This window comes from Mesorhizobium sp. AD1-1 (assembly GCF_020164655.1).
Classification (GTDB): Bacteria; Pseudomonadota; Alphaproteobacteria; order Rhizobiales; family Rhizobiaceae; genus Mesorhizobium; species Mesorhizobium ciceri.
On sequence record NZ_JAIUGP010000004.1, the window covers coordinates 55543 to 113213 of the forward strand.

At 63.3% G+C, this 57671-nt stretch carries 52 protein-coding genes and 1 pseudogene (1 of these 53 running past the window's edge); 38 read left to right on the top strand and 15 right to left on the bottom strand.

The window, feature by feature from the left end; all coding sequences use genetic code 11:
• Nucleotides 1-121: 121 nt before the first annotated feature.
• The 6 genes from LB519_RS09985 to LB519_RS10010 form a co-directional block, all read right to left on the bottom strand.
• Nucleotides 122-1207: an ABC transporter ATP-binding protein gene (locus LB519_RS09985; protein WP_027164193.1), complete on the bottom strand. Its 1086-nt coding sequence runs from the start codon at nt 1205-1207 to the stop codon at nt 122-124.
• Nucleotides 1197-1805, bottom strand: a complete 609-nt coding sequence (locus tag LB519_RS09990; protein WP_224619728.1) for a cupin domain-containing protein — start codon at nt 1803-1805, stop codon at nt 1197-1199. Before LB519_RS09990 ends, LB519_RS09985 begins: the two co-directional genes overlap by 11 nt.
• A 173-nt stretch (nt 1806-1978) precedes the next feature.
• Complete coding sequence (locus LB519_RS09995) at nt 1979-3049, bottom strand: ABC transporter substrate-binding protein (protein WP_024502621.1); 1071 nt, start codon at nt 3047-3049, stop codon at nt 1979-1981.
• The gene (locus LB519_RS10000) at nt 3034-3903 is read right to left on the bottom strand and encodes an ABC transporter permease (protein ID WP_224619729.1); all 870 of its coding nucleotides are present in this window, start codon (nt 3901-3903) and stop codon (nt 3034-3036) included. Before LB519_RS10000 ends, LB519_RS09995 begins: the two co-directional genes overlap by 16 nt.
• Nucleotides 3900-4784, bottom strand: coding sequence for an ABC transporter permease (locus tag LB519_RS10005; RefSeq protein ID WP_013532864.1), 885 nt, complete (start codon nt 4782-4784; stop codon nt 3900-3902). Before LB519_RS10005 ends, LB519_RS10000 begins: the two co-directional genes overlap by 4 nt.
• 103 nt (nt 4785-4887) lie before the next feature.
• The gene (locus tag LB519_RS10010; protein WP_224619730.1) at nt 4888-6168 is read right to left on the bottom strand and encodes an NAD(P)/FAD-dependent oxidoreductase; all 1281 of its coding nucleotides are present in this window, start codon (nt 6166-6168) and stop codon (nt 4888-4890) included.
• Between the two features lie 237 nt (nt 6169-6405).
• Here LB519_RS10010 and LB519_RS10015 point away from each other — a divergent pair, with 237 nt between their 5' ends.
• The 5 genes from LB519_RS10015 (at nt 6406) to LB519_RS10035 (ending at nt 11895) form a co-directional block, all read left to right on the top strand.
• Nucleotides 6406-7563, top strand: coding sequence for a fumarylacetoacetate hydrolase family protein (locus LB519_RS10015; protein WP_224619731.1), 1158 nt, complete (start codon nt 6406-6408; stop codon nt 7561-7563).
• A gap of 341 nt (nt 7564-7904) precedes the next feature.
• The gene (locus LB519_RS10020; RefSeq protein ID WP_013532868.1) at nt 7905-8840 is read left to right on the top strand and encodes a substrate-binding domain-containing protein; all 936 of its coding nucleotides are present in this window, start codon (nt 7905-7907) and stop codon (nt 8838-8840) included.
• Between the two features lie 114 nt (nt 8841-8954).
• A complete protein-coding gene (locus LB519_RS10025) occupies nt 8955-9941 on the top strand; it encodes an ABC transporter permease (RefSeq protein WP_013532869.1) in 987 nt (328 codons plus the stop codon).
• A 3-nt stretch (nt 9942-9944) separates the two neighbouring features.
• Entirely contained in the window at nt 9945-10736 is a 792-nt protein-coding gene (locus LB519_RS10030) for an ATP-binding cassette domain-containing protein (protein WP_013532870.1), read from the top strand.
• A 136-nt stretch (nt 10737-10872) separates the two neighbouring features.
• Complete coding sequence (locus tag LB519_RS10035; protein ID WP_224619733.1) at nt 10873-11895, top strand: LacI family DNA-binding transcriptional regulator; 1023 nt, start codon at nt 10873-10875, stop codon at nt 11893-11895.
• Between the two features lie 330 nt (nt 11896-12225).
• On the opposite strand, the gene LB519_RS10040 is transcribed toward LB519_RS10035, so the two are convergent.
• Nucleotides 12226-12816: a TetR/AcrR family transcriptional regulator gene (locus tag LB519_RS10040; RefSeq protein WP_013532873.1), complete on the bottom strand. Its 591-nt coding sequence runs from the start codon at nt 12814-12816 to the stop codon at nt 12226-12228.
• Nucleotides 12817-13057: 241 nt separating this feature from the next.
• On the opposite strand from LB519_RS10040, the gene LB519_RS10045 reads away from it, so the two are divergent.
• Genes LB519_RS10045 through LB519_RS10055 form a run of 3 tightly spaced genes read left to right on the top strand, consistent with a single transcriptional unit; the run spans nt 13058 to nt 17649 of the window.
• Entirely contained in the window at nt 13058-13312 is a 255-nt protein-coding gene (locus tag LB519_RS10045) for a hypothetical protein (RefSeq protein ID WP_224619734.1), read from the top strand.
• Nucleotides 13306-16482 carry an efflux RND transporter permease subunit gene (locus LB519_RS10050; protein ID WP_224619736.1) on the top strand — a complete coding sequence of 1059 codons (3177 nt, stop codon included), beginning with the start codon at nt 13306-13308 and terminating at the stop codon, nt 16480-16482. The genes LB519_RS10045 and LB519_RS10050 overlap by 7 nt, the downstream gene beginning before the upstream one ends.
• 15 nt (nt 16483-16497) lie before the next feature.
• A complete protein-coding gene (locus LB519_RS10055) occupies nt 16498-17649 on the top strand; it encodes an efflux RND transporter periplasmic adaptor subunit (RefSeq protein ID WP_013532876.1) in 1152 nt (383 codons plus the stop codon).
• Nucleotides 17650-17671: 22 nt separating this feature from the next.
• On the opposite strand, the gene LB519_RS10060 is transcribed toward LB519_RS10055, so the two are convergent.
• Together LB519_RS10060 and LB519_RS10065 are read right to left on the bottom strand one after the other, a co-directional pair.
• Entirely contained in the window at nt 17672-17857 is a 186-nt protein-coding gene (locus tag LB519_RS10060; RefSeq protein WP_224620052.1) for a hypothetical protein, read from the bottom strand.
• 109 nt (nt 17858-17966) lie between these two features.
• A pseudogene (locus LB519_RS10065) lies at nt 17967-18098 on the bottom strand (LysR family transcriptional regulator); the annotation flags it as partial.
• A gap of 131 nt (nt 18099-18229) precedes the next feature.
• Between LB519_RS10065 and LB519_RS10070 the strand changes: the two are divergent.
• From LB519_RS10070 to LB519_RS10100, 7 genes are all read left to right on the top strand, one after another.
• Nucleotides 18230-18922: a GntR family transcriptional regulator gene (locus LB519_RS10070; protein ID WP_023808713.1), complete on the top strand. Its 693-nt coding sequence runs from the start codon at nt 18230-18232 to the stop codon at nt 18920-18922.
• A 35-nt stretch (nt 18923-18957) separates the two neighbouring features.
• On the top strand, nt 18958-20064 hold the full coding sequence (locus tag LB519_RS10075; protein WP_224619738.1) for a mandelate racemase/muconate lactonizing enzyme family protein: 1107 nt from the start codon (nt 18958-18960) through the stop codon (nt 20062-20064).
• A 1-nt stretch (nt 20065) separates the two neighbouring features.
• Nucleotides 20066-21250: a mandelate racemase/muconate lactonizing enzyme family protein gene (locus tag LB519_RS10080; protein WP_013532879.1), complete on the top strand. Its 1185-nt coding sequence runs from the start codon at nt 20066-20068 to the stop codon at nt 21248-21250.
• Between the two features lie 246 nt (nt 21251-21496).
• Nucleotides 21497-23161, top strand: a complete 1665-nt coding sequence (locus LB519_RS10085; protein ID WP_224619740.1) for an ABC transporter substrate-binding protein — start codon at nt 21497-21499, stop codon at nt 23159-23161.
• A gap of 100 nt (nt 23162-23261) precedes the next feature.
• Complete coding sequence (locus LB519_RS10090) at nt 23262-24245, top strand: ABC transporter permease (protein ID WP_224619742.1); 984 nt, start codon at nt 23262-23264, stop codon at nt 24243-24245.
• Nucleotides 24242-25120 (top strand): ABC transporter permease, encoded by an 879-nt coding sequence (locus tag LB519_RS10095; RefSeq protein ID WP_027163828.1) that lies wholly within the window; start codon nt 24242-24244, stop codon nt 25118-25120. The genes LB519_RS10090 and LB519_RS10095 overlap by 4 nt, the downstream gene beginning before the upstream one ends.
• Nucleotides 25113-27143 (top strand): ABC transporter ATP-binding protein, encoded by a 2031-nt coding sequence (locus LB519_RS10100; protein WP_224619743.1) that lies wholly within the window; start codon nt 25113-25115, stop codon nt 27141-27143. Before LB519_RS10095 ends, LB519_RS10100 begins: the two co-directional genes overlap by 8 nt.
• 33 nt (nt 27144-27176) lie before the next feature.
• Here the strand turns inward: LB519_RS10100 and LB519_RS10105 are convergent, their stop codons facing one another.
• On the bottom strand, nt 27177-28079 hold the full coding sequence (locus LB519_RS10105; protein WP_224619745.1) for a LysR family transcriptional regulator: 903 nt from the start codon (nt 28077-28079) through the stop codon (nt 27177-27179).
• Nucleotides 28080-28191: 112 nt separating this feature from the next.
• On the opposite strand from LB519_RS10105, the gene LB519_RS10110 reads away from it, so the two are divergent.
• The 7 genes from LB519_RS10110 (at nt 28192) to LB519_RS10140 (ending at nt 36522) form a co-directional block, all read left to right on the top strand.
• Nucleotides 28192-29847, top strand: a complete 1656-nt coding sequence (locus tag LB519_RS10110; protein ID WP_027163831.1) for an ABC transporter substrate-binding protein — start codon at nt 28192-28194, stop codon at nt 29845-29847.
• Nucleotides 29848-29864: 17 nt separating this feature from the next.
• Nucleotides 29865-30734, top strand: coding sequence for a DUF427 domain-containing protein (locus LB519_RS10115; RefSeq protein ID WP_032898906.1), 870 nt, complete (start codon nt 29865-29867; stop codon nt 30732-30734).
• An 80-nt stretch (nt 30735-30814) separates the two neighbouring features.
• Complete coding sequence (locus LB519_RS10120; RefSeq protein ID WP_013532887.1) at nt 30815-31579, top strand: SDR family oxidoreductase; 765 nt, start codon at nt 30815-30817, stop codon at nt 31577-31579.
• A 419-nt stretch (nt 31580-31998) separates the two neighbouring features.
• Nucleotides 31999-32973: an ABC transporter substrate-binding protein gene (locus LB519_RS10125; RefSeq protein WP_024502602.1), complete on the top strand. Its 975-nt coding sequence runs from the start codon at nt 31999-32001 to the stop codon at nt 32971-32973.
• 77 nt (nt 32974-33050) lie between these two features.
• The gene (locus LB519_RS10130) at nt 33051-34136 is read left to right on the top strand and encodes a glycine betaine/L-proline ABC transporter ATP-binding protein (protein WP_224619747.1); all 1086 of its coding nucleotides are present in this window, start codon (nt 33051-33053) and stop codon (nt 34134-34136) included.
• Entirely contained in the window at nt 34133-36115 is a 1983-nt protein-coding gene (locus tag LB519_RS10135) for an ABC transporter permease (RefSeq protein ID WP_224619749.1), read from the top strand. Before LB519_RS10130 ends, LB519_RS10135 begins: the two co-directional genes overlap by 4 nt.
• Nucleotides 36116-36144: 29 nt before the next feature.
• Entirely contained in the window at nt 36145-36522 is a 378-nt protein-coding gene (locus tag LB519_RS10140) for a GFA family protein (protein ID WP_013532891.1), read from the top strand.
• A 15-nt stretch (nt 36523-36537) separates the two neighbouring features.
• Here the strand turns inward: LB519_RS10140 and LB519_RS10145 are convergent, their stop codons facing one another.
• Complete coding sequence (locus LB519_RS10145) at nt 36538-37896, bottom strand: NAD(P)-binding domain-containing protein (RefSeq protein WP_013532892.1); 1359 nt, start codon at nt 37894-37896, stop codon at nt 36538-36540.
• Nucleotides 37897-38213: 317 nt separating this feature from the next.
• Between LB519_RS10145 and LB519_RS10150 the strand changes: the two genes are divergently transcribed.
• Nucleotides 38214-38930 carry a helix-turn-helix domain-containing protein gene (locus LB519_RS10150; RefSeq protein ID WP_013532893.1) on the top strand — a complete coding sequence of 239 codons (717 nt, stop codon included), beginning with the start codon at nt 38214-38216 and terminating at the stop codon, nt 38928-38930.
• A gap of 52 nt (nt 38931-38982) precedes the next feature.
• Here the strand turns inward: LB519_RS10150 and LB519_RS10155 are convergent, their stop codons facing one another.
• The 4 genes from LB519_RS10155 to LB519_RS10170 form a co-directional block, all read right to left on the bottom strand.
• Nucleotides 38983-40023, bottom strand: a complete 1041-nt coding sequence (locus LB519_RS10155; protein ID WP_224619751.1) for a heme-dependent oxidative N-demethylase family protein — start codon at nt 40021-40023, stop codon at nt 38983-38985.
• 9 nt (nt 40024-40032) lie between these two features.
• Complete coding sequence (locus tag LB519_RS10160) at nt 40033-40998, bottom strand: PDR/VanB family oxidoreductase (RefSeq protein ID WP_063167620.1); 966 nt, start codon at nt 40996-40998, stop codon at nt 40033-40035.
• A complete protein-coding gene (locus LB519_RS10165; RefSeq protein ID WP_024502596.1) occupies nt 40995-41591 on the bottom strand; it encodes a dimethylamine monooxygenase subunit DmmA family protein in 597 nt (198 codons plus the stop codon). The genes LB519_RS10160 and LB519_RS10165 overlap by 4 nt, the downstream gene beginning before the upstream one ends.
• 142 nt (nt 41592-41733) lie before the next feature.
• Nucleotides 41734-42867 (bottom strand): aminomethyltransferase family protein, encoded by a 1134-nt coding sequence (locus LB519_RS10170; protein WP_224619753.1) that lies wholly within the window; start codon nt 42865-42867, stop codon nt 41734-41736.
• Between the two features lie 285 nt (nt 42868-43152).
• On the opposite strand from LB519_RS10170, the gene LB519_RS10175 reads away from it, so the two are divergent.
• The 15 genes from LB519_RS10175 to LB519_RS10245 form a co-directional block, all read left to right on the top strand.
• Nucleotides 43153-43440, top strand: a complete 288-nt coding sequence (locus LB519_RS10175; protein WP_013532898.1) for a hypothetical protein — start codon at nt 43153-43155, stop codon at nt 43438-43440.
• 12 nt (nt 43441-43452) lie between these two features.
• Nucleotides 43453-43830 (top strand): hypothetical protein, encoded by a 378-nt coding sequence (locus LB519_RS10180; RefSeq protein ID WP_013532899.1) that lies wholly within the window; start codon nt 43453-43455, stop codon nt 43828-43830.
• 35 nt (nt 43831-43865) lie between these two features.
• Nucleotides 43866-44027, top strand: a complete 162-nt coding sequence (locus tag LB519_RS10185) for a hypothetical protein (RefSeq protein WP_013532900.1) — start codon at nt 43866-43868, stop codon at nt 44025-44027.
• A gap of 14 nt (nt 44028-44041) precedes the next feature.
• Nucleotides 44042-45445, top strand: a complete 1404-nt coding sequence (locus LB519_RS10190; RefSeq protein ID WP_224619755.1) for an APC family permease — start codon at nt 44042-44044, stop codon at nt 45443-45445.
• Between the two features lie 45 nt (nt 45446-45490).
• Nucleotides 45491-46180, top strand: a complete 690-nt coding sequence (locus LB519_RS10195; RefSeq protein ID WP_224619757.1) for a hypothetical protein — start codon at nt 45491-45493, stop codon at nt 46178-46180.
• On the top strand, nt 46177-46500 hold the full coding sequence (locus LB519_RS10200; protein ID WP_013532903.1) for a hypothetical protein: 324 nt from the start codon (nt 46177-46179) through the stop codon (nt 46498-46500). Before LB519_RS10195 ends, LB519_RS10200 begins: the two co-directional genes overlap by 4 nt.
• Nucleotides 46501-46604: 104 nt before the next feature.
• Entirely contained in the window at nt 46605-47501 is an 897-nt protein-coding gene (locus tag LB519_RS10205) for a class II glutamine amidotransferase (protein ID WP_063171619.1), read from the top strand.
• A 4-nt stretch (nt 47502-47505) separates the two neighbouring features.
• Nucleotides 47506-48231: a GXGXG domain-containing protein gene (locus LB519_RS10210; protein WP_064995087.1), complete on the top strand. Its 726-nt coding sequence runs from the start codon at nt 47506-47508 to the stop codon at nt 48229-48231.
• A 6-nt stretch (nt 48232-48237) separates the two neighbouring features.
• Complete coding sequence (locus LB519_RS10215; protein ID WP_010914750.1) at nt 48238-49566, top strand: FMN-binding glutamate synthase family protein; 1329 nt, start codon at nt 48238-48240, stop codon at nt 49564-49566.
• 60 nt (nt 49567-49626) lie between these two features.
• Complete coding sequence (gene glnT, locus LB519_RS10220) at nt 49627-50934, top strand: type III glutamate--ammonia ligase (RefSeq protein WP_224619759.1); 1308 nt, start codon at nt 49627-49629, stop codon at nt 50932-50934.
• A 36-nt stretch (nt 50935-50970) separates the two neighbouring features.
• Nucleotides 50971-52224 (top strand): sarcosine oxidase subunit beta family protein, encoded by a 1254-nt coding sequence (locus LB519_RS10225; protein WP_013532907.1) that lies wholly within the window; start codon nt 50971-50973, stop codon nt 52222-52224.
• 16 nt (nt 52225-52240) lie between these two features.
• Nucleotides 52241-52516, top strand: a complete 276-nt coding sequence (locus tag LB519_RS10230) for a sarcosine oxidase subunit delta (RefSeq protein WP_024502588.1) — start codon at nt 52241-52243, stop codon at nt 52514-52516.
• Nucleotides 52516-55497: a sarcosine oxidase subunit alpha gene (locus tag LB519_RS10235; protein ID WP_224619761.1), complete on the top strand. Its 2982-nt coding sequence runs from the start codon at nt 52516-52518 to the stop codon at nt 55495-55497. Before LB519_RS10230 ends, LB519_RS10235 begins: the two co-directional genes overlap by 1 nt.
• A complete protein-coding gene (locus LB519_RS10240) occupies nt 55490-56113 on the top strand; it encodes a sarcosine oxidase subunit gamma (RefSeq protein ID WP_224619762.1) in 624 nt (207 codons plus the stop codon). Before LB519_RS10235 ends, LB519_RS10240 begins: the two co-directional genes overlap by 8 nt.
• A 148-nt stretch (nt 56114-56261) precedes the next feature.
• Nucleotides 56262-57671, top strand: partial view of a DUF1989 domain-containing protein gene (locus LB519_RS10245; protein ID WP_224619764.1) — the 5' portion only. It continues 960 nt past the right edge of the window; the window shows 1410 of its 2370 coding nt (coding positions 1-1410); the start codon lies at nt 56262-56264; its stop codon lies beyond the right edge, outside the window.

Here is a 57671-nt window from a genome sequence, read left to right on the forward strand (position 1 = left end):
AACACTCTCCTTGAGTCAAGCCTGGAATCTATTCGAGCTCACGCCCAGCAGCCGATGATACCCTCGACCTCGAGGAAATCGTGGATCGCCCAGTTGGCCCCGGTTTTTAGAGTTCGATGAACTAACCTGGCAGCACTGGGCAGTTGGCGCCACGGCGCAGGCTGATATGCGCCACGTCGCCGACCTGGAAGCGAAAACCCTCGGCCTGGCGCGGCGCGTCGATGACGACAGGCGCGCCCTGCCCGAGTTCGGCATGCAGGCGCAGCGTGCGGCCGTGAAAGACGACGCTGTTGACGCGCGCCGGTGCGGTGCCGGGCGCGGCCTCGGTCATCGCCAGCAAATCCTCCGGGCGCACGCCGATGGTGCGGGTAGCGCCCTCGGCAGGTGCCTCGCCGGTTTCGGAAATAGCCTCCAGCGGCAGGGTGCCGGCGGTGAAACGCAAGCGATCGCCATCGCGGCCGACAAACCGTGATTGCAGGAGATTCATGGTGCCGATGAAGCTCGCCACAAACTTCGTGGCAGGCCGGTCATAAAGTGTGGCCGGCGGTGCGATCTGCTCGATGCGGCCCTTGTTCATGACGACGATGCGGTCGGAAATCGACAGCGCTTCGGTCTGGTCGTGGGTGACCATGACGAAGGTGGTGCCAAGCCGCGACTGCAGCCGCTTCAGCTCAACCTGCATCTGTTCGCGCAGATGCGCATCGAGCGCCGACAACGGCTCGTCGAGCAGCAGCACGCGCGGCTCGCAGACGATGGCACGCGCGAGCGCGACGCGTTGGCGCTGGCCGCCAGACAGTTCGGAGACGCGGGCGCCAAGCTTGTCGGCGAGACCGACCATGTCGAGGGCCTCGCCGGTGCGCTTAGCCTGTTCGGCTCCAGACAGTTTGCGCAGCGACAGACCGAAGCCGACATTTTCTGCAACATTCATGTGCGGGAACAGTGCATAGTCCTGGAACACGGTGTTGACCGGCCGGTCGAACGGTCGAAGGGCCGTGATATCGCGACCATCGAGCAACACCTTGCCGCTCGACGGGCTTTCGAAACCGGCGATGACGCGCAGGCTGGTGGTCTTGCCGCAGCCCGACGGCCCGAGCAGCGTGATGAACTCGCCGCTGATAATGTCGAGATCGACAGCGTCGAGCCCAACGATGCCGCCGGGAAAAATCTTCGAGACCGCCTGAAGCCGGACGAGTGGATCAGGCGCCATCGCGAACCTCGGACGGCTTCGTGGTGTTGACCCAGAGGATCTGGCAACGCTCGGCGCCCGGATTGCGGAAGGCATGCAAAAGCGTGCTCTTGAAGGCAAAGCTGTCGCCCGCCTTCAGCCCGTATTTCGTCGAATCCACCACCAGTTCGACCTCACCGGCCAGCACGAAGCCGAATTCATGGCCGGCATGCGCATAGGCCTCGGCCGTGCCCCCTTTGGCTTCCACCGTCACCAGCATGCCGGTCAGCGTCGCGCCCGGGGGTGACAGCAGCGCCTTGGCAATGCCTTCCGATTTCACCGGGATTTGCCGCCGCTTGTCGGCACGCACGCAATAGAGGTCGTTCGCCGTGTCGCTGCCGTCGGCGATCAGCGCCGACGGCTCGATGTCGAGGGCGGCGGCGAGCGGCCAGATCACCTTGACGCGAAGCGAGGACATGCCGCGCTCGATCTGGCTCAATGCACCGATCGACACGCCGGCCTTTGCCGCAAGATCGGCCAGCGACAAATTGCGCTCCAGCCGCAGCGCCCGCACGCGCCGGCCGACGCGAACGTCGGCATCGTCCTTCGGCTTTTCAGCCGTTTCGTCCAGCATGTCCATGCGTTAGTCCTCGTTTGCTTTCCCTTCTCCCCTTGTGGGAGAAGGTGGATCGGCGCGCAGCGCCGAGACGGTTGAGGGGTGTTCCAGCGGAGTGAGACGCTGGTGTTCCCTGGAGCACCCCTCATCCGTCGCCTTCGGCGACACCTTCTCCCACAAGGGGAGAAGGGGGAGCTTTATCCCCCCGCCTTCACCTTCTCAAACATCTTGGCGAGGTCGTCATTCTGTTTCATCGGTCCGGTGAAGATGGTGGTCTTCAGCATCACCTCCGGGTCGGACGGCAGCTGCAATTTCTCCAGCTCCTCCTTCGGCACCGCGGCGAAGGCCGAACTGGTCGAGCTGCCATAGCCGTAGGCCTCGATCAGGTATTTGCCGGAATCCGTCTCCAGCCGGCTGTTGATGAAATCATAGGCGAGGTCGACATTCTTGGCGTCCTTGAGCATCACGAAGCCGCAGGCCCAGGTCAGCATGCCCTCCTTGGGCTTCATGAACTCGACCGGCACGCCCTGCTTCTTGAGCGAGGTGGCCGACGCGTTCCAGGTCATGGCGGCGACCAATTGGCCGCTGGCCAGCGCCTGTTCGACGGAGGTCATGTCGGTGGTGTAGTTGGAGAGCAGCGGGCGCTGCTCGCGCAGCTTCTCGGCCACCTTGTCCATTTGCTCCGGCGTCATGTCGAACGGATTGACGCCGGCGAGCAGCGCCGCCACGACAGGCGTGTCATGCACCGCGTCGATCGTCGCCATGCGACCGGCATACTGCTTGTCCCACAAAAGGTTCCAGCTCGCTTCCGGGTTCTTCACCAGATCGGTGCGGTAGAGGATCGAGGTGTTGCCCCAGTCCCACGGCACCATCCAGACCTTGCCGTCGCCAGCCTGCAGGTCTGGTAGGTTCTTGAACACCGGGAAGATCGAGTCCCAGTTCTTGATGCGCTTGGTGTCGATCGGCTGCAGCAGGCCTTCCTTGTTCCAGCGCGCCACCTTGTCATAGCAGGGATGCGCAATGTCGGGTCGGAAGCCGGCCTTGACCTTGGTGAAGGCGTCATCGTCGTCACCGAAGATCGAGGCCTCGACGCCATCGGGATGCGCGGCAAGGAAGCTCTTGTTGAAGTCGGGCAGTTCATAGCCCGACCAGGTGAAATATTGCAGCTTGTCGCCGGCGAAAGCGACGGTCGACGACAGCGCCAGCGCGAACGCCGTCAATCCAGCGCAAACAGTCTTTGCAGAGATCGATTTCAGGTCGAATGCCATTGCAGTTCTCCTCTCTTGGTTTGTTTTGGTTGTGATGGATCCGCAGGCCTTGGCGCCGTGGCGGACAAGCCGCGATGGCGCAGGATTTCAGCTGCTGCAGCGATGACGAAGGACACCGCCAGGATCGAAGTGCCGAGCGCCATCACCGTCGGCAGCGACCGGGGAAAACGCAGCTGGCTCCAGATGTAGAGCGGCAGCGTCGGCTCGGTGCCGGCCAGGAAGAACACGACGATGAATTCGTCGAAGGAGATCAGGAAGGCCAGCATGAATGCCGAGACGATGGCCGGCAGGCTGAGCGGCAGCATGACCCGCCGGAAGGTCGTCCAGTCGGAGGCGCCGAGATCGAGTGCCGCCTCGCGAATGGTTTTCGGGATGGCGGCGAAGCGGCTGCGCATGATCACCACGGTCGTCGGCAGCGCCACCAATATATGGCCGAGAACGATGGCGACGCGCGATGGCCCAAGACCAACGAGGTTGATGAGGATCAGCAGCGATATGCCGACGATGACGCCCGGGATCAGGATCGGCAGCCTTGCGATGGCGCTGATGGTGGCGGCCAGGGGCGAGCGGCCGTAGAGGTCCATGTAGGATACGGTGATGCCGCACAGCGTCGCACCCGTGGCGGCGATGGCGCCGATGGCGAGGCTGTTCAAGAGTGCACCGGTCAGCGCCGAATTGCCGAACAGCGTCGCGTACCATTGCAAGGTAAAACCTTGCAGCGGAAACGCTGCCTGGATCGAGTTGTTGAAGGAAAACAGCGGGATCAGCAGCACCGGCAGATAGAGAAAGACCAAATAGGCGGCGACATACATGCCGAGCCAGCGGCCACCTCCCTGCGTGCGTGCAGTGCTCATGTGCGGCTGCCAAATCTGCGGTCGGCGAAGCGGGCGACCAGCACCACGCACAGGATGACCAGCATGACGGCGACGGAGAGTGCTGCGCCGAACGGCCAGTCATTGGCCTTGCCGAATTGCGCCTGGATCAGCGTGCCGATCATGGTGCTGGCCGGGCCGCCGACGAGCGCCGGCGTGACATAGTCGCCGACCGTCGGCACGAAGACGACGAGGGCTGCCGCCAGCACGCCCGGCATCGAATTGGGCAGCACGATCCGGCGGAAAGAGGTGAATGGCCGCGCGCCGAGATCGGAAGCGGCCTCGATCAGCGATTTCGGGATGGTGTCCAGCGCCACGTAGATCGGCAGGATGGCGAAAGGCGCATAGGCGTGCGCCAGCGTGACGACGACGGCGGCCGGCGTGTTGAGAAAGGCCAATGTCGGCTCGGACCAGATGCCGCTTTCGATCAGCGCCGAGTTCAAAACGCCATTGTAGGCGAGCACGATCTTCCAGGCGAAGACGCGCAGGAGATAGCTGGTCCAGAACGGCAGCGTCACCAGGAACAGCAGCAGGCCGCGCCGCCGGCCGGCGTGGAAGGCAAGGTAGTAGGCGACGGGATAGGCAGTGACGACCGTCGCCAGCGTGACCAGAGCGGCAATGATCAGCGAGCGCAGCGTCACCGTCCAGTACAGCGGATCGGACACCACGGTGACGAAGTTCGCGACGGTGAAACCGGCGCCGAGCAGCGAACCGTCATTGCCGCGGAAGGCGAGGAAAAGCACGAGGCCAAGCGCAAACAGGATCAGCAGCAAGGTGACCAGCGCGCCCGGCAGCAGCATGGCGACCCGGAAGCCCTGGGAAGACCGGGCCTCTGGCGCTGATGTGGCAACTAGGGTCGACATCGACCTGCCTATTGGAAATTTGAAATTGGCTTAGAGTTTTTCATATTCATGAAACTGTCAAGCAGAATCCCCTAACGGAGCCCCAAGGGATGAAGCGCCCTGGTCAGCGCTCCAACGCATCGAGCAGGCGATACCAGGCGATGGTCGCGGCGACGCCGACCTGGCGGAAGGCGTGAAACGGGATCGGCCGGATCGGCGAGACCGGGAAAGGCAATTGCCTGGCGTCGCCACTTTGGAGGTAGCTGGCGATGCGCTCGCCAAGCGCAGTCATCAGGCCGACACCACGACCCTGGCAGCCGACCACGGCGAGCAGGCCTTTCTCCGGCTCGTGGATGTGCGGCAGGTGGTCCGGCGTCATCGCCACCCGGCCGAACCAGCGCTTCTCGATGGGAACGCCGGACAGCGAGGGATAGAGCCGTACCAGCGCACGCTCGAGATGCGCCCAGTCGCCTGCGCTCGTCGGCAGCGCCATGCGGCCCCGTCCGCCAAGCACCAGCCGGCCGTCGGCGCTCTTGCGGTAGTAGACGAGGATGCGCCTGGAGTCCGACACCGCCTGCCCTTCCGGCAGGATCGTGGCCGCCAGGTTGGACGGCAGCGGCGCTGTGGCGATCTGGAAAGAATGCAGCGGCACGATCGTCTGGGCGAGACCGGGGATCAGACCGTCCGTATAGGCGTTTGTCGCCAGCACGACCGCCTTTGCCTGCAATTCCAGGCCATTTTCGGTCGAAACACGCCAAACACCGGCGGCATTGGCGAGCCGCACGACCCTTTGGCGCTCTGCTATCCTCACGCCAGTCGCGGTCCCGACCCGGGCAAGTTCAGACGTGTAGGCGAGCGGATCGATCACACCGGCGCGGCGGTCGAGCCAGCCGCCGAGATAACCCTGTGCGCCGGTCCTGGCTGCGGTCTCCGCTGCGTTCAGCAACCGGACGTCGGCACCGCGCGCGTGCCATTGCCGGTCGCGGTTCGTCGCCGCCTTCAGCGCGGCCTCGGTGTGCGCCGCCTGGATCCAGCCATTTCGAACGAACGGCACCGCCAGATTCTCGTCGCGGATCAGCTCGAACACCGCGTCGGCGGTCGACGCCGCGAAATTGACAAGCGCCTCGCCGCGCTCCGGGCCAAAATGCTCCAGCAACCATTCCGGATCGTATTTCAGGCCGGGAATGACCTGGCCGCCATTCAAGCCTGATGCGCCCTGGCCGATCTCGCCGGCGTCCAGCACCTGCACCGACAGGCCAAGCCGGGCGGCATGCAAGGCAGTCGACAAGCCCATGATGCCACCGCCAACGATGGCGAGATCGACCCGTTCGCCATTGGAAAGCGATTGAAACGTGGAAGCTGCCTGCGGCCTGCGCCAGATGGGATCGGAGAATGCTGTCGCCAAGGGTCACCTGAATGCGCTGCGATTTGTGAAAATCCTATTCAGAATTTCACAATTTTGAAAGAGTACCCTGGCTTTCGCCTGTGGACTGCCGCCGAGACGACCGGAGACCCAGAGTTCCGATCGCCTGCGACGGGATAGACCTTTGACGGGAATCCGGTGAAAGTGCCACGCCGATCCGGCTAGCCCACATTGTCGATCACTTCACCACATTGTCGATCACTAAGAGGACAGAGCGCCATGACGAACCCGACCCACCTGCCCAGCGAGGGCCTTTTTGTCGGACGCGCCAGAAGCAGCGGTGCTGCATACCCGCTGGTCGTCACGGTTCGCGATGGCACGGTCTTCGACATCACCTCGCGTACGGCACCGACCATGCGCGACCTTTGCGAGATGGCCGACCCGGCTGGGCATGTCCGCTCGGCCGAAGGCAGACCGATCGGTTCGCTCGATGACATCGCCGCCAACAGTTTTGAAACCGCGCGCGATCCAGCAAAACCCTACCTGCTCTCCCCGGTCGACCTGCAGGCGGTCAAGGCATCGGGCGTCACCTTCGTCGTCAGCCTGCTGGAACGGGTGATCGAGGAACAGGCGCGTGGTTCGGCTGCAAAAGCCGATGCCATCCGCGCCGACATTGCCGGACTGATCGGCCACGACCTGTCGAAGCTGAAGCCCGGTTCGCCCGAGGCGATGGAGATCAAGGCCAAGCTGATTTCGCGCGGCGCCTGGTCGCAATATCTGGAAGTGGGCATCGGCCCCGATGCCGAGATCTTCACCAAGTGCCAGCCGATGGCCTCGGTGGGCTTCGGCGCCGATGTTGGGCTGCACCCGGTGTCGACCTGGAACAATCCGGAACCCGAGATCGCCATGATCGCCGCCTCCAGCGGCAGGATCGTCGGCGCCACTATCGGCAACGACGTCAATCTGCGCGACGTCGAAGGGCGTTCGGCGCTGCTGCTCGGCAAGGCCAAGGATAACAATGCCTCGGCCTCACTCGGCCCCTTCATCCGCCTGTTCGACGACAAATTCTCCATCGATGACGTCAAGCGCGCCGTCGTGCGCCTGAAAGTCGAGGGCGAGGACGGGTTCTCGCTGGAGGGCGCAAGCTCGATGGCCGAGATCAGCCGCTCGCCGGAGGAACTGGTCGCCGCGGCCATGGGGCCGCACCACCAGTATCCGGACGGGCTGGCGCTCTATCTCGGCACCATGTTCGTTCCATCCAAGGATCGCGGCGAGAAGGGCAAGGGATTTACCCACAAGGTCGGCGACATCGTCACCATCTCGTCGGAAAAATTCGGTGCGCTGGTCAACCGGGTGCGGCTGTCGCCCGACTGCCCGCACTGGACCTACGGCGCCAGCCACCTGATGCGGGAGCTGGCCAGAGCCGATCTGATCTAGCAACCGGTATCGTCGGCGCCCTGCCAGGGCGCTGCGGACCTGGTCCCGTGGGCCTGGGATGGTCGTCGGCGTGCCCTTGTCGGCGCAGGCCGCGTTCGCGCGACCGAAACATCACACCAATTATCCGACAGTCGGAAAATCACCTCAACTGATGCAATCTGATGGGACGGCTGATGACGCCCCGTCAGGCGCCCACTACACCTGCAAATGGAGGCCTGGCAGATGGAGGCTTGCCATCCGTCGAAAAAGGGGATGCTCTGACGCATTCAATCGGCACTGGCAAAAGACGCAGAACAAGGGACGGATTTTGAACTGACGATCTACAAACGGGAGGAAATCAAATGCTGACACGGCTAAGACTCGTTCTATACGGCCTGTTGGTGGCGCTGATGGTGGTACCAGCAGCGGCACAGGCCAAGACGTTCTACTGGATTTCGCATGGCGGTCCGGCCGATCCGGTCTGGACCTACTTCCTGGCCGGCGCCAAGCAGTGGGCCAAGGACACCGGCAACACGGTCAACACCTCGTTCCACAATGGCGATGTCGCCTCGCAGCAGGAAGCGGTTCGCGCCGCCCTCTCCGCCAAGGCCGATGGCATCGTCACCACGAGCCCCGATCCGGGCAGCCTGATCGAGATCGTCAAGGAAGCGCGTGCGGCGAAAGTGCCGATCATCAATTTCAACACGCCTGATCCGAAAGCCGATTTCAACGCCTATGTCGGCGGCGACAATGTCACCTTCGGCAAGCATTGGGCACAGTATCTGGTCGACAAAGGCCTGGTGAAGAAGGGCGACTTCGTCTGGATGCCGGTCGAAATCCCCGGCGCCACCTATGGCGTGCAGGAAGAGGAAGGCATCAAGAGCGTCTTCGAGCCGCTCGGCATCACCTATGAAATCACGGAAGCGACGCTTGATCAGGCTGAAGTGATCAACCGCATGGTCGACTACCTCACGGCGAACAAGGCCAAGGTCAAGGCGATCATCGGCCTAGGCGACCTCGTCACCGGCTCCATCAAGCGGGTGTTCGACCAGGTCGGCATCAAGCCGGGCGAAATCCCGGTCGTCGGCTGGGGCAATTCGCTCGACACCACCCAGGAAGTGCTGAACGGCTATGTCAATGCCGGCCAGTGGCAGGACCCGCAGGCGACCAGCTATGTCGCGCTTTCGCTGGCCAATATGGCCGCCGGCGGCATTCCTCCGGGCTTCAACGTCATCACCGGCGCGCTCTATGAAAAAGACACCGCGCAGATCTACGACGACATCCTGTCCGGCAAGTAACATCCAATCTCAACAGTCGCGGCCGCCCAACGGTCGCGACTGGCTCTCCATTTCGCCGAGCCCTTCGCACGCGATGTGCAACGCTCAGCCTTCCACTCATGTCGCGGATTGCCTGTGGAAAATCATTCGCTCGTCCCACGCCTGATCGCACGGCCGGAATTCGGCCCTTTCGTGCTGCTCGTCGTCGAGATCGCCGTTTTCTGGAGTTTCAACCACGACTTCCTGTCGCCGCAGAACATCTCCAACACGCTGGCTTTCACGGTCGAGCTCGGCCTGATCGCGCTGGCGATGACGCTGTTGATGACGTCCGGCGAGTTCGACCTCTCGGTCGGCTCCCTGTTCGGCTTCTCGCCGGTCTTGATGTGGACCCTGTTCAACAGCGGCCTGACCTCGCTCGAAGCCGGCTTTGTCGCCGCGCTGCTGGTCGCCGCCTTCATCGGGCTGGTCAATGGCTGGTTCGTGACGCAGCTCAAGATCCCATCCTTCCTGGTGACGCTCGGCATGCTGCTGGTGGTGCGCGGCACCGCCCTTTTCGTCACCGACGGTTTTCCCCAGCGCACCTGGAGTGCGGAGGGCAGCTGGCTGGCGGAAGCGCTGGTCGGCGACTTCTTCATCGGCCCGTTCCGCATCTACATGTCACTGTTCTGGTTCATCGCCGCGGCGATCGCGCTCGGCTATGTGCTGACGCAAAGCCGCACCGGCAACTGGATCCAGGCGGCCGGCGGCAACCCGAGCGCGGCGCGGGCGCGCGGCGTCAATGTCAGCGGGGTCAAGATCGGCCTGTTCGTGCTGTCGTCGGTCATGGCCTCGCTTGCCGGCGTCATCTCTTCGTTGCGCACGTCCGCCGCCAACCCCAACAGCGGTACCGGCTATGAGTTGGAAGTCATCGCCATGGTGGTGATCGGCGGTACCGCACTTACCGGCGGGCGCGGCACGATCATCGGCACCGTGCTCGGCATCCTGATCCTGCGCGTGATGCGCAACGGCATCGTGCTGATCGGCGTGCCTGGTCTTGCCTACAACATCTTCATCGGTGCCATCATCCTCGGCATGATGGCACTGCATTCATGGCTGGAACGCCGGCATCAGGCGGGGACTTGAACCATGGCCGAGCCACTGATCCGCATGACGAACATCCGCAAGTCCTACGGCCGCGTGCAGGCGCTGGAGGATGCCAATTTCCATGTCAATGAACGGGAGATCGTCGGCTTGCTCGGCGACAATGGCGCCGGCAAGTCGACGCTGATCAAGGTGCTTTCGGGTGCCGTTCCGCTGACCAGCGGCGATATCTTCATCCGTGGCAAGAAGGTGAGCCTGCGCAGCACCAGCGACGCCATCGCCCATGGCATCGAGACGATCTACCAGGACTCCGCACTGGTCACGCAACTGTCGATCGCCCGCAATCTGTTCCTCGGGCGCGAGCCGATCAAGCCGCCGCGCTTCCTCAACCGGATGGACCAGGAGGCGATGAACACGGTTGCCCGCGATTTGCTCAAGCAGGTCGGCATCTCGAAGAACATCCCGCCGACGACGCCGATCGGCTCGCTCTCCGGCGGCGAGCGTCAGGCGGTGGCGATCGCGCGCGCCATGCATTTCGACAGCGACCTGATCATCCTCGACGAGCCCACCAACAATCTGGGCGTCGCCGAAACACAGGGCGTGCTGAGTTTCGTGCGCAGCGCCCGCGATTCCGGTCACTCCTGCATTTTCATCGCCCACAACATCCACCATGTCTTCCAGGTGGTCGACCGCATCGTCGTCATGCGCCGGGGCAAGGTGGTCGCCGACGACATCGACCCGAAGACGACCAGCGTGGCGGAGGTAGAGCGGATCATCACCGGCATGTCGGACAAGGAAATCCGCGATGCCATCACCGATGGCAAGCCGTCGCACTGACTGTCGGGTGATGGCGGCAATCACCGCTGCCTCAGATCGCATCGCTTGTCTGGCGCGGCATCGCAGGGCGCATAGGTAGCGGCATGAAAGCCACCGTTTCGGATATCGTCCGCAATTGCGGGCTGTGGGTAGCGGCATGAAAGCCACCGTCTCGGATATCGCCCGCAATTGCGGGCTGTCGACCGCAACGGTCGACAGGGTGCTGAACAACCGGCCGGGTGCGAGTGCGGCCAACCGCCAGCGCGTCATGGAGGCGGCGAAGCAACTCGGCTACCTGCCGGTCGCCGATCAGGTGACGCTGCCCTCACGGCCCGCCCACCTCGAATTCCTGCTGCCGATCGGCAGCAATGCCTTCATGCGCGATCTCGCCGGGCATATCGAGGACTACGCCGCGCGTCTGCCGCTTGTCGCCTCGTGCCGGATCCACAATCTCGCCGGTATCTCGCCGAACGCGCTGCAGAGCGCTGTCGAAAACCTGTCGCTCAGGGCCAATGGCGTTGGCGTGATCGCTGTCGATCATCCGCGTACGCGCAACATCCTGCGCGACATCGTCGAAGCCGGCATGCGTCTGGTGACGCTGGTGTCCGATGTTCCGACGGCACCGCGCGCGGCCTATGTCGGCATCGACAACCGGGTGGCGGGACGAACGGCGGCGCTGCTGATGGGACGCTTCCTTGGCGGCCGCACCGGCCATCTGGCGATGGTCGTCGGCTCACGTTCCTATCGCGGCCACGAGGAACGCGAGATGGGTTTCCGCTCGGTGCTCAACGAGGAGTTTCCCAATCTGACCGTCAGCAGCGCCGTCGAGATCAACGACGAGCCCGATGCCGGCTACACCGAGACCATGAAGGCACTGCACGACGAGCCGGAGTTGCTCGGCATCTATTGCGTCGGAGCTGGACATTCGGGCGTTGCAAAGGCGATCCGCGAGGCCAGGCCGAACCGCAAGCCGGTGTTCATCTGCCACGACCTGACCAAGGACACGCGCGGTCATCTCGTCGACGATCTCGCCGATGTCGTCATCGACCAGAATGCGCGGCTGATCGCCGAGCAGTCGGTCATTCGCCTGCTCGGCTCGATTGCCTCCTCCGCACCCTATCTGACGCGCAAGTTCATCGAACCGCGCTTGATCTTCAGGGAAAACGTGCCGGTGCAGTGAAGCAGGCGGCCTGAAAAAATGCCTGTTGCCGGATTTGTATGATAATTGGCACGGCAAATCTGCACAGCAGCTATGCAAGTTTCTTTGTTGCCGAATCGTTGGGCAACTCGTAGGTTCTGGTTGTCGGCCATCTACTCCTCCCAGATGCGATGCCGACGCTGAATGGGGTGCACCTCCTCCCGCGCCACATTCGAAAATCGAGCCCGCTGCCACCTCCTCCCGGCAGCGGGCTTTTTTCGTTTGGCCGCCGGAGTTTCCATACCGCCTGGGTCAACGGCGTAGACGGCCCTCCGTCATAGAGCCGTAACCCGCCAACAATCGTGGCGGATCTCAACCGGCGGCAGCGCCCCGGAACGAAACGATCAGCCCTTCGGCCATGCGCACGAACTGGGTGCTCGGACCTTCGGTACCCACGGTCTGCACGCTGACACGCGCGCCCTCGAACAGCAGCGACAGCGTATCGGCGAGCAGTTCGGCCTGACCAATGCCGGCATCCCGACATAGCGTCACAAGGCGCGCGCGCTGGGCTTCCTTGAGCTCCTTGATCACCAGCCTGGCCGGATGGTCCGGCTCGGTCAGCTCAGCGGCGGCGTTGGCCATGTCGCAGCCGCGGCCGTCCGCATTGAGCATGGCAGCCGCCTTGCGAACCCAGGCATGCAGCTGGGCAAGCTTGTCACCAGGGAATTCGGCCTCGAATGCTTCCCACATAGCGCCGGCCTTGGCCGCATTGGCGCGCAGGCATTCGACGATCAGTTCGTCCTTGGATTCGAAGTGACGATAGAGCGTCATCTTGTTCGTGCCGGCAGCTTCGGTGATGGCGTCGACGCCGACGCCCTTGATGCCATGCTTGTGGAACATGTCGCGTGCCGTCTCCAGGATCCGATCCCGGGGACGAGAGCGCTCCACGATGCCGTCTGCCATCATGATCTCCTTTCGTTTCCAAAAAACCCTCGGCCACCTCTTGACTAGGGTGTTACCGGTCTGTAACTTCCAGAATGTTACTTACTGGTAACACCTATATCGTCCACCGTCAATAACAAGGCCGTGAACGGCCCTGCCAGACGAGAGGGGCGAGAAACTGCCAATCATGCGGCCTCGGCCGGTGAAGAGATGAAAACGGTTCGCGAGCACGGGCTGCGAATCGACAGACAAGGAGCCGGCCATGCCACAGCGCCGCGATCTTACCATAGATGAAGCCGTCCGGGATCCGATGATCCGGCTGGTCATGAAAGCCGATGGCGTCGACCCGCGCGCCTTCGAGACGATGTTGCGCTCGCTCGCCGATACGCAGCGTGGCGAGGTGCGGTTGCTGCGTTCGCGGGACGACCGCGGTGACAAGCGCGGCCAAAGGCTGTCCAGGGTTGCCAGCGCCTTCGGGCGGGCAACAGCAGCCGGAGAGGCGTGCGTGTCGTGGTAAACTTTTTCATTCACCGTCCGATCTTCGCCTCGGCGATCGCCATCATCATGGTGCTCGCCGGGTCGATTTGTTATTTCCTGCTGCCCGTCTCGCAGTTTCCCGACATCACGCCGCCGCAGGTCGTGGTCAGCGCCCATTATCCGGGCGCCAGCGCACAAGTGGTGGCCGACACGGTGACGACGCCGCTGGAGCAGCAGATCAACGGCGTGCAGGGCATGACCTACATGTCGTCGACGAGTTCCAATGACGGCTCCTCGACCATCACCATCACCTTCGATGTCGGCTATTCGCTGAGCACCGCCGCCGTCGACGTGCAGAACCGCGTCTCGCAGGCCGCCTCGTCGCTGCCGGCGATCGTCAACCAGGGCGGCGTGACGATCAAGAAGCAGAATCCGAATTTCGTCCTCATCGTCAACCTGACTTCGCCCGACAGTTCGGTCGATCCGGTGGCGCTGAGCAATCTTGCCTATCTGCAGGTGGTCGACCCGCTGAAGCGGCTGCCCGGCGTCGGCGATGTGCAGATCTTCGGCGAACGGCGCTATTCGATGCGCGTCTGGCTCGACCCCGACAAGCTCGCCAATCTCGGCATCACCGCCGTCGATGTGCAAAACGCCATCGCCGAACAGAACGTCCAGGTGGCGGCCGGCAAGATCGGCCAGTCGCCGGCCCCGGCCGGCACTGCCTTCGAAATGCAGGTCAACGCCGTCGGCCGCTTGAGCGATCCCAAGGAATTCGGCGACATCGTCGTGCGCGCCAACACCGATACCGGCTCGCTGGTCAGGCTGCGCGACGTCGCCCGCATCGAACTCGGCGCGCTGCAATATTCGTCGTCTGCCTTCTTCGGTAAAGACCCGACCGTGGTGCTTGCCGTTTACCAGATGCCCGGCTCCAACGCGCTCGATCTGCAGCAGCGCGTCAAGGACAAGATGCAGGAGCTGTCGGGCCGTTTCCCGAAGGGCGTGTCCTATGCGATGCACTACGACACCACCCGTTTCGTCTCGGCGTCGATGCATGACGTGCTGATCACGCTCGGCGAAGCGCTGGTGCTGGTCGTCGCCGTGGTGTTCCTCTTCCTGCAAAGCTGGCGCACGACGATCATCCCGACCATCGCCATTCCGGTGTCGCTGGTGGCGACGCTGGTCGTCATGGAGATGCTCGGCTTCTCGCTCAACATGCTGTCCCTGCTCGGCATGGTGCTGGCGATCGGCCTCGTCGTCGACGACGCCATCGTCGTGGTCGAGAATGTCGAACGACAGCTGGAGGCCGGGCTCAAACCGCTTGCGGCGACCAAGGCCGCAATGACCGAGGTCACCGGCCCGATCATCGCCACCACCGCGGTGCTGATGGCGGTGTTCGTGCCGGTCGCCTTCATTCCCGGCGTCTCCGGCAAGCTCTACAACCAGTTCGCACTGACGGTGGCGATCTCCGTCGGCATCTCCGCCTTCAACTCGCTGACGCTGAGCCCCGCGCTCAGTGCCGCCTTCCTGCGGCATCGCGGCGAAACGCAGTTCGCCCCGTTCCGCTGGTTCAACACCGGCTTCGACAGGCTGTCGCACGCCTATGCCAATGGTGTGCGCATCCTCATCCGCTTGCGCTGGATCATGCTCGGCCTGTTCGCGGCGGGGCTGGTCGCCACCTACTTCGTCTGGCAGCGGCTGCCCTCGACCTTCCTTCCGGTCGAGGACCAGGGCTATTTCTTCGTCGTCATCCAGTTGCCCGACGGCGCGTCGCTGGAACGCACCGACGCGGTGGCGCAGAAGGCGCGTGACATCCTGCAGGCGACGCCCGGCGTCGACATCGTCGGCTCGATCAGCGGCCTGAACTTCCTGACCAGTGCCGCGCAATCGAATTCGGCGGTCGAATTCGCCATCCTGAAGCCATGGGAGGAGCGGGGCCCCGACCAGAGCGCGTCGAAGCTCGTCGCCGATGTGCGCGGCAAGCTGATGCAGATCCCGGAGGCCTTTGCGCTGAGCTTCGATCCGCCGTCGATCCCCGGTATCGGCACGACGGGCGGCTTCGAGTTCGTCGTCGAGGATCTGACCGGCCGCGGCAGTTCAGCCCTCAACGATGCGACGCAAGCCGTGATCGCCGAGGCGCGCAAGCAGCCGGAAATCAACCCGCAGCAGCTGTTCTCGCCGTTCTCGACCTCGACGCCACAGTTCAACTACGACCTCGACCGCAGCAAGGCCAAACTGCTCGGCCTCAACCTGCCCGATGTCTTCAACACGCTGCAGATCTATCTCGGCTCGCTCTACGTCAACGACTTCAACCTGTTTGGCCGCACCTTCCGGGTGACCATCCAGGCCGACAAGGATGCACGTGCGGGTGCCGCCGACATTTCGCGGCTCTATGTGCGCAATGCCTCCGGCGGCATGGTGCCGCTCTCGACGCTGGGCAAACTCGTGCCCTTCGTCGGCCCGGAGACCGTGCCGCACTACAACAACAATGCCTCGGCCTCGATCAATGGCGGCGCCGCACCGGGCTTTTCCTCCGGCCAGGCGGTTGCCGCCATGGAACGGGCCGCTGCAACCGCGCTGCCAAGGGATTTCGGTTTCGAATGGACCGGCATCACCTTCCAGGAGCTCAAGGCAGGATCGATCGCGTCCGTCGTCTTCGGCCTCGCCATTGTCTTCGTCTTCCTGATCCTGGCGATGCAGTATGAGAGCTGGGCGATGCCGTTCATGGTGCTGTTGGCGGTGCCACTGGCCCTGTTCGGCGCCTTCGCAGCGTTGTTGCTGCGTGGCATGCAGATCGACGTCTACTCGCAGATCGGCTTCGTCATGCTGATCGGCCTGGCGGCCAAGAATGCGATCCTGATCGTCGAATTCGCAAGGCGACGGCGCGAGGAAGGCCTCAGCATCGTCGACGCGGCGATGGAGGCGGCACGGCTCAGGCTGCGGCCGATCCTGATGACGGCCTTCGCCTTCATCCTCGGCGTGCTGCCGCTGATGTTTGCGACCGGCGCCGGTGCGGCAAGCCGGCAGTCGATCGGCACCACCGTGTTCGGCGGCATGGTCGCGGCGACCATCCTGTCGCTGGTGTTCGTGCCGGTGTTCTACGCGGTCATCGAACAGCTGCGTGAACGCCGCAGCAAAGACGAGCCCACCTCTCAAGACAATGAACCAACTGCTGAGCACGCTTTACCGCCCCTGGCGGAAGCGGCCGAATAAGATTGGAGACTGATCATGCGTAAATGGAAAATCGCGTTGGGAACGGCTGTCGCGCTGGGTGCGATCTCGGTGGCCAGCGTCCACCTGCTCGATATGGGCAATCTCAGCCTCAATGCCGGCACGGCAGGTGCGGCGCCCGCCCCGGCGGCGTTCGTCATGCCGGTGCCGGTGGTCAGTGTCGTCAAGAAGACGATCCCGATCTACCTCGACTATGCCGCGCGGACAGAGCCGATCCGCAGCATCACCTTACAGGCGAGGATTCCCGGCTATCTGCAGGAGCAGACTGCAGCCGACGGCGTCGACGTCCGGCAAGGCGATCTCCTCTACAAGATCTCGCCTGACGACTTCCAGGCGGCGCTCGACCAGGCCAAGGCCCAAGTGCAGCGCGACACGGCGACGCTCGACTATGCCCGCTCGAATCTTGGTCGCGGCACCGAGCTCGCCAAGAGCGGCTACCTCGCCAAGGACGGCTTCGACCAGCGCACCAGCACCTTGCGCGAAGCGCAGGCATCGCTGGCGCTGAACCAGGCGGCGGTCCGCACGGCAGAGCTCAATCTGAGCTACGCTGAAATCCGGGCGCCGTTTGCCGGGCGCCTTGGCCGCAACCAGGCCTCGGTCGGAACGCTGGTGAGCGTCGCCGGCACCGTGCTCAACACGCTGGTGCAGCTCGACCCGATCTACGTCACCTTCAACCCGAGCGAGACGGATCTGACCGAGATCGAGCAAGCCCGTGCGAACGGCCCGATCGAAGTGGATGTCCTGCTCCCCGGCCAGACCGAGGCAAGCCAGAAGGGCGAGCTTACCTTCATCGACAATTCGGTCGACCGCTCGACCGGCACGATCACGGCGCGCGCGACGATCGGCAATGGCAAGTTTACGCTGCTGCCGGGCCAGTATGTCCGTGTCCGGCTGCATGTGAGAGAGCAGGCCGATGCGCTGATGGTGCCCCAGACGGCGCTGGGCTCAAGCCAGCTCGGCAAATATCTCTATGTCGTCGGCAAGGGCAACACGGTCGACCAGCGGCTGGTTTCGCTCGGACCGACGAGCGGCGATCAGGTCGCCATCCTCAGCGGCGTCGCCGAGGGCGACCAGGTGATTACGGGCAATCTGCAGAAGATCGGCCCCGGAGCGCCCGTATCGCCGATACCGGAAAAGCCGGCCACCTGAACACCCCCGTCGGGATCCGGCTTCAGCGCGGCGCCCCGGCCTTCCCACAGGTCGCGGGCGCCGCTCGACTGAGCAGTTCCACCAGACCGGCAACATCGGCCCGGTCGGCCTTGGCCGGCGGCATGAATGCACAATAGGGGTGCCCGAGGCGCACCGAGACGGAGGAGAGCGCAATCAGCCGACCGGCCTCCAGATCGGCGCGCGCCATGACCCGCTGGCCAAGCGCGATGCCCAGGCCGAGCCTTGCCGAGGCGATCGGCGTCGGTGAGCGCGATGCGGTTGCCGCTGCGCACGAACAGCTGCTTGCCGAACCAGGTTTCGAGATTGCGTATCTGCTGGCTGACCGCCGCCGACGAAACGCCGAGTTCAGAGGCGGCCAAAGTGAAGCTGCCGGCACGGGCGGCAACTTCAAAAGCCTTGATCGCATTCAGCGGCGGCAACCGTTCCACAGCGGCTCCATATGACTCGCCAGAGGGAATTCGAAACGGTCTCTGCAGCGTTGGCCAATCAATTGAGATAGCCTCTTGTTAGATTGTCGACAATCTGCTTGTCTTGCTTTCGGTTTCCTGGGAGTGGCCGAATGGCGAAAGCGGATTTCAGTCCGATCGCGGATACGACGCGACGCGCCGAGATCGTTGCGCTGTTGCGGCGCGCGATCCTGACCGGCCAGCTCGCGCCCGGCCAGAAGCTCAACGAGCTCCGTATCTCCGAACAGATGCGGGTCAGCCGCGCGCCGCTGCGCGAGGCGATGCGCGAGCTGGTCCAGGAAGGGATCCTGACCAGCATCCCCTATGCCGGCACCTTCGTCATCGAGGTCACAGCCAAGGACATCGACGATGCCTATTCGTTCAACAAGGTGATGGACGAGCTGGCCATCGAGCGGGCGTGGCCGCTGCGTGACCAGCGCTTCTTCGACGAACTCGACCGGCGCCACGAAGCCGTGAAGCAGGCGACCCGCGCATTGGACACGACACGCCAGATCGAAACCGCGCTGCAACTGCATGGCCTGATCTACGAATGGGCCGACAATTCGGTGCTGCTGGAAACCTGGCAGCGGCTGACCAGCCGGCTGCAGATGTATTTCGCGCTCCACCAGCATGCCCGCAACGAGCCGGTGCCGGCCGAAGACGTTCACGAAACCTATGTGCGGTTGCTGAAGGGCAAGGACATGCGTGCGGCCCAGCGCCATGCCAGGGAGCATATCGATCTCGACTTCGAGGAGTTGCTTGCCTACGCCCGCGGCCTCGAACAACGCCCGTCGAGGGGCGCCTGACCCGTTCCCAACACCACAGACAGCGGACAAGACACGTGCAGATCGAGACCATCAAGGCCTACCACGTCATGCAGCCCTTCGTGGACGGGCCATACCGCATGTCGAAGGGGCGCGAGGCCGACGCCTTCGACGCGGTGATCGTGTCCATGACATCAGACAGCGGCATCACCGGCTGGGGCGAGATGGCGCCGCTCGGCAATTTTTACTCAGCCGCCTTCCCCGCCGGCGTTCGCGCCGGCGTGGTCGAGATCGCGCCGCATCTGATCGGCCGCGATCCGCGCGGGCTGGCCAGCATCGGGCGGCTGATGGACACGGTGTTCAAGGGCCATCCCTACATCAAGTCGGCGCTCGACATGGCCTGCTGGGATCTGGCGGCGCGCGCAGCCGACGTGCCGCTGGTCACGCTGCTCGGCGGCAAGGAAAGCGACACCGCGGAACTCTACAAGGTCGTCACGCACGGGAGCGTCGACGCCATGGCCGCGCTGGCCAAGCGCATCGTCAAGGACGGCTTCCACCGGCTGCAGGTCAAGGTCGGCGGCAATGTCCGTGACGACATCGAACGCGTCATCGCGGTTGCCTCCTCGGTGCCGAAAGGCACGGTCATCTTCTGCGACGCCAATGCCGGCTGGACTCCCTACCAGGCGCGCCAATTCGCCGATGCCACGCGCGCCATCGACTACACGTTCGAGCAGCCCTGCACCACGATCGATGAAAACATGTCGGTGCGCCGCATGCTCGACAAGCCGATGGTGCTCGACGAATCCGTCACCTCGCTCGAGGCGATGCTGGAAATTCATCGCCTGGGCGCGGCCGACGGGCTGACGCTGAAGATCTCGCGCCTCGGCGGCGTGACGAAGACGCGCCAGATCCGCGACGTTGCCGTCGACCTCGGCTTCATGATCACGGTCGAGGACACGGGCGGCGCCGAGATCGACACCGCGGCGATGGCGCATCTGTCGCTGTCGACGCCGGAAGAGCGCCGGCTGCACGCCATCGCCTTCCATGAATGGGTGACGGTGCGCACGGCATCGAACATGCCACCAGTCACCGGCAGCCGCATGGGCATTCCAGACGGGCCGGGTCTCGGCATAGACGTCGTTCCCGATCTGCTCGGCGCGCCGTTCTTCGAGGTCGGGCGCTGAGATGAAAATCCGCAGCATCAAAGCCACGCCGATCAATCTGCGCCTCGAAGCGCCCTATGCCTGGGTGTTCGGCGAACTCGACGGATTTTCCCCGACCGTCGTCGAAGTCGAGACCGAGGATGGCCTGGTCGGCCTCGGCGAAGCGCCGACGCCAGCGGCGGCCGCGATCATCAACGATGTCCTGGCGCCGCGGCTGGTCGGGCGCGATGCCTTCGACATCGCCGGCGCCGAGCATGTCTGCCTGCCCTTTTGGACCGGCGTGCAGTCGATCAACGACCGCACACGCATCATGGCTTTCGGCGCCATCGAGATGGCTTTGTGGGACCTGCGCGGCAAGGCGTGGAACCAGCCGCTCTACCAGTTGCTCGGCGGCGCCGTACGCAAGGATATCCCGTTCACCGACTATTTTTCGCTGCGCGGTGATGGGCCAAAGGTGAAGGGCGAGACGGCGCCCGAGGAAGTCGCCGACTATTGCGTCGAATTGCACGAGACGCATGGAACGACTTTCTTCGAAGGCAAGTTCTCGACCGAAGATCCGAAAATCTCGCTCAGGATGGTCGAGCTGATCCGCAGAAAACTCGGCGACGATGCGATGATCCGTATCGATTCCAACCAGGCCTATTCGCTCAGCACCGCGCGGCGGCTGGCGCGCCCGCTGGAAGAGTTGGGCGTGCGCAACTGGGAGGATCCGGTGGCGACCATCGAGGAGATGCGCGAGTTGCGGCGCCATTGCTCGATCCCGTTCTCGACCCACAACATTGACATTGCGCGCGCCATGGAAACCAAAGTGCCGGACGCCTTCGTCGGCAACCCGACGACGCATGGCGGCATCGGCCGGCTGTTGCGCTTCGTCGGCGCCTGCGAGCATGCCGGGATCGATTTCTGGTGCTACAGCGGCGACAGCGGCATCGGCAGCGCCGCCTATCTGCATCTGTGCGCGGCACTCGGCTGGATCAGGGAGCCGAACCAGTCGCTGTTTCGCATGCTGCCGATGGATGTCACCGAGGAAGGACCGTTTTCGCCGAAGAACAATGTCGTGCGCGTTCCGGAAGGTCCCGGTCTCGGCGTCACCTTGTCGCGCGAAAACCTCGCTGCCTGTCACAGAGACTTTACCGAGAAAGGACCGTGCAACAAGTATCATGACCCGGCAAAGCCCGGAACCTATCGCCGTTTGCCGCTGAACTAGATGACGGCTAGCGGCCAAGACCGACGGCCAGACACGAGAAGCCAACCGCCGCGACTTCGGTCGGGAAGGTTGGACAAAGACGGTGGAAGCAGTGCAGCCAACAATCCGGAGCGTCCATGCCACGACTGGATGGACCGGACAAAACCGCATGCTAAAGTTCCGATAGACAGGCCTCCGGTGCCGGGAAAATGGAGCAATCCACGAAATTTCGTCAACCATAAGAAATAGGGGAAAGGGTAAAAACCCATGAGCAAGAACCACAGCATTCTCGATCTGATCCGGCGCAATCGCACGCCGCTTGAAAATCACCTGATCGATGGCCTCGTCGACGGCCGTGTCAGCCGCCGCGACTTCGTCCGTCACGGCAGCCTGCTCGGCCTGTCGCTGCCGCTGCTGGGCCGCATAGGCATGGCCGCCGGCCTTGGCGGCATGCCGTCGCTGGCGCGCGCCCAGGGCGCGCCGGGCGCCACCATCCGCGTCGCCAGCAGTGTGCCGGCGGCGACGATCGACCCGGTCAGCATTGCGGACGCCGGCGGCCTGCTGATCATGCAGCAGGTTGCCGAATTCCTTTGCGTCGACGGCCCCGATCTGGTGCTGCAGCCGGCCTTGGCCGAAAGCTGGAAGCCGAACGACAACGGCACGGTGTGGACCTTCAAGCTGCGCAAGGGCGTAAAATTCCACAGCGGCGGCGAGATGAAGGCCGACGACGTCGTGGCCAGCATCGACCGCCTTGCCGACCCGGCCAACTCGTCCAATGCGCTGTCGGTGTTCACCGGCATCCTGCAGAAAGGCGCTTCAAAGAAGGTCGACGACTACACGGTGGAATTCCACCTCAATGCGCCGAACGGCAACTTCCCCTACATGCTGTCGTCCGACAACTACAACGCCGTCATCATCCCGGCGAGCTACAAGGGCGACTACGAAAAGAGCTTCGACGGCACCGGGCCGTTCAGAATTGAGAAATACACGGCAAAGGTCGGCGCGTCCTTCGTCCGCAACGAGGACTATTGGGGGCCGAAGGCCTTGCCCGAGCGCACCGAATTCACCTTCTTCACCGACATGCAGCCGCAGATCCTGGCGCTGCAGGGCGGACAGGTCGACATCATCAACCAGATGCCGGTGCTGGCCGGCGTCGCTCTGCTCAACGATCCGAACATCGACATCATCAGCCTGAAGTCGTCGGCCCATCAGCAGCTGCACATGCGCTGCGACGAGGGTCCGTTGAAGGATGCGCGCGTGCGCCGAGCCATTGCGCTCTGCCTCGATCGCGACAAGCTGGCCGCCGGCCTGATGAAGGGACGTTCCGCCCTGGGCAATGACAGCCCGTTCGCCGCCGTCTATCCTTCGACCGATACGAGCGTGCCGCAACGCAAGCAGGATATCGCCCAGGCCAAGCAGCTCATGGAAGCAGCCGGCCTTGGCCAGGGCTTCAAGATAACCCTGACCACCGAACGCTACCTGGAAATCCCCGAATACGCCCAGCTCATCCAGAACTGGGTCAAGGAGATCGGCGTCGAGCTCGACCTCAACATCCTCGACCAGAGCGGCTATTACGGAGACGCGGTGTTCGGCAAGTCGAACTGGCTGGATTCGGTGATGGGCATCACCGACTACGGCCACCGCGGCGTGCCGAACGTCTATCTTGCGGCACCGCTGAAGAGCGAAGGCACCTGGAATGCGGCGCATTTCAAGAACAAGGACTATGACGCGCTGGCGACCAGCTACATCGCAGCACTCGACCTCGAGGCGCAGAAGGCCGACGCCGGCAAGATCCAGAAGCTGTTGCTCGAGGAAACGCCTGTTATTTTCGGCTATTTCTACGACTATCTGACGGCGACGGCGAAGGGCGTGGCCGGCGTACAGCCGACCGCCATGTCGCAGCTGTTCCTCGACAAGGCATCGAAAGCCTGAACTAACTCTTTGTTGGAGCATGACCTTTTCCGAAAACCGGTCCCCACTTTTCGGGATCATGCTCAAAGGGAAAGCCAATCCTCTAACAGCCAGCTCCCGCATGGGGCTGGCTCCACAAGGAGTCTTAGCCATTCTCTCCTTCCTTGCCCGGCGTGTCTCGCTGTCGCTGGTGACGCTGTTCCTGCTCAGCATCATGGTGTTCCTGGGCGGCCAGGTGCTGCCCGGCAATGTCGGGCGCGCCATATTGGGTCCGTTCGCCGACCAGCGCGCGGTCGACGCGCTCAATCACACGCTCGGTGTCGATCGCCCGCTGCTGGCACAGTACTGGGGCTGGATCTCCAATTTCGTCCAGGGCGACATGGGCACGTCCTACATCTTCCGCTCGCCGGTCGCGCCTTTCGTCATCGATGCGCTCGGCAATTCGATGAAGCTGGCGGCGGTCGCCTTCGTGCTGGTGGTACCGATCGGCATCCTCGGCGGCGTCGTCGCCGCGCTCAACCTCAACCGCCCGCTCGACCGCATCATCAGCCTCGGCGGTCTGTCGGTGACGGTGCTGCCGGAATTCGTCACCGGCATCATCCTGATCCTGATCTTTGGTGTCTGGCTGCGCTGGCTGCCGATATCGGCCGCATGGCCGCGCGACGCCGGCTTCTTCACGCAGCTCTACTACCTGATCCTGCCGTCGCTGCCGCTGTTCCTGGTGCTGTTCGGCTACATCGCCCGCATGGCGCGCTCCGGCATGATCGAAGCGCTCGATTCCGACTACACGCGAACGGCCGTGCTGAAGGGCCTGCCCTGGCGCACGGTGATCTGGCGCCATGTGCTGCGCAATGCGCTGCTGCCGACCATCACCGTTATCGCAACGCAGACCGGCTACCTCATCGGCGGCCTTGTCGTCATCGAAACGCTGTTTCGCTACCAGGGCATCGGCTCGCTGATCTTCACTGCCGCGCGCGGCAAGGATTTCCCGATGCTGGAATCGGGCATCCTCACCATCGGCATCGTCTATGCCGTGGCCACTCTTGTCGCCGACCTCCTCTATTCCGTGCTCAATCCGCGCATCCGGCTGGGGTCAGACCAATGAGCACCATCCAGACCACCTCCTCGACACCCGACGACACGCGCCCGCGCGGCCCGCTGGCCGAGGTCTTTTTCTCGCTGCTGCGCTCGCGAACATTCCTTGTCGGTTTCGCCATCGTGCTGTTCTGGGTTGCCTGCGCGCTGTTCGGCGAGCACTTCGCACCCTACGACCCGCTCGCCGACGACATCATCAACGCGCTGGCGCCGCCTTCTTCCGAACACTGGTTCGGCACCGACCAGATCGGCCGCGACGTCTTCTCGCGCGTCATCGTCGGCTCGCGCGACATCCTGACCGTCGCCCCGCTGGCGACCTTGCTGGCGACAGTGGCCGGCACGGCGCTCGGCCTCGTCACCGGCTATTTTCGCGGCCTCGTCGACGATGTCGTCAGCCGAATCCTGGAAGCCTTCATGGCGATCCCGGTGGTCATCGTTGCGTTGCTGGCGATCGTTGCGCTCGGCACCTCGAAGACGACGGTCATCGTTGTCATCGGCTTAAGCTTCGCGCCGATCATCGCGCGCACCGTGCGCTCGGCGGTGCTGGCCGAGCGTGAACTCGACTATGTCGCTGCCGCGCAGCTAAGGCATGAAAGTGCCCTGCATACGATGTTCGTCGAGATCCTGCCCAATGTCATTCCGCCGATCCTGGTCGAAACCACCGTGCGGCTCGGCTATGCCATCTTCGCCGTCGCCACGCTCTCGTTCATGGGTTTCGGCATCCAGCCGCCCTCGCCCGACTGGGGGCTGTCGATCTCCAACAATTACGGCATGATCGGCGGCGGCTTCTGGTGGACGGTGCTGTTCGATGCGCTCGCCATCGCCTCGCTGGTCATCGGCGTCAATCTGGCGGCCGACGGCGTTCACGGAGCGCTCAATGACTAACTCCGCCAAGGCCGAAAACGCACTCGAAGTCACCGATCTTTCGGTTGCCTACCGCGTCGCCGGCCGCAACCGCGCCGTGCTGCGTAACCTCAGCCTCACCATCGGCCAGGGTGAAGCCTATGGGCTGGTCGGCGAATCCGGCTGCGGCAAATCCACCGTGGCGCTTACGGTGGTGCGCTATCTGCCGAGAAACGGTTCTATCACCGGCGGCACGATCTCGCTCGGCGGCCAGAACGTGATGAAACTCGACGCCGAGGCGCTCAGGCGGGCGCGCGCGGAAAGCGTCTCCATGGTCTATCAGGACCCGGGCAAGGCGCTGAACCCGTCGATCCGCGTCGGCCGTCAGTTGACCGAGATTTTTGAACTCGGCGGTATTTCGGGACAAGCGGCCACCGACCGGGCGATTGCGATGCTCAATCGCGTGCGCATCTCCGACCCCGTCAGCGTCATGCAGCGCTACCCGCACCAGCTTTCCGGCGGCATGCAGCAACGCGTGGCGATTGCCATGGCGCTGGCCAACGATCCCTCGATGCTGATCCTCGACGAGCCGACCACCGGCCTCGATGCGACGGTAGAGGCCGAAGTGCTCGACCTGATCGCACAGCTGCGGCAAGAACTGTCGGCCTCGATCCTGTTTATCAGCCACAACCTCGCCGTCGTCTCCAACATGTGCGACCGCGTCGGCGTGCTCTATGCCGGCATGCTGGTCGAGGAAGGACCGACGGAGGTCGTCTTCAACGACCCGCGCCATCCCTACACCGTAGCCTTGCTGCGCTGCCTGCCGCGCGGGGGCCAGCGCAAGGACCAGGGCCGCCTCGACACCATTCCCGGCTTCCTGCCCGGCATCGGGGTAGACATCAAGGGCTGCGCCTTCGCCGATCGCTGCGCGCTCGCCGACGACCGCTGCCGCAGCGAATTGCCACCACTCTACGATCTGGGCGGCCGGCTGTCGCGCTGCTTTCATCACGACAAGGCGCAGGCGCTGCCGCGCGCGACGCCGAGCGATGTGGCGCCTGTACCAAGGGCGGCGGCAGCGCCGGTGCTGCGCGTCACCGGGCTGAACAAGACCTATGCCAGCCATGGCCATGCACTGCGCGCCGTGAAGGACGTGTCGCTCGACCTGCGGCCTGGCGAAACGCTCGGGCTGGTCGGCGAATCCGGCAGCGGCAAAACGACCTTCGCCAGGCTGCTGCTCGGCCTTGTGCCGCCGGACGCAGGCGGCACGATCGAGCTGGAAGGCAAGGCGCTGGCGCCCAGGCTGGAGAACCGCAGCGACGACCAGATCAAGGCGATGCAGATCGTCTTCCAGAACCCGGACTCCGCACTCAACCGATCGCATTCGATCCGGCATCTGATCGGACGCGCGCTGAAGCGGCTGGCGGGCCTCTCCGGCAAGGCGCTGGAGGCTCGTCTCAACGACCTCGTCCGCTCGGTGCGGCTCACCGACCGCCATCTTGCCGTCAAGCCACGCCAGCTCTCCGGCGGCCTGAAGCAGCGCGTCGCCATTGCCCGCGCCTTCGCCGGAGACCCGCGGATCGTCGTCTGCGACGAGCCGACCTCGGCGCTCGACGTCTCGGTGCAGGCGGCCATCCTCAATCTGCTCGCCGACCTGCAGTCGAAGGAAGACGTCAGCTACATCTTCATCTCGCATGATCTGGCCGTGGTGCGTTACCTCTCCGACAAGATCGCCGTGCTCTATCTCGGCCGCATCATGGAGCTCGGACCGTCGGAAGAGGTCTTTTCCGGGCCGCATCATCCCTACACCGAAGCGCTGCTGTCGGCCGTGCCCAAACTCGACCAGACCGAGACGGCGCGCATTCGTCTCGGCGGCGAAATCCCGAGCGCCACCAATCCGCCGTCGGGCTGCGTGTTCCACACGCGCTGCCCGCGCAAGATCGGTCCGATCTGCGAACAGCAGGAGCCGCCGCTGAGCGAGGCCCAGCCCGGCCATTCGATCCGCTGCCACATTCCATATGCCGAACTGGCCAGGCTGCAGAGAGCGGCCGTGACCGAGCCGGCATAGCGAGCGTCACCATCACCCGCGTGGCTTGGCCGGTCAGATCTGGCCGGCCATGCTGAGAGCACGGTCACCTTCCGAAAAGCCCTGCCCTTCGGCCCAGTCCCTGGCCAGCGTGCGCAGGCCTGTGAGCGCGACATCCAGGACATCCGAAGAAACAGGATTGGAGGGATAGGCGAGGTAGATCGGCCGCTGGAACACCGGCGCGTCGTCGATGCGCCGCATTTCGCCGCGCTCGATATGGCCGCTGACGGCGCTGAGCGGCAGATAGGCGGCGGCTTGCTGAGACAGCACATGCTGCAGCCCGATGAAGACCAGTCCGGCCGATATAGCGGGCTTGACCATGCCGGCAAAGGCGCGGTCGTGCTCGATGCGGAACTCAAGCCCCCAGTCCATCAGGATGTAGTTTTCGGTCCACGGCCTGTTCTGCGCGGCGTGCTGCACCAGCACGACCTGATCGACGGCCAGCGTTTCGTAGACGATGCCGGGATGCGGCCGCGGCAGATAGAGGATGCAGATATCGAGCAGGCCTTCCGCCAGTTGGTCGATCGCCGAGTCCGGAAAGCTGCCCTCCAGCCGCAGCGCCACGTTCGGCCGCCTGGTGCGCATCCACTCGACCCATGGCGAGGTGATGCGGTCCCACAGATAGGCAGGCGCGGTCAGCCGCAGCAAGGTCTCGTAGCCATCGGGAACGGCGATGTCCTGCCGCGATTGCTCCCAGGTGCGGGTGATGGAAGAGGCATGTGGCAGGAACTGCCGGCCGGCCGGCGTCAGCGTGACGCCATCGCGGTCGCGCACGAAAAGCCGGCGGCCCAACTGCTCCTCCAGCCCCCTGATCCGTGCGCTGACGGTGGACTGCGCGAGGTTGAGCCGGCTGGCTGCGACGGTGAAGCTGCCATGGGTGGCGACTTCGAGAAAGCTGCGCAGATTTTCAGTGTCCATGCCCACCTCTACATCGAAAATTTCGATGACCCCTATCAAAAAATATCGCTTTCCGGCGGCAGTCAACAATGAACTAGATGGCCGAACCCCAAGACAAGCGAGGAATCCAGCCATGCCCAAGCATTTCCGGATGATCGACAACGCTCGCAGAACGCTCACTGCAATCGAAAATTCCGCTGTCGACGAATTGTTGGCCGGCAGGATGGACCGCCGCGACTTCCTGCGCCATGGCAGCGTGCTTGGTCTCTCACTGCCGTTCCTGGGCAGCCTTGTCGCGGCCGCCGGCCTCGGCACGCAGCAAGCACGCGCGGAGGGCAAGCCGGGCGGCACGGTGCGCGCCGGCGTGGCGACGCCGGGCGGCGCCATCGATCCCGTCACCTATTATGACAGCGGCAGCTATCAGCTGGTTTTCCAGACCGCCGAATTTCTCTGCATCACGCAGCCGGACCTCACCTTGAAGCCGGTGCTGGCGGAGAGCTGGGCGCCGAACGAGGACGGCAGCGTCTGGACGTTCAAGCTGCGCAAGGGCGTGAAATTCCACAATGGCGAGGATTTCAAGGCCGACGACGTCGTCGCGACCTTCGACCGGCTGGCCGACCCCAACGGCGCTTCTAATGCACTTTCCGTGTTCAAGGGGCTGCTGTCGAAAGGCGGCACCCGGAAGGTCGACGACCACACCGTCGCCTTCCATCTCGATGCGCCGAATGGCAGCTTTCCCTATTCGGTGTCGATCGACAATTACAACGCCGTCATCCTGCCGGCGAGCTACAAGGGCGACTACGAAAAGACGTTCGAAGGAACCGGGCCATTCCGGCTGGAGACCTACACGCCAAAGGTCGGCGCGACCTTCATCCGCAATACCGACTATTGGGGCGAGAAGGCGCTGCCTGACCGGCTCGAATTCAAATTCTACGGCGACGTGCAACCGCGCATCCTGGCGCTGCAGGCCGGCGAGGTCGACATTCTCGACGCCGTTCCGCTCGATGTAAGCCAGGTGGTGCTGAACAGTCCTGATATCACGGTGCTGCGTGTCGCTTCGACCGCGCACCGGCAGCTTCACATGCGCTGCGACACCGGCCCCTTCACCGACAAGCGCGTGCGCCAGGCGCTGGCGCTGTGCATCGACCGCTCCAAGCTGGTCGACGGGCTGTGCCGCGGCATGGCGGCGACCGGCAATGACAGCCCCTTCGCACCCGCTTTCCCCGCAACCGACAAGACGGTGCCGCAGCGCGTCCAGGATATCGCCAAGGCCAAGCAGTTGCTGGAGGCGGCGGGCCTTGCCAGTGGTTTCGACATCACGCTAACGACGCTGCGCTATTCCGACATTCCCGGCTACGCGCAATTGTTCCAGAATTTCGCCAAGGAAATCGGTGCCCGCATCTCGCTCAACATCGAGGACCAGGACAAATATTACGGCAAGGCGGTGTTCGGCCAGTCGGACTGGCTGGACAGCCCACTTGGCATCACCGACTACGCCCATCGCAGCGTGCCGAACGTCTTCCTGAAGAGCCCGCTGGTCAGCGACGGTCCGTGGAATGCGGCGCATTTCAAGAGCCCGGCCTATGACGGCATGGTCACCAGCTATCTCAAGGCGCTCGATGTCGGCGCGCAGCGCGCTGCCGCCTCCGACATCCAGAAACTGCTGCTCGACGAGACGCCTGTCATCTTCAGCTATTTCCCCGATCTGCTGGTGCCGGTGCGCAAGAATGTCAGCGGCTTGCCGCCGATCGCCGCCGGCCTGCTGCTCGATCGCGTGTCCCTGAGCTGATCGTGCCCCAACGCCCGATGACAAAAGAAACAAAACGGGAGACTACCATTCGCAAGCCTCATCTGCGCGGCCGCGGGCCGCATTTTCCCTTGCTCGACACCATCGTGCAGTACGACTTCGAGCCGGGCTACATAGCCTTCACCATGCCGACGCAGAAGCGCCTGCGCGTGCAGGTGGGGTCAATGACCGTGGCCGATACGACCAACGCCTTGGTGTTCTACGAATCCGATCATCTGCCGGTCTACTATTTTCCGATCGGCGACGTTCGCGAGGAGTTCCTGCTGCCGAGCAAGACCACGACAGAGGACCCATTCAAGGGCACAGCCACCCACTATTCGCTCAACACCGGCATCACGCTGGTCGAGGACGCGGCCTGGCGCTATCTCGATCCGGTTAAGGGCTGTCCGCCGATATCGGACTACATGTCGTTCACCTGGAGCAAGATGGGGCACTGGTTCGAGGAGGACGAGGAGATCTTTGTCCACGCCCGCGATCCCTTCCGCCGCGTCGACTGCCTGCCGTCGTCGCGGCGCGTGCAGGTCATCCTCGATGGTGAGCAGGTCGCCGATTCACGCCGCGGCGTGTTCCTGTTCGAGACCGGCCATCCGGTGCGCCACTATCTGCCGATCGCCGACACGCGGCTCGATATGTTCGCGCCCAGCCGCTACATCTCGCGCTGTCCTTACAAGGGCATCTCCAACTACTATCACGTGACGACCAAGGCCAAGCGCCACGAGAACCTCGTCTGGTATTATCCGGAGCCGGTGCATGAGGCGGAGCGCATCAAGGGGCTGGTCTGTTTCCACCACGAACTGGTCGACAAGATCCTGGTCGATGGCGTCGAAATCCCGAAGGAAGCCACGGCCGCGTCGAGCGGTTATTTCTAGGCATCGACGCCGCTTGCGCGCGGGCGCTTGATCGAAGCACGGCTCAGCGCATACCCTCCCTGGGACAGGGAGGACACTCGATGGATCTTTTCAAGCTGGATGGCGATGTCGCGCTGGTCACCGGCGCCGGCAGCGGCATCGGCCAGGCCATCGCGATCGGGCTGGCCGAGGCAGGCGCCGACATCGCCTGTTTTGGTCATGCGTCGAAAGGTGGGCTGGATGAAACGGCGCACCGGATCACGGCACTCGGCCGCAAGGCGCTGGTGCTGAACGGCACAGTGACATCGCAGAGCGATCTGGCGGCGGCGATCGATCGAGTCGAGAGCGAACTCGGTGCGCTGACCGTTGCGGTCAACAATGCCGGCATTGCCGGCTCCGAACCCGCCGAGACGATGCCGCTGGAGACGTGGCAGAAGGTGCACGAGGTCAATGTCGCCGGCGTGTTCCTGTCCTGTCAGGCCGAAGCGCGCAAGATGCTGGTGCGAGGCAAGGGCTCGATCATCAACATCGCCTCGATGTCGGGCACCATCGTCAACCGGGGCCTGACGCAGGCGCACTACAACTCTTCGAAGGCCGCCGTCATCCACATGTCCAGGAGTCTCGCTATGGAGTGGGCCGATCGCGGCCTGCGCGTCAATGTCGTCAGCCCGGGCTACACATTGACGCCGATGAACAAGCGGCCTGAGGTGGCCGAAGAGGTGAAGATCTTCAAGCGCGACACGCCGATGGGGCGCATGGCGGCGCCGGAGGAAATGGTCGGACCTACGGTGTTCCTGGCCAGCCGCGCAGCGAGCTTCGTCACCGGCCTCGACCTGATTGTCGATGGCGGCTACGTCTGCTGGTAGAGGTTCAACTTCGCAGGCAGTCTGAATTTATACGCCTCGCGCGGTGTTAGTCGTTGCGCGACATGAACCTTGATATATATAATTTCATCCCATGAAACTGGCTTGGCGAGATGGCGCTTGCCGGGTCGACAGCCGAGAACATGAGACCTTGATGGCTCGCACCCTGCAAGGCGCCGCAAGACTGGCAATCGATCCGCAGATGACCGCCCCCGCAGCGATCCGTCGGCAACCATGACGCCGACACTGCAGTCCTGTTCCATCATCACTAGAATTGAGCACCATCTTGCCTGCGCCGGCCAAAGCCGGGGCAACAATCTGGCGCCGACGGCCTTGCGCAAAGACCAGCCTTTCCAACACAATCAAGAAAAGCCGCAAGAAGGGAACGAACGATAATTTTCACAGCTTGAAGGAGAACAAGCATGTCACTTCGCAGTGTGATTTCGACCTTAACAATGGGAACCTTCGCACTCGCCGCGGCGAGTGCACTGACACCTTCCGCCCAAGCCGCCGCACCAGAATCCAACGATCCGATCAAGATCGCGCTGTTCGACTGGACCAGCGTCAATCTGAACGCCAAGATCCTTGGCGGTATCCTGGAAAAGCTCGGCTATACCGTCGAGTATCCCACGGCCGACTACCTCTCCAGCCTGACCACGGGCCTCACCAATGGCGATCTCGATGTCGGCCTGGAGTTCTGGGACACGACCGCCGGCGAAGCCATGAAGGCCTCCGATGCGACCGGCCAGACCGAACGGCTGGGCAAGCTCGGACCCAAGGCCAAGGAAGAGTGGTGGTTTCCGGAATACATGAAGGAGAAATGCCCGGGCCTGCCCAATTGGGAAGCGCTGAAGGACCCGAAATGCGCCGAAGCCTTCTCGACGGCGGAGACCGCACCGAAGGGACGCTATCTCGGCGGCCCGGTGACATGGGAAGGCTTTGACGACGAGCGCGTCGAGGCGCTGAAACTGCCCTTCACCGTCATCCATGCCGGCACCGACGCGGCGATGTTCGCCGAGCTCGATTCCGCCTATCAGCGCAAGGCGCCGATCATGCTGTGGATCTATTCGCCGCATTGGGCGCCGGCCAAGTACAAGGGCGAGTGGGTTGAATTCCCGGAATACACGCCAGAGTGCTACAACGACCCGAAATGGGGCGTGAACCCCGACGCCAAATATGACTGCGGCAAGCCGCATGGCGAGATCTGGAAATACTCCTGGTCCGGCATGAAGGACAAATGGCCGGTCGCCTACAAGGTGGCCAAGGCCTACACGATCGACACCGATGAGCTCAACAAGATGAGCGGCGAGATCGATCTCGGCGGCAAGACACCGGAGGACGTCGCAGCTGCCTGGATCTCCGCCCACGAGGCCGACTGGAAAGCCTGGGCGCAGTGATCGTTCCGACTGGAAAAATGAGACCCGGCTGCTGACCAGCCGGGCCTCACTTGTTGATATTCCAGAGGGACGTTCGAATGACGGACAGGACTGAACAGGAGCCAAACACCGCGGGCGCGCCAAAAGACGCTCGTCCGGTAAAGCTTGCCTGCCGCAATGTCTGGAAATTGTTCGGATCGAACGCGGCCAATTTCATCCGTGAACGTGACGGCAAGGCCAGCATTGCCGACGTCACGGCTGCCGGGCTGGTCGGCGCGGTGCGCGCCGTCGACCTTGAAATCCGCCAGGGCGAGATTTTCATCATCATGGGCCTGTCGGGCTCCGGCAAGTCGACGCTGGTGCGCTGCATGTCGAGGCTGGTCGAGCCGACCCACGGCAAGGTCGAATTCGAGGGCAATGACCTGCTGAAAATCTCCGATGCAGCACTCATCGAATTGCGACGACACCGCATGGGCATGGTGTTCCAAAATTTTGCGCTGTTGCCGCATCTCAACGTGCTGGAGAACATCGCCTTCCCACTCAGCATCCAGGGGCAGGACCGGGCGACACGCGAAGCAAGGGCGCGCGAGGTCATCGAGCTTGTCGGCTTAAGGGGTCGCGAGCATTTCTATCCGCGCGAACTGTCCGGCGGCCAGCAGCAGCGTGTCGGCATCGCCCGCAGCCTGGCGACAAAACCGGAAATCTGGTTCCTCGACGAGCCGTTCTCGGCGCTCGATCCGCTGATCCGCCGCGAGATGCAGGACGAGCTGATGCGGTTGCAGATGATGCTGCACAAGACCATCGTCTTCATCACCCATGATTTCGACGAGGCCATCCGGCTGGCCGACCGCATCGCCATCATGAAGGATGGCGAGGTCATCCAGATCGGCACGCCGGAGGAACTGGTGGTCAATCCGGCGACCGACTACGTCGCCGAGTTCACCCGCGACGTCGACCGCGCCAAGGTGATCTCGGCACGCAGCCTCATGCGCGCCTGCGACGGCTCGGAGCACGGCGGAACGGTGGCGCCGGAGGCCAAGATATCCAGCTTTTCCGCCAGCATCGTTGCCGCCAACAAGCCGTTCGCGGTCGTCAACGGCAGCGGCAAGCCGATCGGCGAGGTGACGCCGCAAGCGGTGATCGATCTGCTGGCCGGCATTGAGCGTTCCGGAGCCGGCACATGACGGTGACGGCAAGCGCCGGCGAAACACGGTCGCGCCCGGTTCAGGTCTGGCTGCTCGTCTGGGCGGTGGCACTCGCGGCCGCGCTTGTCGTGTTCCTGTTGCAAGACCACCTGCCCTGGGCGGTCAATTATCCGGCCAGCGCCGTCGTGCCGGTCGCCGATTGGATCAGCGCGCTGATGCGCTGGATCAAGTCGAACCTGTCGTGGCTCACCCGCTCGATCACCGCTGTGCTCGGCGTTCCGCTCGATTTCGCGCTCAATCTGCTGGCCAAGAATTTCAAGATCGGTCACGGCGCGGACGCCTATGTCCTGCCGCGGCTGTCCTGGGTCGGCGTCTGTGCTGCCGCCTTCATCGCCGGGCATGCTGCCGGCGGCAGAAAACTCGGCCTGCTGGTCGGCGGCTGCTTTCTCTATATCGCGCTGTTCGGCCAATGGACCAGCGCCATGCTGACGCTTGGGCTGATCTCCATCGCCGTGCCGTTCTGCATCGTCACCGGGCTGTTCGCCGGCATCTGGGCGTGGCGCAAGCCGTGGGCCGAAAGGCTCATCGTCTCCCCTGCCCTTGACCTGATGCAGACGATCCCGACCTTCGCCTATCTCATCCCAATGCTGCTGCTGTTCGGCAACAGCCCGGTCTCGGCGATGATTGCGACCGCCATCTTCGCCACCCCGCCGATGGTGCGAGCAACGATGCTCGGCCTATCGCGGGTGCCGTCGGAGATCGACGATTTCAGCGAAATGGCCGGCTGCACGGCGCAGCAGAAACTGTGGCGGGTGCTGCTGCCGTCGGCGCGGCCGACATTGATGGTCGGCGTCAACCAGGTCATCATGCTGGCGCTGAACATGGTGATCATCGCTTCGATGATCGGTGCCGGCGGCCTCGGCTACGACGTGCTCCTGGCGCTACGCGCGCTGAAGGTCGGCGAGGCGATGGAAGCCGGCCTTGCCATTGTGGCACTCGCCATCGCACTCGACCGGCTGAGCCAGGCCATCGCGCACAGCCAAGCAAAGGGCCATGTCCATCAGGAGGTAAGCCCGAGCCTCTGGCGGCGCTACCCCAACCTGACGCTGGCCATCGCCATCCTTGTCGTGACAACACTGTCCGGCCTGTTCGTGCCGGCCTTGGCAGTGGTGCCGAAAGCGATCACTTTCACCACGGCGCCGCTGTGGAAGGCGGCGGTGAACTGGGTGACCATCAATTTCTTCGACACGATCGAAGCGTTTCGCGTGGCGCTCATACTCAATCTCCTAAACCCGCTGCGCGCCTTTTGCGAGGGCTTTCCGTGGCTCGGCGCCGTCTTCCTGCTCGGCCTTGCCGGCTATCAACTCTCCGGCCTGCGTCTCGCCGTCCTCGTCGCCGCGCTGACCGCCTTCTGCGCCATCACCGGCCTGTGGGAAAAGACCATGGCGACGGTCTATCTCTGCGGTATTTCGGCCTTCATCGCCTGCCTGATCGGCATCCCGATCGGGCTGATGGCTTCACGCAGCGACCGGTTCGAGAAAATCGTCACGCCGGTCATCGATACGCTGCAGGTGCTGCCATCCTTCTGCTTCATCATCCCGGTGGTGATGCTGTTTCGGGTCGGCGACGTCACCGCCATGATCGCGACGATCGCCTTCGCCGTGGTGCCGGCGATCCGCTACACCAATCACGGCATCAGGCAGGTGCCGCCGGCGCTGATCGAGGCGGCCAAGGTGTCGGGCTGCACGCCGCGCCAGACCTTCTTTCGCGTGCAACTGCCGCTGGCGCTGCCGGAAATCATGCTGGGCGTCAACCAGACGATCCTGATGGCGCTGGCAATGATCATCATCTGCGCCATGGTCGGCACCCGCGATCTAGGCCAGGAAGTGTTCATCGCGCTGTCCAAGGCCGATTCCGGCCGCGGCATCGTCGCCGGTCTCGCCATCGCCTTCATCGGCATCGTCGCCGACCGGCTGTTCAACGCCTGGACGGCGAAGGCGCGCGCAAGGCTGGGTTAGGATTAGCCGCCCCGACACAGGAGAGAATGATGACCGGCCGGATCGCTCACTGCACCTGCGGCCAATTGCAGATCCGCTGCCCGCAAGAGCCGGCCAAGGTCTCGCTTTGCCATTGCCTGGACTGTCAGCGGCGGACCGGCAGTCCGTTCGGGATCGCCGCTTTCTTCGATGCCGCCGAGACAGAGATCAGCGGCTCATTCCAGACATTCCAACGCGATTCCGACAGCGGCTTTCCCGTCACCTTCCATTTCTGCGGAACGTGCGGCTCAACGGTCTTCTGGTATCCGTCACGAAAACCGGCGGCGGTAGCCGTCGCAGTCGGCTGCTTCGGAGACCCGGCATTTCCGGCGCCGACGCAGTCTGTTTATGGCGAGAGTCGCCACGGCTGGGTCGAGGCGCCGGCCTGACGGCAAGCCCACTCGTTATTCCGCCGCAACGCCCTTCACCTCGAGATAGCTCTCCATCGAATCATCGAGCGCCTGCAGCCACGGCGTATGATGCAGCGGCGCCATGGTGCCGGTCATCAGCGAGCGGTAGGCGTGGTCGCGGAAGCTCATAATGTCTTCGCCCTTGTGGTGTTCCCATTCCATGAAGGTCTGGTTGACCGCCTCGACGTCGAAACCGGGATAATCGGTCTGGTCCATCAATTCCTTGGTGTAGTCGCCCTGGAACCAGATCATCTGCTCGGCGTCTTCCAGCGTTTCCTCACGCGCGCGCCACTTCGCGCCGTGAGCGGCCATCGCCTCGGCCGAGGGCAGCTTGATGCGGCCCATGATGACGTCGCGGGCAAACCAGGCCTGCGCGTCGAACATATTGAAGGTGTAGAACTGATCCTGCATGCCGATATAGGAAAGCTGTGGGTTCTTCTCCCAGACGACGCCTTCATAGAGATCGAGCGGCCACATGCGGTTGGCTGTCTTGAGCTTCAGATCGTCGGTCAGGAAGGGGAAGGAATGCAGGTAGCCGGTGCACAGGATGATGGCGTCGACATCCTTGGTCGTGCCATCCTTGAAATGCGCGGTTTTGCCGACGACCTTCTGCAGCAGCGGCACCTCTTTCCAATTCTCCGGCCATTTGAAACCCATCGGCTTCGAGCGGTAGCTGGAGGTGATGGATTTGGCGCCGTATTTGTAGCATTGCGAGCCGATGTCCTCGGCCGAATAGGAGCGGCCGATGATCAGGATATCCTTGCCCTTGAACTCCATCGCGTCGCGGAAATCATGGCTGTGCAGGATGCGGCCATTGAAGGTGGAGAAACCCTCGAAATAGGGCACGTTGGGTACCGAGAAATGCCCGGAGGCGACGACGACATTGTCGAACTCTTCGGAATAAGTGACGTCGTTGGTGCGGTCATGCGCGGTGACGGTGAATTTCTTCGTCTCGTCCGAAAACGTCACCATGCGCACCGGGCTGTTGAAGCGCACCCATTTGCGCAGGCCTGATTTCTCGACGCGGCCCTTGATGTAGTCCCACAGCACGGCGCGCGGCGGATAGGAGCCGATCGGCCGGCCGAAGTGCTCCTCGAAAGTATAGTCGGCGAATTCCAGGCATTCCTTTGGTCCGTTCGACCAGAGATAGCGATACATGGAACCGTGCACCGGATCGCCATGCTCGTCGAGACCGGTGCGCCAGGTGTAGTTCCACAGGCCGCCCCAGTCCGACTGCTTTTCGAAGCAGACGATCTCGGGAATGTCGGCGCCCTTGTCGGCCGCCGATTTGAAGGCCCTGAGCTGTGCCAGGCCGGATGGGCCGGCTCCGATGACGGCAACGCGACTTTTCATGGCAGGCCTCCCGATCTGGTTTCGACTTTTGCCTTGACGCAACTCCCAAGGGGAAAGCGCTATGCGCTTTCCCGGAATTGCTCTTACGAAACAAATTTCACTCACAGGGACAGTAATTGGCCCTTTCGTGCTGTCAACAGCCCGGTGCGGAAACAACGTTCCGCCGATGTGGATTTCCCGCAAAAAACCGGACGCGGCCAAACGCCGGATCGTGCGCATGCGCTTTCAGGCGACTTGCCGTCGCAGTTGCGCTGCTGTATCGGCACCTGACATGTTCACCTAGAGTGAAATAAATCCGCAGGAGTGCCGGGGGCGACATGGCGAAGAAGGTTTCCGATTCCAAGGCTGGTCCAGCCGGTGCAAAGGCCAAGCCGCAGCCAAAGGTCTCGGCCGACGGGAAAACCATCCGCGCGCCGCTGACGCAGAACCCGCATGCCATTCGCGACACGCGCGAAAAGGTGCTGGAGGTGGCGATCGGCCGCGAGGTGCGCGCCTTCCGCAAGAAGCTCGGCATCACCGTCGCCGATCTGGCGGTCGCCACCGACATTTCGCTGGGCATGCTGTCGAAGATCGAGAATGGCATCACCTCGCCGTCACTGACCACCTTGCAGGCGCTGTCGCGGGCGCTCGGCGTCCCGGTGACGGCCTTCTTCCGCCGCTTCGAGGAAGAGCGCAGCGCCGTTTTCGTCAAGGCCGGCCAAGGCCTCGATGTCGAGCGCCGCGGCACGCGCGCCGGTCACCAGTACAATCTGCTCGGCCATATCGGCTCCAATACCAGCGGCGTCGTCGTCGAGCCCTATTTGATCACGCTGACCGAGGATTCCGACGTGTTTCCGACCTTCCAGCACGAGGGCATGGAGTTCCTCTATATGCTCGAGGGCGAGGTCGTTTACCGGCACGGCAGCAATCTCTACCCGATGAAGCCCGGCGACAGCCTGTTCTTCGACGCCGACGCGCCGCACGGGCCGGAACAGCTGACGAAACTGCCGATGCGGTATTTGTCGATTATCTGCTATCCGCAGAGCGCGGGTTGAGCGGGACTCGATCTCTCCACGAGGGGGAGATCGGCAGCTTCGCGGGCGTCGCTCAATCCGGTCCGAACCCAGGGCTCGTCGGGCTGCCGTCGTCGAGCTTCGACAGCCACTCGACCAACGTTGACCTATATCGGGTCAGGCCCTTGTAGTTGGCGAGTTCGTCGGGCAGGTCGCGGATGACGCGGTGCAGGCGCCGGGCCCATTTTGGTTGCGTCACCAGCTCGTCCATCTTGATCAGATAGCAGCGGATCGGGAAGACGATGCCGTTCGAGCGCGGCAGGCGCCAAAAACTCTGCAGCTCGACGCGCAGATGCACTTTGTCGCCGACATTTTCCGGCGTCACCGTCGCCCGGTCCGGACCCCATTTGTGATAGTTTTCGGGGCTGGTGTCGAGGCGCGGATTGATGGTCATCGTCCAGTTCAGGCGCCTGGCCGGCTTGCCTTGCTGGATGTTGGTGAGGAATTTCAGCGCCCTGACAAAAATCCCCTTCTCATGCGCCAGCGGCACCGGCGCGTGCCATTCGAAAAAGTTCATGCCGATGTCGAAATCGAGCGACCAGTCGGCTTGGGTGGTGACCATGCCGGCATCCATCCACAGATTGCCGTCGCGCTGGTCGAGGATGCAGAAGTCGCCCTGGCTCTGGCGGGTGATGTACTCCATCGGGCCGTAAGGCAGCGTCGAGGCGTCGCCGAAGGTGAAGGTGTCGTCGATGCCGAGCGGCCGGTTGATCCAGCGCCAGCGGTCGCCGTCGCGGGTCAGCGTGAAATGCTCGGGATAGCCCAGCGCCTGCTGCTCCATCAGCAGTTCCAGCAAGTCCCAACCGGCCAGCGTCATGTGCGGCAGCGACTGGCAGCGCAGCGGGTCCTCGGCCAGCACCAGCGCGCGGTCCTGCATCTCGGCGACATAGTGCTCGTCGACGTCGATCAGGTTTTCCAGCACGCTGCCTTTCGGCCCGACGACATGCGGCTCGATGTTGACCGCATACATGTAGGCGTCTTCGTGGAAAGGGAACGGGAAGCGCCTGATGTGCTCAGGGCTGTTCCTGAAGGTGAAGTCGTCGCGGAACGTTTCCTTGCGAAAGGTGATGCCCATGATTTCCTCCTAGCGCTCCAGGACCAGCGACCGGCCCTCGAAGCGCGACACGCACGGCATGATCTTCTTGCCCGAACGGTGCTCTTCCTCGCTCAGCCAGTGGTCGTTGTGGATGAACTTGCCGTCGCAAGAGATGACGTTGGTTTCGCACTGGCCGCAGACGCCGCCGCGGCAGAGATAGGGCGGATCGACGCCGGCCGCTTCGATCGCTTCCAGCAGGCTCTGCTGCTCATCGACGCGGATCGTCTTGCCGCTGACGGCAAGCGTCACGTCGAAAGGCAGGCCAGGCTGGGGGGCCGCGAAATGCTCGAAATGCACAGTTTCCGATGGCCAACCGAGGCTTGCCGCGCGATCACGCACCCAGTTGATCATGCCGGCCGGGCCGCAGACATAGAGATGCGTGCCGAGCGGCTGCGTCGACAGCAGCCGGTCGAGTTCGATGCGCTCGTCAAGGTCGTCATGATAGAGCCTGACCCGTCGGTCGTAGCGCTCGCGCAGCACATCGGCGTAGGTGCCGAGCGATGCGGTGCGGCAGGTGTAGTGCAGTTCGAAATTGCCGCCTTCCGCCGCAAGCTGAGCGGTCTGCGCCATGAACGGCGTGATGCCGATGCCGCCGGCCAGCATCAGATGCTTTTTGGCGCGCAGGTCGAGCGAGAACAGATTGACGGGATAGCTGACCACCATCTCCATGCCGGGCTTGACGTTCCGGTGCATGAACAGCGAGCCGCCGCGGCCGACATCGTCGCGGCGCACCGAGATCGTGTATTCGCGCGTGTCGAGCGGCGAGCCCATCAGCGAATAGGGGTTGAGCCTGGTGCGTTCGCCGTCGCGCATCTCGACCACGACATGGGCGCCGCCGGAAAAGGTCGGCAGCAACTCGCCGTCGCGCCGGCGGAAATGGAAGCGGGTGACGAGGTCGTTGACCGGGACGACGTCGCTGACCACGACATCGAGTTTTGTTGTTCCGGCGCTCATCGGAAAACCTCCTCCATCGGAGGAATCTCGCTGCGATCCTCGGCGTTGATGCAGACGCCCTGGAACGCCGCGATGCGCCTGGAATAATGATCGCGCACCAGAAGCAGCAGGCCGCAATGCGCGCAGGTCGCCGGCTGCGTCGTCACATTCTCGGTGATGCCCTTGCAGTGGACGCATTGCATGCGCCGCGCCAGCGAACCGCGGTGCTCGGTCTGGATCGAAGTGTGGTCGATGCCGGCTTCAAGCGCCACCTGCATCGCCTGGCCGATCAGGCCCTCAGTGCCGGCGAGATAGAGGCGCAGGCCCATATGCGCATTTGCCAGTGTCTGCCTAAGCCGTGGCAGCAGGCTGGCGAAGGATGGCGACAGATGAAACTGCACCGGTCTCAGCGCTTCGAGGGCTGCGGTGTGTTTGCCGTCAGGCCCGGGAATGAAGACGATTTCGGCGTCGTCGAAAAACCCGGGCGGCGCCCTCCCGGCCATCTCCGCTATCGCCAGCGCCCCTTCCGCATCCGCGATAAAAAGATGATGCTTGCCGGGCTGCGGAGACAAGGTTCCGTAAACAGGCCGGCTGATGATGCTTTTGGCTGCCATTTAAGTCTTCGTGCCTTCGAGCGCTTCACCGTTTCATAGAAACGGCGGACCGCTCTATCTCTTTGCTTTGACGCAATTCCGGACGGAAAACCGTTTCACACTTTTCCTGGAATTGCTCGAACCCCTCGCCGTCGACTATGCCTCAACCTTTCGCCGTGCGCTTGGTCTTCTTGGGATCGTCGAATGGCAATGGCTGGGCGATGGCCTTGATGGCGCCGCTCCTGTTGCGGATTTCGAGCTTGGTGTCCTTGACCGCGCAGTCGACGTCGAGGCGGGCGATGCCCATCGATTTCTCGACCAGCGGCGAATACATGGCGCAGGTCACCACGCCCACCTTCTTGCCGTCACGATAGACCGGCGCACCCTCATCGGCCGGCTCCTTGCCGTCGAGCAGAACGCCGTAGATCTTGAAGCGCTCCTTACCCTTGAGGCGATAATGCTCCTCGGCGCCGCGAAAGCCGGTCTTTCCGGGGCTGACGGTGAAGTCGAGGCCGAGTTCCCACAGCGTGTCGCCGGGTCCTTCGTTCTCGAACGGGTATTTCTGCGAATTGTCGTAGGGGTAGAACAGCAAGTAGCTTTCCACCCGCAGCATGTCGAGGGTGGTGAAGCGGCACGGAATGATGCCGGCGCTCTTGCCCTCGTCGAGAATCCTGTCCCAGATCGTGCCGGCATCCTGGCCGCGGCAGAAGATCTCGTAGCCGCGCTCGCCGGTGTAGCCGGTGCGCGAGATCATGACGGGCAAACCGAACAGTTGCGTCTGCATATGATGGAAATAGTTGAGGTCGCGAATGCCCGGCACGTGCTTGGCCAGATAGTCGACGGCGGTTGGCCCCTGCAGCGAAAGATCGTGCAGATTGTCGTCGAAGCGCAGCGACACGTCGCGGCCCATAGCCGCCCGCTGCAACTCCTCATGACCGGTGCCCGAACCATGCACGACCATCCAGGCATTGGGGCCGGTGCGGTAGAGGATGCAATCGTCGGTGAATTTTCCCGCCTCGTTCAGCATGCAGGCATAGGCCGACTTACCGGGGTAGATCTTTTCGACGTCGCGCGTCGTCGCCAGGTCGATCAGGTGTGAAGCATGCGGCCCGGTGATGTGCACCTTCTTGAGGCCGGAGACATCCATCAGGCCAGCCTTGGTGCGGATGGCGATGTACTCCTCGTCGGCATCCTTGTCGTAGGTCCAGGCGGTTCCCATGCCGCTCCAGTCTTCGAGCTTCGAACCGAGCGCTCGGTGGCGATCCGCCAGGGTCGAAAATCTCCAGGATGCCGTCATCCGCTCGTCCTCCGTTTCGATAAAGCTCTGCTGTTCCCTGCCCCCTGCGCAGTGGCGGGAGCTTTGACCGAATATTGATCGCAAACGCCAGGACGCCGCAATACCCATAAGCAATTAATTTCATTGTCAGGCAAAATCCGCCGCGCAAAGCAAACGGTTAACCTCACGTAAATCGCGCTTGACAATTGCGGGATTCGGACTGAATTTATGAAAAAAATTTCACTCTCTTGAAAGAGGCAGCGGCCGGCCAATTCGGGGCCTGGCGTTGGAAAAAGGGGAAAACCGATGTCAGACATGCAACAGCGCATCGAAGCGCTGTACCGTTCCGACGTGCGCGGATCTGCGCTCCTGATCGTCTGCCTGTGGGCGACGATCCTCTTCGTTCTCCTCATGACATGGCCCTACATCCCGCACAGCGGCATCAAGGCCGTGGTCGCGATCGCCGCCGCCGCCGTGCTGATCTTCAACACGGCCGCCATCCTGGCGATGGTCAAGCACTACAAGGAAGACAAGGAATTCATCTACGGGCTCGACATCAAGAACGCCGACGCATTCCGCAACCGCAAGTCCTGAGGGGTAGAAGAAATGTCCCGCTACACGCCGCCGGAGCAGAGCAAGGCCGGGCAGGTTTTCGACATCGCCGTCGTCGTCGTCGCCATTTTCGTGGCGCTGTGGCTGCCGCTGAAACTGGGCCTCGCCGGTGCGGCGAAATCCATCGACGCGCTCGACGCCAAGACGTGGGAAGCGCTCGGCCAGAACCCGACCATGGCCTCGATCTGGGAAAAGCTCGGCTACACGCCCGAGACCGCGCACGACATCATCCAGAACCGCTTCCATTATGTCATCGACTGGCCGACGCTGATCATAATGGCTGCGGTGCTGATAGGCTATTTCGTCTTCCTGTTTCGCGCATCCGACCGCGAATATCGCGACGTCATCAACGAAAAATTCGACGACAAGTAAGAGTTCTGAGGACGATTTAATTCGGGGACACGATCATGTGGGTGGCACTCTCTTACGCATGCTGGGGCATCTCGATCGTGCTCGCTTTGTGGATGCTTTACGACTGGTTCAAGGTCGACACGACCTTCTCCGAAGAGGTGCTGACCTCGTCGCGCGAAGGCGAACTGGAAGCCACTTCCGAAAAACACCGGATCTGAGTGAGGATTGAACAATGACGATCGCACTTGAACCGGCTGCCCCGGCTGTCCAAGGGGACAGAGTTTCACTCCTGCGCGTGCTCGGACCGGCCCATGTCTGGGCGCTCGGCGTCGGCATCGTCCTGGTCGGCGAATTCACCGGCTGGAATTTCTCGGCGGACAAGGGTGGCGCGCTGGCCGCGCTCATCGTCTGCTGGGTCGTCGGATTGCTCTACACCTCGGTCGCGATGATCGATTCCGAGGTGACATCGACCGTGGCCGCCGCTGGCGGCCAGTATGCGCAGGCAAAGCACATCGTCGGACCGCTGATGGCGTTCAACATCGCGCTGTTCCTGGTCTTTGCCTACACGATGCTCGAAGTGTCCGACGCCATCCTGCTCGGCGACACCATCGTCGCCAAGGCCGGCGTCGAAGGGCTCACCCATAATTCCTTCATCGCCGCGACCATCGTCGTGCTGGCGTGGCTGAACTATCGCGGCGTGCTGATGACGCTCAACGTCAACTTCGTCATCACCGCGATCGCCTATATCTCGATCGTCATCCTGTTCTTCTCGGTCAGCCCGTGGACGCAAGGCGCGGTGCTGAAGCTGAACGAACTGGTCACCCCAGGCAATGCGCTTCCCTATGGCTGGATCGGCGTCATCGCCGCCTTCCAGTTCGGCATCTGGTACTATCTCGGCATCGAAGGCACCACACAGGCCGCCGAGGAAGTGCGCTCCCCGGCCCGCTCGCTGCCTTACGGCACCATGGCCGGCATGATCACGCTTTTGATCGCGGCGGCCATGACCTGGTATGTCTGCGCCTCGCTGATGCCCTGGGAATATCTCGGCATCACCTACTATCCACTGTGGGACGCCGGCAAGCTGACCGGCAGCCCGCTGCTCGAGAACCTGTTGTTCGTCGCCACGCTGCTGGCGGCGCTGGCGTCGGCCAATGGCTGCATCAACGATGCGGCGCGCGCCTGGTTCTCGCTCGGCCGTGACCGCTATCTGCCGACATGGTTCTCGGCCGTGCATCCGAAATATCGCACGCCCTATCGCTCGATCCTGTTCCTGCTGCCGATCGCGCTGGCCTTCGCCTTCATCGCCGACCTCAACCAGGCGATCACCTTTTCGATCCTGTCGGGGGTGCTGCAATACACGTTCATGAGCATCAACATCATCATGTTCCGCAAGAAGTGGCCGTTGGGCTCGATCCGCCGAGGCTACACCCACCCCTTCCATCCGATCCCGGCCATGGTGCTGTTCTGCCTGTGCGTGGTGACCTTCTTCGCCATCTTCCTCGGCTTCGGCTCGCAGCTGATCGCCATGGTCGCCTTCTACTTCCTGATCTCGCTGTGGTTCCACTTCTACCGTTACAAATTCGTGCGGCGCGGCGACCAGTTCACCATGCCGTGGCCAAAGCCGCAGGGTTATTGATGGGAGTAGGCCCGTCCGGATCCCGGGCGGGCCTGGCATGAGAAAATGTCCGATCTGACATCAGCACTGCTGGCCGGGGCCATTGTCCTGGTTGTCGTTCTCCACCTTGCCTGGCAAGCGCGTTCCAGCCGCAGCAGGGCATCGATGGCGCTCGCCGTCGAGCAGGACCGCATCCGCACAATCATCGCCGATGCTGCCAATGTTTCGGATGGCACCGCCGGCGTCATCACCTGGGAAGGATCCTGGAACAGCAAACGTGTCCAGGTGCGCACCATCGTCGATACGCTGGCGACGCGCAAACTGCCGGCGCGCTGGCTCAGTGTTTCGATCACCGAAGAGGTCGCGGTACCAGCCACCTTCGACATGATGATGCGGCCGGGCTCGCCGACGACCTTCTCCAATTTCGATCATCTCGAGCATACGCTGCCCAAGGCTCCGGGATTTCCCGCCGAGTCGGTGCTGCGCACCGACCGCAGGGCGGCGCGCTTTCCGCAAGGCCTGATCGCCAGCCATATCGAGATCTTTTCCGAAGGGCGCGCCAAGGAACTGCTGATCACGCCCAAGGGTATACGCATCGTCTGGCTTCTGGCCGAAGCCGAGCGGGCGCGCTATGGCGTTTTCCGGCAGGCCGAATTCGGCGACGCCGCACTCGATCCCGCGCTGATCGAAAGGCTGCTGATGTCGGTGTCGGCGCTTCGCGACGCGATCAACAAAAGCGAACGGCAGGCCGCATGACCAGTTCCGCCACTGCACCCACCAATCCCTATCTGGTTCTCGGCGCCGCAATCGTGCTGCCGGGAAGCGGGCACGTCATTCTGGGCGTGCCGGTGCGCGGCCTTCAATTCCTTTTCTTCATGGTGATCCTGGCATGGGTGACGGCCAAGATCGCGCCGCCCGATGCCAGCTTCGTCGGCCGTCACGCCGGCGGCTTCCTGATCTATGCTTTGTCGATCCTGGACGCCTACAAGCTCGCCCGCATCCGCACCGCCAAATGGGTTCACAACGCCCGGCAAGGCAACGATAGTGGGCAGAGCGGCATTGAGACGCATAGGTAACTAGAGGAATATTTTTTTCATACGATTGAATTTGCGAACCTCATTCGATACATCATTTCAGAGTTGCAAACGATCTCTTAGCTACAAAACGTCGGGAGGCTGACATGTGTGGAATTGTCGGACTGTTCTTGAAGGACAAGTCGCTGGAACCCCAGCTTGGCGCGATGCTGTCGCAGATGCTGATTTCGCTCAGCGATCGCGGTCCCGATAGCGCCGGCATCGCCATCTATGGCGCGCCGTCCAAGAATGAGGCCAAGATCACCATCCAGTCGGCCAAGCCCGACCGCGATTTCCGCGGCCTCGAGGCGGAGCTCGCCAAGGCCATCGGCACGCCGGTGACGATCTCGGTGAAATCCACCCATGCAGTCGTCAGGACCACGCCTGCCAAGATCGATGAAGCGCGCGAAACCATCCAGGCGCTGCGCCCCGACATCCGCATCATGGGCGCCGGCGACGTGGTCGAGATCTACAAGGAAGTCGGCCTGCCCGAGGCTGTCGTCGATCGCTTCGATGTCCGCAAGATGACCGGCACACATGGCATCGGCCACACCCGCATGGCGACGGAATCGGCGGTGACGACGATGGGCGCGCATCCGTTCTCGACCGGCGCCGACCAGTGCCTGGTGCACAATGGCTCACTGTCGAACCACAACAATGTCCGCCGCGAACTGATCCGCGAAGGCATGACCTTCGAAACCGAGAACGACACCGAAGTCGCTGCCGCCTATCTCTCGTCACAGATGGCGCATGGCAAGAATCTCGGCGAGGCGCTGGAAGGCACGCTCTCCGACCTCGACGGCTTCTTCACCTTCGTCGTCGGCACCAAGAACGGCTTTGGCGTGGTGCGCGATCCGATTGCCTGCAAGCCAGCCGTGATGGCCGAAACCGACCAATATGTCGCCTTCGGCTCGGAATATCGCGCGCTGACCAAACTGCCCGGCATAGACAATGCGAGGGTCTGGGAACCCGAGCCCGCAACCGTCTATTTCTGGGAGCATTGAGTTCATGCCGGCAACCACGCTTTCAAAAACCGCGGCACACGACCCTCGGGTCTTCGATCTCGACCAGTTGTCGCTGCGCGAACTCAACCAGGCGCTGCACAATCTGGCTCCCGGCTCGAACGAAACGGCATGGGAAGTGCTGAACCCGAAAGGCAGCCATTCGGTGGCCGTTGGCGTCGACCAGCCTGTTGCCATCGATGTGCGCGGCAGCGTCGGCTATTACTGCGGCGGCATGAATTCCGGCAGCACCATTACCGTGCATGGCTCGGCAGGGCCTGGAGTCGGCGAGAACATGATGTCGGGCTCGATCACCATCAAAGGCGACGCCAGCCAGTATGCCGGCGCCACCGGCAAGGGCGGCCTGCTGGTCATCGAAGGCAACGCCTCGTCGCGCTGCGGCATTTCGATGAAGGGCATCGATATCGTCGTGCATGGAAATATCGGCCATATGTCGGCCTTCATGGCGCAGTCAGGCAATCTGGTGGTGTTGGGCGATGCCGGCGATGCGCTCGGCGATTCCATCTACGAGGCGCGGATCTTCGTGCGCGGCAAGGTCGACAGCCTCGGCGCCGACTGCATCGCCAAGGAAATGCGGACCGAGCATCTGGAATTGCTGCAGGGCCTGCTCGACCGCGCCGGCGTCACCGGCGTCAAGCCGTCGGAGTTCAAGCGCTACGGCTCGGCGCGTACCCTCTATAATTTCAATATCGACAACGCCGACGCGTATTGAGGCAGCATGACCTACAGGAACCCGCCGACGACGCCGCGCAAATCCGCGACCTTCGACGACTACACGCTTTCCGAGATCCGCCGTGCCGCGGCGACCGGCATCTATGACATCCGTGGCGCCGGCGCCAAGCGCAAGCTGCCGCATTTCGACGACCTACTGTTCCTCGGCGCCTCGATCTCGCGTTACCCGCTCGAAGGCTATCGCGAGCGCTGCGACACATCGGTCGTGCTCGGCTCTCGCCATGCCAAGAAGCCGATCGAGTTGAAGATTCCGATCACCATTGCCGGCATGAGCTTCGGCTCGCTGTCGGGTCCGGCCAAGGAAGCGCTCGGACGCGGCGCTACCCTGTCGGGCACCTCGACCACGACGGGCGACGGCGGCATGACCGAGGAGGAGCGCGGCCATTCCAAGCAACTGGTCTATCAATATCTGCCCTCGCGCTACGGCATGAACCTGCGCGATCTGCGCCGCGCCGATGCGATCGAGGTCGTCGTCGGCCAGGGCGCCAAGCCGGGTGGCGGCGGCATGCTGCTTGGCCAGAAGATTTCGGATCGTGTCGCCGAAATGCGCACGCTGCCGAAAGGCATCGACCAGCGCTCGGCCTCACGCCATCCCGACTGGACTGGACCCGACGATCTCGAGATCAAGATCCTCGAATTGCGCGAAATCACCGACTGGGAAAAACCGATCTACGTCAAGGTCGGCGGCGCGCGCCCCTATTATGACACGGCGCTTGCCGTGAAGGCCGGCGCCGATGTCGTTGTCGTCGACGGCATGCAGGGCGGCACCGCCGCCACCCAGGAAGTGTTCATCGAAAATGTCGGCCAGCCGACGCTTGCCTGCATCAGGCCGGCCGTGCAGGCGCTGCAGGACCTCGGCATGCACCGCAAGGTGCAGCTGATCGTCTCCGGCGGCATTCGCAACGGCGCCGATGTCGCCAAGGCGCTGGCGCTCGGCGTCGACGCGGTCTCGATCGGCACGGCGGCCCTTGTCGCGCTCGGCGACAACGATCCGCGCTGGGAGGCGGAGTACAACGAGCTTGGCACCACGGCCGGCGCCTATGACGATTGGCACGAGGGTCGCGACCCCGCCGGCATTACCACGCAGGATCCGGAACTGATGAAGCGGGTCGATCCGGTGGCTGCCGGGCGCCGGCTGGCGAACTACCTCAAGGTGATGACCCTTGAGGCTCAAACGATCGCCCGCGCGTGCGGCAAGAACAGCCTGCACAATCTCGAACCCGAGGACCTGGTCGCGCTGACGATCGAGGCAGCCGCCATGGCCGGCGTGCCGCTGGCCGGCACCAACTGGATACCGGGGAAGAACGGCTTCTGATCAACGAAGGGCCGATTCCCGCATACTCGGGAACAACAATCGATAAAATGGGGAACTACCGTGGCAACTGATCTTGCTGAATTCGCAAGGGCGAAAAACGTCAAATATTTCATGATTTCCTACACTGACCTGTTCAGTGGCCAGCGTGCCAAGCTGGTGCCGGCGCAGGCGATATCAGACATGCAGAAGGACGGCGCCGGCTTTGCCGGTTTCGCCACATGGTTGGACCTGACGCCGGCGCATCCCGACATGCTTGCGGTGCCAGATCCGGATTCGGTGATCCAGCTGCCGTGGAAGCCTGAGGTCGCCTGGGTGGCGGCCAACTGCATCATGGACGACAAGGAGGTCAACCAGGCGCCGCGCAACACACTGAAGCGGCTGATCGCGGAAGCCGCCAGCGACGGCATGCATGTCAAGACCGGCGTCGAGGCCGAGTTCTTCCTGATCTCGCCTGACGGCAAGACGATCTCCGACGAATACGACACGGCCTCAAAACCCTGCTACGACCAGCAAGCGGTGATGCGGCGCTACGACGTCATCGCCGAGATCTGCGACCACATGCTGGCGCTCGGCTGGGGCGCCTATCAGAACGACCATGAGGACGCCAACGGCCAGTTCGAGATGAACTGGGCCTTCGACGACGCGCTGGCGACCGCCGACAAGCACTCGTTCTTCAAATTCATGGTCAAGTCGATCGCGGAAAAGCATGGCCTGCGCGCGACCTTCATGCCGAAGCCCTTCCAGGGCCTGACCGGCAATGGCTGCCATGCGCATATCTCGGTCTGGGACAAGGCCGGCAAGACCAACGTCTTCGCCGACAATTCGATGGAGCTCGGCCTGTCGGCCAAGGGCAGGAATTTCCTCGGCGGCATCATGAAACATGCCTCCGCACTGGCCGCGATCACCAACCCGACGGTGAATTCCTACAAGCGCATCAACGCGCCGCGCACCATTTCGGGCGCGACCTGGGCACCGAACACGGTGACCTGGACCGGCAACAACCGCACCCACATGGTGCGGGTGCCCGGCCCCGGCCGCTTCGAGCTGCGGCTGCCGGATGGGGCGGCCAATCCCTATTTGCTGCAGGCCGTCATCATCGCGGCCGGCCTCGACGGCATCCGCTCCAAGGCCGATCCGGGCAAGCGCCACGACATCGACATGTACCAGCTCGGCCATACCGTCACAGACGCACCGAAGCTGCCGCTCAACCTGCTCGACGCGCTGCGTGAGTTCGACAATGACAAATCGCTCAAGGCGGCGCTGGGTGAGGAATTTTCGTCGGCATATCTAAAGCTGAAGCAGCAGGAATGGAATTCCTATGCTTCGCACTTCACGCAATGGGAGCGCGACCACACGCTGGATATTTGACCACCAGCGCGACGCGAGCGACCTCGGAATGAACTGATGAAATATTCGATCTTCTCGCTCGCTCGTGCCGCCCTGTCCGGCCACAAGAACTGGCAGCGCACCTGGCGCGACGCCACGCCGAAGGATCGCTACGACGTGGTGATCATCGGCGGCGGTGGGCACGGGCTGGCCACCGCCTGGTTCCTCGCCAGCGAGTACGGCATCAAGAATGTCGCCGTGCTCGAAAAAGGCTGGATCGGCTCCGGCAATGCCGGCCGCAACACCACCATCATCCGCTCCAATTACGGTCTGCCCGGCAACACCGGCTTCTACGAATTGTCGATGAAGCTGTGGGAGCGGATGGAGCAGGACCTCAACTACAATGCGATGGTCAGCCAGCGCGGCGTCATCAACCTCTACCATTCCGACGCGCAGCGCGACGCCTATGCGCGGCGCGGCAACACCATGCGCATCAACGGCATCGACGCCGAACTGCTCGACCTCGCTGCCGTCAGGAAGATGATCCCGTTCCTGAACTTCGACAATGCGCGCTTTCCCGTGCAAGGCGGGCTGTTGCAGCGGCGCGGCGGCACGGCGCGGCACGATGCGGTGGTCTGGGGCTATGCGCATGCGGCGAGCGAACTCGGCGTCGACATCATCCAGAATTGCGAAGTCACCGGCTTCGTCAGAGACGCCAATGGCAAGGTGACCGGCGTCGAGACGTCGCGCGGCAAGATCGGCGCCGGAAAGGTTGGCATGGCGGTCGCCGGCTCCTCGTCGCGCGTCGCGGCAATGGCCGGCCTGCGCCTGCCGATCGAGAGCCATGTGCTGCAGGCCTTCGTCTCCGAGGCGATCAAGCCGCTCATCCCGGGCGTCATGACCTTCGGCGCCGGCCATTTCTACGTCAGCCAGTCCGACAAGGGCGGCCTCGTCTTCGGCGGCGATATAGACGGCTACAATTCCTACGCCCAGCGCGGCAACATGCCTGTGATGGAAGACGTCTGCGAGGGCGGCATGGCGCTGATGCCGATGATCGGCCGCGTGCGCCTGCTGCGCCAGTGGGGCGGCATCATGGACATGTCGATGGATGGTTCACCGATCATCGACAAGACGCCCGTCGACGGGCTCTATCTCAACGCGGGCTGGTGCTATGGCGGCTTCAAGGCGACGCCAGGGTCCGGTTTTGTCTTTGCGCACCTCCTGGCTCGCGACGAGTCGCATGAAGAAGCGGCACGGTTCCGCCTAGACCGGTTCCGAACTGGCGCCATGATCGACGAAAAGGGCCAGGGCGCCCAACCGAACCTGCATTGAAGGCGGTTTAGAAGAAATGCGCATTGCCTGTCCTTTCTGCGGTGAACGCGAACTCGGCGAGTTCACCTATCTCGGCGACGCCAAGCCGGTGCGGCCCGAGGCCGGCGCCTCGGAAGACGAGGTCTTCGACTATGTCTATCTGCGCGACAATGTCGCCGGCGCGACCAGCGAATATTGGTACCATGGCGGTGGTTGCCGGGCTTGGCTGAAGGTCACCCGCAACACGCTGACGCACGAGATTTCCTCCATCGAACCGGCGGCTGGTGCCGGCGCTGCGAAGGTTGGTGCGTGATGGCCGGCGCGCAGACACACCGGCTCGGCAATGGCGGGCTTGTCGACCGCTCGGCACCGCTGAACTTCCGTTTCGACGGCAAGGCTTTCTCCGGCTTCCAGGGCGACACGCTCGCCTCGGCGCTGATCGCCAACGGCGTCAAGCTGGTCGGCCGCTCATTCAAATACCATCGCCCGCGCGGCATCCTGACTGCGGGCTCGGAAGAACCCAATGCGCTGGTCGAGCTGCGCACCGGCGCACGGCGCGAGCCGAACACCAAGGCGACGACGGCCGAACTCTATGACGGGCTCGAGGCCGCCAGCCAGAACCGTTGGCCGTCGCTGCGCCACGACGTGATGTCGGTCAACCAACTGTTCGCGCCGATCTTCGTTGCCGGCTTCTACTACAAGACATTCATGTGGCCGGCGAAGTTCTGGGAAGCTATCTATGAGCCGGCGATCCGCCGCGCCGCAGGCCTTGGCCGTGCCGCCGGCATCGCCGATCCCGACCATTACGACAAGGCATGGGCGCATTGCGACGTGCTGATCGCCGGCTCCGGCCCGGCTGGCCTGGCCGCGGCATTGGCAGCCGGCCGCTCTGGCGCCCGCGTCATCCTGTGCGAAGAGGATTTTGTCCTCGGCGGCCGTCTGCTGTCGGATGGCGGAATGATCGACGGCGAACCCGCGGCCGAGTGGATTTCGCGGACGCTGGCTGAACTGGCTGGTATGCCCGACGTCCGCGTCATGACCCGCACGACGCTGTTCGGCGTCTACGATGGCGGCACCTATGGCGCCATTGAGCGGGTCAACGACCATTTGCCCTCGCCGCCCGAGCACCAGGTGCGCCAGCGCCTGTGGCGGATCGTGGCGAAGCGCTGCGTCGTGGCAGCCGGCGCCATCGAACGGCCGATCGTCTTTGCCGGCAACGACACGCCCGGCGTGATGATGGCCTCCGCCATGCGCACCTATGTCGCGCGCTACGCCGCTACACCGGCAAAACGGATCGCGCTGTTCACCAACAATGAGGACGGCTGGCGCACGGTCGAAGCGGCCCTCGGTGCCGGCCTGCAGATCGCGGCGGTCATCGATGCACGGCCCGAAATATCGCCGGCGCATCGTTCGCTGGCCTCGAAGGGCGGCTTCCCGGTGCTGCACGGTTCCGTCAGTGGCGTCGACGGCGGCAAGGATGGCGTCAGGAAAATCGCGGTGTCGCTGACCGGCGGCGCGCGCGCCGAGGTCGAAGCGGACGGGCTAGCCGTTTCCGGCGGCTGGAACCCGGCGGTCGGGCTGACCTCCTATCATCGCGGCCGGCCGAAATGGCGCAGCGACATCTCCGCCTTCGTGCCCGACGGCGCGCCTCCAGGCATGGTCGCCGCAGGTGCCGCCAATGGTGCCTTTGACCTTGGCGCCTGCCTGAGCCAGGGATTTGCCGCTGGCGCGGCAGCGGCGCGTGACACGGGGCACAATGGTACGGCGGGCGCCGCGCCTGCCGCCGATGACGAGGCTTTTTCGCTGACGCCGCTCTGGCATGTCGCGGGCAAGGGAAAAGCCTTTGTCGATTACCAGCACGATGTCACCGCTTCCGACATCGAGCTGGCGCAGCGCGAGGGTTTTGAATCGGTCGAGCATCTGAAGCGCTACACCACGCTCGGCATGGCGACCGACCAGGGCAAGACCTCCAACGTCGCCGGCCTCGCCATCATGGCGGCGGTAACAGGCAAATCCATTCCCGAGACCGGCACGACCATCTATCGCCCGCCTTACGTGCCCGTCGCCATCGGCGCCTTTGCCGGACACTATCGCGATGAGACTTTTCATGCAACGCGGCTGACGCCGTCGCATCACTGGGCGGTGGAACAAGGTGCTGTCTTCGTCGACACCGGTCTTTGGAAACGGGCGCAGTGGTACCCCCGCGCGGGCGAGAAGGACTGGCTGGAATCGGTGACGCGCGAGGTCAAGGCGGTGCGCTCAGGCGTCGGATTCTGCGATGTCTCGACGCTCGGCAAGATCGACGTGCACGGTCCGGATGCCGGCGCCTTCCTCGACCGCGTCTACATCAACACCTTCTCCAGTCTTGCAGTGGGCAAGGCGCGCTACGGTCTGATGCTGCGCGAGGATGGCATCGTCTATGACGATGGCACGACGTCGCGGCTGGCCGAAGACCACTATTTTCTCACCACCACCACGGCCAAGGCCGGTCTGGTGATGCAGCATCTCGAATTCTGTCGGCAGGTGCTGTTTCCCGAACTCGATGTGCAGCTGACCTCGGTTTCGGATCAGTGGGCGCAATTCTCGATTGCCGGACCCAAGACACGCGACTTGCTGAAGGAGATCGTCGATCCGGCCGAGGACCTGTCGAACGAAGGCTTTCCGTTCATGGGCGCGCGCGAAGTGACATTGCGCGGCGGCCTCAAGGCGCGGCTGTTCCGCATCTCGTTCTCCGGCGAAATGGCCTTCGAGATCTCGGTACCGGCACGCTTCGGCGATGCGATGGCGCGCAATCTGATGCTGGCCGGCGCGCCATTCGGCGTGACGCCTTACGGCACCGAGGCGCTCGGCGTCATGCGCGTCGAAAAGGGCCACATCGCCGGACCGGAACTGAGCGGCACGACGACAGCGGCCGATCTTGGTCTGGGCAAGATGATGTCGACCAAGAAAGACTATATCGGCCGCGTCATGGCCGGACGCGAGGCGCTGGTAGCCCCGGATCGCCAGGTCGTCGTCGGCATCAAGCCGACGGACGAGACACGCCGGTTGCGCTCCGGCGCACACATCATCCCGAAGGGGCAGACGCCCGGCCCCGGCAACGACCAAGGCTATGTCACCTCGGTCTGCTTCTCGCCGACGTTGGATCAGTGGATCGGGCTCGCGCTTGTCGAACGCGGCCGCGAACGCATCGGCGAGATCGTGCACGCGCATGATCCATTGCGCGGCGAAGACTATGACGTCGAACTCTGCAATCCCGTCTTCTACGACCCGGATGGAGGGCGCCAGCGTGGTTGAGTTTTCCTGGGCTCCCCGCAGTCCGCTTGAAAAGGCGCTCGTTGCCGGCGTGCATGGTGCACGCGGTATTGAGGTCGGCGTCTCGCTGACCGAGATCCGCAATTTTGATCTGATCCAGGTGATGGCGCGGCGCGGCCAGGCGGCCGAGCTGGGACAAGCCGCCAAGGCTCGGTTTGGTGTTGCTGTCCCTGATGCGCCCAAGGCGGTGCGGACTTCGGACGCAACGCTGATCTGGTCGGGACCGGACCAGTTCTTCGTGCTGTCGAAGGGCGGCAAGCACACGATGCAGACGCTGGAGCCCGCATTGTCCGGCTCGCTGTCGGACCAGTCGCATGCGCGGGTTCTGGTCAGCATCTCCGGCGCCAAGGCGCGGACAATGCTGGCGAAACTGTCGTCGATCGATTTGCATCCCGATGCGTTTCCGGTTGGCGCCGCCGCCGCGACGTCGATGGATCACACCAGCGTCACGCTCTGGCGCGACAGTGATCGGACGGATGGGCAGGCGGTGTTCAACGTTCTGATGTTTGCGACGTTTGCCGAGAGCCTTTGGCATACGATGCTGGATTCGGGCGCGGAGTACGGCGTCGACATCGACCATACAGAGAGACTGGCTTAGCCTTGGCTAGTCTTCCCTTCTCCCACAACAAGGGGAGAAGGGAAAGCGCGCGCCACCTCCGCCTTGCCAAACCCAACCGCACTGCTATTCTTGCTGCTAAAATAATTTCACGCACAGGCAAACTTGTTTCTCGAACCGCAAGGCTGAGATGAGCCAGTCGCCCTACCCCGCAATTGCCGCCGGACCGCCCAAGCCTAGCCTCATCCTGAGGCCCGGCCAGATCGCGCTGCCGCCGGGCATGGAGCGTTATACGATCCAGGGCAACGGCGCGGTGCTGATCGACATCGAGGCCGGCGACGCAATCACCGTGCGCAATGTCGAAGGCGGCCAGGCCTGCGAACTTCTGGCCTGGGACAGGACCGGCGCGACCGATCCCGGCATTTTTGGTGAAGCATCGAACAGCAACGCTGCCGGCATCAAAGCGCTGCTCATAGAGGGCGACGACAGTCTCGCATCCCTGCGGAGCGGGCTCGCCCGCCGGCAGGTGCAGCTTGACCACGCCAAGGCGGTGCGGGTGTTCGGCGTCACGACACCGGCCGGCACCGAGCAGGCTTTCACCGTCGCACGCGATGGTGCGGTGCTGATTGCCGCCCCCGGCGGGCCGATGCTGGTCGATGGCCATGACACGGCTACACCGCTGACCGTCTTCGTTCGCCGCGCCACGATCCGCCCGGCGGCGAAATCGCTATTGGCTGATCCGCTTGCCGACCCGGTGCTCGATTTGCGCGTCCATTCGGCGACCGCGGAGGCCTATTTCGTTGGGGCTGGCGACTATCTGCAGATCATCGATGTCGACGGGCGCCAATGCACCGATTTCCAGTGCTTTTCGGCGCGCAAGCTGGACAGGGGACTGGATCATCCGCTCGACGTGACGACGACGCGCACGCTCATGGGTGCGAGCTACCCGATGCCCGGCCTGCATTCCAAATACTATGACCAGGACATGGAGCCGCTGGTCGAGGTGGTGCAGGACACATGCGGCCGGCACGACGCCTTCGCGCTCGCCTGCGCCGCCAAATATTACGACGACATCGGCTATCCCGGACACACCAACTGTTCGGAGAATTTCAACGGCGCTCTGGCCGGCAAGGGCGTCAATCCCCGCGCGGGCTGGATGGCGATCAACTTCTTCTTCAACACGGCGATCGACGCGCATGGCGTCATGGTGTCCGACGAGCCGTGGTCGCGGGCGGGCGACTATGTGCTGCTCAGGGCGCTCACCGACATCGTTTGCGTTTCCTCCGCCTGCCCCGACGACACGACGCCGGCCAATGGCTGGAACCCGACCGACATCCATGTGCGGACCTATTCCGGCCAGCACAAATTCTCGCGAGCGATCGCCAGACGCATGACGCCCGATTCGGAACCGAAAATGACCCGCGAGACCGCTTTTCATTCGAGCTTTGCCAAGCACACCCGCAACTTTCAGGAGTACAAGGGCTATTGGCTCGCCAATTCCTTCGCCAAGGACGGGCCGATCGCCGAATACTGGGCCTGCCGCCAAGACGCGGTGATCATGGACCTGTCGCCGCTGCGCAAGTTCGAGGTCACCGGCCCG

Bases quoted from the DNA above. Each gene is read 5' to 3' on its own strand.
- LB519_RS10085 (WP_224619740.1), top strand. From the start codon at position 21,497: ATGAGCAAGAACCACAGCATTCTCGATCTGATCCGGCGCAATCGCACG.
- LB519_RS10205 (WP_063171619.1), top strand. From the start codon at position 46,605: ATGTGTGGAATTGTCGGACTGTTCTTGAAGGACAAGTCGCTGGAACCC.
- LB519_RS10140 (WP_013532891.1), top strand. From the start codon at position 36,145: ATGACCGGCCGGATCGCTCACTGCACCTGCGGCCAATTGCAGATCCGC.
- LB519_RS10160 (WP_063167620.1), bottom strand. From the start codon at position 40,998: ATGAGCGCCGGAACAACAAAACTCGATGTCGTGGTCAGCGACGTCGTC.
- LB519_RS10130 (WP_224619747.1), top strand. From the start codon at position 33,051: ATGACGGACAGGACTGAACAGGAGCCAAACACCGCGGGCGCGCCAAAA.
- LB519_RS10200 (WP_013532903.1), top strand. From the start codon at position 46,177: ATGACCAGTTCCGCCACTGCACCCACCAATCCCTATCTGGTTCTCGGC.
- LB519_RS10115 (WP_032898906.1), top strand. From the start codon at position 29,865: ATGACAAAAGAAACAAAACGGGAGACTACCATTCGCAAGCCTCATCTG.
- LB519_RS10060 (WP_224620052.1), bottom strand. From the start codon at position 17,857: ATGGCGCGCGCCGATCTGGAGGCCGGTCGGCTGATTGCGCTCTCCTCC.
- LB519_RS10090 (WP_224619742.1), top strand. From the start codon at position 23,262: ATGGGGCTGGCTCCACAAGGAGTCTTAGCCATTCTCTCCTTCCTTGCC.
- LB519_RS10170 (WP_224619753.1), bottom strand. From the start codon at position 42,867: ATGACGGCATCCTGGAGATTTTCGACCCTGGCGGATCGCCACCGAGCG.
- LB519_RS10070 (WP_023808713.1), top strand. From the start codon at position 18,230: ATGGCGAAAGCGGATTTCAGTCCGATCGCGGATACGACGCGACGCGCC.
- LB519_RS10045 (WP_224619734.1), top strand. From the start codon at position 13,058: ATGCCACAGCGCCGCGATCTTACCATAGATGAAGCCGTCCGGGATCCG.
- LB519_RS09985 (WP_027164193.1), bottom strand. From the start codon at position 1,207: ATGGCGCCTGATCCACTCGTCCGGCTTCAGGCGGTCTCGAAGATTTTT.
- LB519_RS10120 (WP_013532887.1), top strand. From the start codon at position 30,815: ATGGATCTTTTCAAGCTGGATGGCGATGTCGCGCTGGTCACCGGCGCC.
- LB519_RS10230 (WP_024502588.1), top strand. From the start codon at position 52,241: ATGCGCATTGCCTGTCCTTTCTGCGGTGAACGCGAACTCGGCGAGTTC.
- LB519_RS10015 (WP_224619731.1), top strand. From the start codon at position 6,406: ATGACGAACCCGACCCACCTGCCCAGCGAGGGCCTTTTTGTCGGACGC.
- LB519_RS10095 (WP_027163828.1), top strand. From the start codon at position 24,242: ATGAGCACCATCCAGACCACCTCCTCGACACCCGACGACACGCGCCCG.
- LB519_RS10145 (WP_013532892.1), bottom strand. From the start codon at position 37,896: ATGAAAAGTCGCGTTGCCGTCATCGGAGCCGGCCCATCCGGCCTGGCA.
- LB519_RS10150 (WP_013532893.1), top strand. From the start codon at position 38,214: ATGGCGAAGAAGGTTTCCGATTCCAAGGCTGGTCCAGCCGGTGCAAAG.
- LB519_RS10105 (WP_224619745.1), bottom strand. From the start codon at position 28,079: ATGGACACTGAAAATCTGCGCAGCTTTCTCGAAGTCGCCACCCATGGC.
- LB519_RS10020 (WP_013532868.1), top strand. From the start codon at position 7,905: ATGCTGACACGGCTAAGACTCGTTCTATACGGCCTGTTGGTGGCGCTG.
- LB519_RS10005 (WP_013532864.1), bottom strand. From the start codon at position 4,784: ATGTCGACCCTAGTTGCCACATCAGCGCCAGAGGCCCGGTCTTCCCAG.
- LB519_RS10185 (WP_013532900.1), top strand. From the start codon at position 43,866: ATGTGGGTGGCACTCTCTTACGCATGCTGGGGCATCTCGATCGTGCTC.
- LB519_RS10000 (WP_224619729.1), bottom strand. From the start codon at position 3,903: ATGAGCACTGCACGCACGCAGGGAGGTGGCCGCTGGCTCGGCATGTAT.
- LB519_RS10175 (WP_013532898.1), top strand. From the start codon at position 43,153: ATGTCAGACATGCAACAGCGCATCGAAGCGCTGTACCGTTCCGACGTG.
- LB519_RS10180 (WP_013532899.1), top strand. From the start codon at position 43,453: ATGTCCCGCTACACGCCGCCGGAGCAGAGCAAGGCCGGGCAGGTTTTC.
- LB519_RS10135 (WP_224619749.1), top strand. From the start codon at position 34,133: ATGACGGTGACGGCAAGCGCCGGCGAAACACGGTCGCGCCCGGTTCAG.
- LB519_RS09995 (WP_024502621.1), bottom strand. From the start codon at position 3,049: ATGGCATTCGACCTGAAATCGATCTCTGCAAAGACTGTTTGCGCTGGA.
- LB519_RS10225 (WP_013532907.1), top strand. From the start codon at position 50,971: ATGAAATATTCGATCTTCTCGCTCGCTCGTGCCGCCCTGTCCGGCCAC.
- LB519_RS10215 (WP_010914750.1), top strand. From the start codon at position 48,238: ATGACCTACAGGAACCCGCCGACGACGCCGCGCAAATCCGCGACCTTC.
- LB519_RS09990 (WP_224619728.1), bottom strand. From the start codon at position 1,805: ATGGACATGCTGGACGAAACGGCTGAAAAGCCGAAGGACGATGCCGAC.
- LB519_RS10190 (WP_224619755.1), top strand. From the start codon at position 44,042: ATGACGATCGCACTTGAACCGGCTGCCCCGGCTGTCCAAGGGGACAGA.
- LB519_RS10040 (WP_013532873.1), bottom strand. From the start codon at position 12,816: ATGGCAGACGGCATCGTGGAGCGCTCTCGTCCCCGGGATCGGATCCTG.
- LB519_RS10035 (WP_224619733.1), top strand. From the start codon at position 10,873: ATGAAAGCCACCGTCTCGGATATCGCCCGCAATTGCGGGCTGTCGACC.
- LB519_RS10055 (WP_013532876.1), top strand. From the start codon at position 16,498: ATGCGTAAATGGAAAATCGCGTTGGGAACGGCTGTCGCGCTGGGTGCG.
- LB519_RS10125 (WP_024502602.1), top strand. From the start codon at position 31,999: ATGTCACTTCGCAGTGTGATTTCGACCTTAACAATGGGAACCTTCGCA.
- LB519_RS10030 (WP_013532870.1), top strand. From the start codon at position 9,945: ATGGCCGAGCCACTGATCCGCATGACGAACATCCGCAAGTCCTACGGC.
- LB519_RS10155 (WP_224619751.1), bottom strand. From the start codon at position 40,023: ATGGGCATCACCTTTCGCAAGGAAACGTTCCGCGACGACTTCACCTTC.
- LB519_RS10110 (WP_027163831.1), top strand. From the start codon at position 28,192: ATGCCCAAGCATTTCCGGATGATCGACAACGCTCGCAGAACGCTCACT.
- LB519_RS10080 (WP_013532879.1), top strand. From the start codon at position 20,066: ATGAAAATCCGCAGCATCAAAGCCACGCCGATCAATCTGCGCCTCGAA.
- LB519_RS10210 (WP_064995087.1), top strand. From the start codon at position 47,506: ATGCCGGCAACCACGCTTTCAAAAACCGCGGCACACGACCCTCGGGTC.
- LB519_RS10235 (WP_224619761.1), top strand. From the start codon at position 52,516: ATGGCCGGCGCGCAGACACACCGGCTCGGCAATGGCGGGCTTGTCGAC.
- LB519_RS10100 (WP_224619743.1), top strand. From the start codon at position 25,113: ATGACTAACTCCGCCAAGGCCGAAAACGCACTCGAAGTCACCGATCTT.
- LB519_RS10165 (WP_024502596.1), bottom strand. From the start codon at position 41,591: ATGGCAGCCAAAAGCATCATCAGCCGGCCTGTTTACGGAACCTTGTCT.
- LB519_RS10195 (WP_224619757.1), top strand. From the start codon at position 45,491: ATGTCCGATCTGACATCAGCACTGCTGGCCGGGGCCATTGTCCTGGTT.